This is a genomic window from Anabaena catenula FACHB-362 (assembly GCF_014698735.1).
GTDB classification, from domain to species: domain Bacteria; phylum Cyanobacteriota; class Cyanobacteriia; order Cyanobacteriales; family Nostocaceae; genus Anabaena; species Anabaena variabilis_A.
In genome coordinates, this window is record NZ_JACJTQ010000004.1 from 173014 (window position 1) to 230684 (window position 57671).

A 57671-nucleotide genomic window follows, 5' to 3' on the forward strand; every position below is an offset into this window, starting at 1 on the left:
AAAATATTCGTCTGACCATAAATAAATATCAGCAAGGGAAGCAATGCCCAAACCAACACTGTCACCACAGCTACTCCCACCCGTAACCGTTGCAGATTAGCCAGCGCAGTCCGGCAACTAGCACATTTTTCAGTGTGAGAGTGGGATCTATCTAATAAAGCTTCCTTCGGTAAGGGCGGTGGTAGAGTTTTGCCCGCAAAAGGATCAACACTGTATTGATTCACCCAAGAACGCAACTGAAAGACAAACAAATCTGCCTTAGTTGGCAAATAAAACGCCTTGGTAAAATTGTCACTACCACCACGTTCTTCCAGATACCGTTCTTGATGATGCAAGAAAATTTGGTCATCTTCTAAAACGCTATTTTGTCCAATGTGTGAATACCAGCGTGGAGTCAACTTCAAAAACAGTCCTGGTAATTTGGAAGAAAACTTGAAAGGAAAAATCGCAAATAATCGACATTCTCCCTTGCGAATGGGAGTTGCATAAACCACCGTTAAAGTCCTGCCAAACTGTTTAGAAGTCAGGTCATGCCACATTAAACCAGGGGCAATAAAAGTAGTATCTTGCCGTCCTAAAGTTCCTTTGCGGGGGCCTGCTGCCCAAGTGCCTTTAAATCCCCATTTCCCTGATTCTACAACCTCCAATTCCACAGGCGATACATTAGATCGGTTGCCGACGGTGCGATGATGGGTGTAAGGAATGTGACTGGAATCTAAGACGTTTTCCATCAACGTCAAGGCATCATAGGGAATATCTCGAAAAGTATTCAGGCAAATCCAGCCGTCCGGGTCTTCGTCTAAAATGTCAACAATGGGAACTTTCGTTTTAGCTGCATTCTCCGCAGCACCAGGATAAACAAACAACATTCCTTGGCGAACTGTGGTCGGGAATAAAGTTGCACAGCCACGTTGAGAAACTTCTGCTTTTCCACCTTCAACTTGCTGGGGAATGCGATCGCATTTTCCTGTTCCTGAAAAAGCCCAACCATGATAAGGACATTCTAACAATCCATCCTCGTTAATTCTTCCTTCCGATAGTGGCGCTAACCGATGAGGGCATTGGTCTAGAAATGCTCGCCACATCTGCTCGTTATTATCCCACCACAAAACCATATCCCTTTCTAGCAAGGTGAAGCGAGTAGGCTGGGATTTGTCTAAATCTTCAACATAATAGACAGGATACCAAACCTCTTGCCAATCAAAGCGATCTGGGTCGATTCCACCTGCGGGGAGTGCTTCTGTTGTTCTGGGTTGAGATGTGACTGCAAGAGGAGATGCCTCTGACTGGATAATACTGTTGGACATGGTGGAATCAACAATGATTTTGATTTTCTATCCAAAACTAAAGTAACAATTTTTTAATCGCCTTGGCAGATAGATTTCAAAAATCAGCCGATTGTGTAAAATTGCATCAGTTAAAGCTAAAACATTTTAACACTATGGTAGTAAATACAGGAAAATGTGCAGCAGCTAAAACAGCTTTGCGTCAGGCATTAGCTGCTTGTGGTGGCAATACCAAGGACAAAACTGTAATTGCTGCTATTGAAAATCTCCAATCTCTCAATCCGACGACAGCACCAGCCCACAGTGGTAGTTTAATGGATAGTGAATGGTTGTTGATCAGTGCGCCAAATTTTCCTCAAGGTGAGCAACTTGCAGATGGCAGATATGCCTATACCTTGGGTCGTTTGGCTTTTAATATGTTTAAACCAACAAAACTAAAAGTGGTGATTGACCGCGTTCTTCAACCTGTGGTTCCATTAGGAAATGGAGAACTGCGAACTCATGATATTGTTGTTGAATTTACGACTATTGATGAATCCGTTCCTCAAATATCTGGGATTGTTCGCAACCAAGGAATTTGTCAACCTGTGAGTGATACGGTGCTGCAAGTGCAATTTACGGGAGGAATTTTAAAACCGCAATCTACAACCCAAATGGAGGAATGGAAGGCGGTTTTTGGTGAGCAAGGTAAGTCTGAAAAAAGAAGTTGGCAAGATATTGTGATGTCTGGTTTTTTGAGGTTAATGTTTGGTTTAGTTCCTCCGCAAACTATGAATCCAGAAACTGGAGAAGTTACTTTTATTATGAATCGTTCTCCCAAAGGACGTTTAGAAATCCTTTATTTAGATGAAGAACTGCGGATTACTCGTGGAGAAAAGGGAACTGTTTTAGTTTGTGAACGATGACAGTATTTACACCTTGGAGAACATCGTTACCAAGTTGCTGATATGCTCACAAACAAAAACGTGTAGCTAGATTTGCTGAAGCATCCTAAGTACCTGCTAGTAAAAACAGCAGCCAAAGAGGCAGGGGGAAATGACGTTGATCAAGGCTAAATTCGCATAACCACACCTTAATGGACGGACACCACTACCGTTACAAAGATTAAATTTACTTAATATTTCGTTACGATAAGGTCATTGAGAGAAACAACAAACCTCTCAATGCCCATGTCACAGGTGAACGCCATGAATAGCACAATTCGGGTTGGCAACCTTTTTGGAATACCTTTTTATATACATCCGTCCTGGTTTTTAGTTTTAGGTTTGGTAACTTGGAGCTATAGCAGTGGACTAGCGGCACAATTTCCCCAATTAGGTGGGGGATTGCCTTTGGTACTAGGATTGATGACGGCACTGTTGTTATTTGGCTCAGTTGTCGCCCATGAATTAGGACACAGCTTTGTCGCTATTCGCCAAGGAATTGATGTTAAATCAATTACACTATTTATATTTGGTGGACTGGCAAGCTTAGAAAAAGAATCGTCAACTCCAGGAGCAGCTTTTTGGGTAGCTATTGCCGGACCAATCGTTAGTTTGATGCTGTTTGCTACGGCGACAACAGTTGGTTTTGCAACTGCTGCATCTGGACCATTGGCTGCTATCCTGGGTCTACTAGCTTCTGTTAATTTGACATTAGCTCTGTTTAACCTCATTCCTGGCTTGCCCTTAGACGGAGGGAATATACTGAAAGCAATAGTTTGGAAAATTACTGGTAAATCCTATAAAGGAGTGGTTGTTGCCAGCCGAATTGGACAAATTTTTGGTTGGTTAGCGATCGCCTCTGGTCTCATTCCTCTACTATTATTTGGTAGCTTTGTTAACGTCTGGAACTTGTTAATTGGCTTATTCTTGCTGCAAAATGCTGGTAATGCTGCCCAATTTGCTAGAGTGCAAGAAAAACTCACAGGTTTAACAGCAGCGGATGCTGTAAACAACGATAGTCCGATTATCAAAGCGAATTTGAGTTTAAGAGAGTTTGCAGATCAACAACTCTTAAATGCTCAGGAATACCGCCGGTTTTTGGTGACAGATGAGCAAGGACAATTGTTAGGAGCGATATCAATTGATGACTTGCGAACCATCCCGAATACATTATGGTCAGAAACTCAAGTCTTCCAAGTAATGAAACCAATTGAGCAGTCTAGCACCGTACAATCGGATAAACCGTTGTTGGAAGTCGTACAGTTACTCGAAACACAAAAATTATCAGCACTGGCTGTAATTCGTGACAATGGGTTGTTAGTCGGAATTTTACAAAAAGCTGCAATTATCAACTTACTTCAGAAGAAAGTACAAACCAAATTTGCATAATCTCTTCAATTCTCCAAATATAAACTCAAAATTGCCATGAAAAGCAGTTTTGAGTTTTGATGTTTGTAGGTAATACCAATTTTACAGCACTTCCCAGTGTCATGAGGTACAACAACCCCACCCCCAACCCCCTCCCCGCAAGCGATGAGGGGGCTATGATGTACCTTATAAAAAAGGAATCCGCTGTATGTAAGGCTGCACAGAATTCAGAAATCCATAGATTGATCCATCTTTATCTGTGTTTATCTGCGTACATCTGCGGTCGATTATTCTTGATATTTTATTCTATGCAACTTCATATTAATTTGGTATAAGTATTCAGAATACAGAATAGACTGCTACAAGGTTTTGCTGATGGAATTAAAAAGGCAGCTATGTCCCCAGAAATAAATTTAGGCTAAAAATCACTTTTTTTCATAGGTACAGATTCACAACCAACACCGCCAATTGTTAAATAAGTCCGTGGATAGATGTAGTTAAACTCAACTAAAGCTAGAGTATATGGCTTTAATAGTAAATAAAAAACCAAGCTGCTAATTACCTTTATACTAAATTGGCAATAAATTATAAAAATAAATTATTTAGCCATTTACAATACCATGCAGGCAGCGATTGTTTGGACAGAACAAATAATGAAACAGACAAAAACTCTTGCAGCCAAATTACTTTTTGGCATAGTTTTACTAGGACTTTCTGCTTGCAACTTACCCACAACTGAGTCTGCAAACACTAACAATCAAGAAACACAAACAGCCCAACAAGTCAGCCAACAAACTGCTACTAAAAATCAAGCCTGTACTTTAGTAGAAAATGGCTTCGGTTCCCAAGGACAGGTAAAACTGCGAGTTGAAGAAGTGGTAACAGGTCTGGAAGTTCCTTGGGGAATAGCTTTTCTGCCCAATCAAGATATGTTAGTTACCGAACGACCGGGACGAGTTCGCCTCGTGCGGGGTGGTAAACTTGTTACCAAGCCAGTAGCTACTATCAAAGTAACAGAGAGCGGTGAAGATGGTTTACTTGGTATTGCCACTCATCCTAACTTTGCCAAAAACCGATTTTTCTACATTTACTATACCGCTGATAGAAATGGGTCACAGGTTAATCGTGTAGAAAGATGGCGACTATCTGAGAATGAACTTACTGCTTCACCAGATAAAGTAATTCTCGACAATATTCCTGTAGCCCAATTTCACAATGGTGGTCGTATTCGCTTTGGCCCAGATGGAATGCTTTACATTGGCACTGGAGATGCCAGAGAACCGCAAAGTTCCCAGGATGTTAATAGCCTTGCTGGTAAAATTCTGCGTGTGACACCTGACGGACAAGTACCACCAGATAATCCATTTGCTAAAAATCCTGTCTATATCACCGGGATTCGCAACACTCAGGGATTTGATTGGCGCGATAAATCGACACTATGGGTGACAGACCACGGACCCAGTGGGGATTTGGGAAGAAGAGGTCACGATGAACTCAGTTTAGCAAGAGCAGGAGACAATCTGGGCTGGCCTACTATCTACCGTTGTGAATCAAGGAAAGGACTTGTGACTCCGTCGATAGTTTGGCGTGAAGCCTTACCTCCTGGTGGTGCAGCAATTTACACTGGCAATTCTATTCCTGAATGGAAAGGTAGCTTAATTATTGCCACCCTCCGTTCCCAACACTTGCAGCGTGTTGTTTTCAACCCCAAATCTCCCCAACAAGTCGAGCGTCATGAGGTGTATTTGCAGGGTAAATATGGACGACTGCGAGAGGCGATTATGGGGACAGATGGTGAATTATATGTCACCACCAGTAACTGTGATGGACGAGGAAATTGCCCTCCACAGCAGGACAAAATTCTCCGCATTACCCGATAAGAAGGATTCAAAGCAAATTAATATGAAGTTGCATAGAATAAGATTTCAAAAAGAATTGACCGAACCTAAACGCCGATAAAGACGGATTAATTAATGGGTTTCATGATTCTGTGCAGCCTCATATTAATTTGCTATCACACTATTTTTTATCTGCCCTTCGGACGGATCTGCCTTCTTTCAATGTTTGTTTAAAATGTCCCTCTAAATGCTGCATAGGTAAGGCTAATGATAAGTGGGACAATGATAGAAACAGCAATAATAAATCCCGTTTTACCAAACTGAATTTTTTGACCATCCGCTTTCAAAAGAGCAATTAAAGCTGCGGTTGCCATTAAAATCCAAATGACTCCAAAGATGATAAAGATAGTAAATGCTGAGTCATTCATATAGGAATCTGGTTTGATTACTGAATTTACTTGTGTGGGCAGGGAATAGGGGAGGTAGATATGTAGGATAACATTTCTGGCTTGCAGATTATGACAAATAATTTGTCAAGAAAAGCCAATATCTGTATGATGGTTTAAGGATTTTAAATTATGCCAAGAAAAATAAATATTTAAGTCGTATTGCATTTGACATAATTAATAATTAGTATATTTTTCTAGTCATAAAATATGCTGAAAAAGAGCATTAATTGATACAAGTTGAATTTACCGAAATATATTCTTGATTACAACTTTAAAAAGAATTTAGGAAGAAAATGGATTGAGAAGAGAATATTATTTGGACTCGGAGACGAATCATGGTAGCGATCTCAGAGAAAGTTCAGCCCCGGTTAACTATACAAACTGTAGAAATTGCCCCTAACACCACGGCGATTCGCTCTCTTGATTGGGATCGAGATCGTTTTGATATTGAATTTGGACTGCAAAACGGCACAACCTATAATTCATATTTAATTAGGGGTGAACAAACAGTTTTGATTGATACTTCTCACCAGAAGTTTCGTCACCTGTATTTAGAAACCCTCAAAAGTATTGTTAATCCCAAGACAATTGATTACATTATTGTCAGCCACACAGAACCAGATCATAGTGGTTTGGTAGAAGACGTATTACAGTTAGCACCGAGAGCAACTGTTTTAGCTTCTAAAGTTGCGTTGCAGTTTTTAGAAGGCTTAGTACATGATCCTTTTTCCAAGCGAATTGTCAAAAGTGGCGATCGCATCGACCTTGGGAAAGGACATGAAATCGAATTCGTCAGTGCGCCCAATTTACACTGGCCTGACACCATTTTCAGCTTTGATCGCCAAACCCAAATCCTCTATACCTGTGATGCATTTGGAATGCATTTCTGCGACAATCGCACCTTTGACGAAGACTTAGAAGCGATTGAAGCCGACTTCAGATTTTATTACGATTGCTTAATGGGTCCTAATGCTCGTTCTCTATTGAATGCAATGAAGAGAATGGGTGAACTTGGCAAAATCAAAATAATTGCTAACGGACATGGCCCATTACTGCATCATAATCTAGATCTGCTGACAGAGTGTTACCAAAACTGGAGCCAAAAACAAGCTACAGCAGAGACTGTAGTTGGTTTATTCTATGTCTCAGAATATGGATATAGCGATCGCTTGGCTATGGCCATTTCTGAAGGTATCCAAAAAGCTGGAGTGGGAGTAGAAGTAATTAATCTCAACACAGCAGAACTCCAAGAAATTCAAGAACTAGCAGGTAGAGCATCGGGTATTATTATCGGAATGCCTCCAAGTACCTCCGTAGCTGCTCAAGCTGGGATGAGTTCATTGCTATCAGTCGCCAAAAATAAGCAAGTAGTAGGACTATTTGAATGTTATGGTGGCGATGATGAACCCATTGATACCCTACGTCGTAAATTTATTGACTTAGGCGTAAAAGAAGGCTTCCCAGCAATTCGGATTAAAGAAGTTCCCAGTGCATCAACCTACCAACTTTGTGGAGAAGCTGGTACAGACTTGGGACAATTGATCATGCGAGAACGCAACATCAAACAAATCAAGTCCCTCGACGTGAACATGGAAAAAGCGTTGGGTAGAATTAGCAGCGGCTTGTATATTGTCACCGCCAAAAAAGGTGATATGAGTGGAGCAATGATCGCTTCCTGGGTAACACAAGCTAGTTTACAGCCTTTAGGGTTCACAATAGCCGTGGCCAAAGACCGGGCTATTGATAACTTACTCCAATTAGGCGATCGCTTTGTTCTTAATGTTCTGGAAGAAGGAAATTATCAAGACCTGAAAAAGCACTTCCTCAAGCGTTTACATCCCGGTGCGGATAGATTTGCCGGCGTGAAAACCCAAACCGCTAAAAATGGTTCACCCATTCTTACAGACGCACTCGCATACATGGAATGTGAAGTTGTCAGCAGCATGGAATGTAGCGACCATTGGATTTTATACTGCACAGTTGAAGATGGACGTGTTTCCAAGCCTGATGGAATCACAGCAGTACGCCATCGCAAAGTAGGGAATTACTATTAATAGGGAATAGGGAATAGGTGATAGGTGATAGATAATTCTCCAAATTACCTATTACCCATTACCTATTTTGAAATTTGAATTGCAATGCACAGATATTTTCCTGCAAGTATTTCATAATTATTATGAGCTTCCCAGATCTTCTTTCTAACGCTTTTGAATCTGCTAAAAACTGGTTGTTACAAGTTTTTTCTCCACAACAAAAACCTATGAGCAATTCCAAACCACGCGACGTACAAATTCTACCTATTGCCACAAATACAAAAGTTCTTAGAGCCAGAAGTGCGTCACGTCTAAGGTTTGAAATTGAATATGCACTTGAAAGAGGAACTACCTCCAATTGCTATTTAATAGAAGCCGATAAAACTGCATTGATTGATCCTCCAGGGGAAAGTTTCACCGCAATTTATCTGGAAGCATTACAGAATACAGTTAACTTCAGAAAGTTGGATTATGTAATTTTGGGTCATTTTAGTCCCAACCGTGTACCAACTTTAAAAGCCCTGTTAGAAGTTGCACCACAAATAACTTTTGTTTGTTCTCTGCCTGCATCTGCTAATTTACGAGCAGCTTTCCTAGACCAAGATATCAAAGTTTTGGTCATGAAAGGGAAAGAAACTTTAGATTTGGGTCAAGGTCATGTTTTAAAATTCTTACCTACTCCTAGTCCCCGTTGGCCAGAAGCACTTTGTACCTACGACCAACAAACCCAAATTCTCTACACAGATAAATTATTTGGAGTGCATATATGTGGAGATGACGTATTTGATGACAACTCAGAAACCTTCAAAGAAGACCAGCGTTACTACTTTAATTGCTTGATGGCTCCCCATGCAATCCATGTGGAAGCAGCGTTGGAGAAAATCTCCGATTTGCAAGTGAGAATGTATGCTGTAGGTCATGGGCCGTTAATTCGTACCGGCTTAATTGAACTGACAAAAGCCTATGGAGAATGGAGTGTTTCTCAAAAAAATCGGGAAATTTCCGTGGCGTTACTTTACGCTTCAGCCTATGGCAACACAGCAATTTTAGCACAGGCTATGGCGCTGGGATTAACCAAAGGTGGGGTTGCAGTTCAATCAATTAACTGTGAATTTGCCCTACCTGATGACATTCGTAATACTGTAGAAAAAGCAGATGCTTTTATTATAGGTACTCCCACCATTGGTGGTCATGCACCTACTCCTATTCACACCGCTTTGGGTATTGTTCTTTCTACTGGTGACAACAGCAAACTCGCTGGGGTATTTGGTTCCTACGGTTGGAGTGGTGAAGCCTTAGACTTAGTTGAAGGTAAACTCCGAGATGCTGGATATCGGTTTGGCTTTGATACCCTAAAGGTAAAATTTAAGCCTGATGAAGTCACACTCAAATTGTGTGAAGAAATCGGTACAGATTTCGCTCAAGGCTTGAAAAAAGCTAGAAAAATCCGTGTACCCCAACAATCTGCTACCCCAACAGAACAAGCTGTAGGCCGGATTATTGGTTCTGTATGTGTGGTGACAGCCAAGCAAGGAGAAGTTTCCACAGGAATGCTAGGCGCTTGGGTGTCTCAAGCTACATTTAATCCACCAGGAATTACAGTCGCGATCGCTAAAGACCGAGCGGTAGAATCCCTGATGTATCCTGGTGGAAAATTTGCCCTCAATATTCTCCCTGAAGGTGTTCATGTAGATTACATGAAGCATTTCCGCAAGAATTTCGCCCCCGGAGAAAATAGATTCGCTAACTTCCAGACTGTAGAAGCAGACAACGGTTGTACAATCCTCACCGACGCATCAGCTTATCTGGAATGTTCAGTTAGCCAACGTCTTGAATGCGGCGATCATTGGGTAGTATATGCAACTGTCGATAACGGTAAATTACTCAAGGCTGATGCGATGACTGCTATCAACCACCGCAAAACTGGCACACACTATTAATTACCTAAAGGTATAAATTAAATAACCACCTAATAACCACCTTAGTTCTTACTCAAGGTGGTTTTATTTTGGCATCATACGATATGAATCAAGTGAAAAGTGGGTAGTCTAAACACAGTGTCAGATCAAGCCATGTCTTGACTGAGGAACAGTTGTAAGTATAGCAGGTGACAGGGAACAGGTGACAGGTGACAGTCTGAAGAGTCTTTTGGTGTCTAGGTTTTATAATCAGTTGGTGTCCTAACCGCCCTGTCCGTTGCTATATCTCAGCAAAATTAATTATACATTTTGCAAAAAATAAAAATCTCTGTATTCCTCTACTGTTGACTGTTGCCTATTTCCTATTCCCTCCCCTAAATATACAATTTATTTTGCACGACTACTTATATGTGAGAATGAAATAGCCCTGAAAGTCAATCAGATAGAACTATATATAGTAGCGCTAAATTTTTGTAATTTTGTACATCATAAAAATACAACAATTATTACAGCCATGACACCAGAACAATTTCAAAGAATTATAGGCTACTTTGTTGAAGAATCACAAGATCATCTCAACACAATCTACAAAGGTTTACTCAATTTACAAAATACAATTGATGACAGAGATAAATTAAATGAATTGTTCCGGGCTACCTTTAGTATGAAAGGTGGTGCGGCCATGCTAGGATTTACTAGTATGCAAAAAAATGTATATCGTTTAGAAGATTGTCTAAAATTACTTCGTTATCCGATTATTGCCGATGAACCTCTACGAATATTATTTTTAGATATTTATCATGCACTCAAAAGATTAGTTATAGAAATTAAAACTCCTGATGGTTTGACAGCGGAAAAAGTAGCTAATATTACTTTGAATCTTGATGCTATTTTTACCCTCCTCAATTCTCATTTACTTTTTCTGATTGATAAATCAAACTATAAAGCCAAAATTAATAACATAGATACCTGTCAAACATGGAGTTATGACATACCATTAAAACTAATTTTGATAGAAAGTAAAGCTTTTTTATGTAGAGCTTTTGCAGATTATTTTGAAGGTCTACCAAATGTAAAAATAGTCAATGGCACCTTTGAAGAACTACCTTTTTTTGATTGCATAGTTACTGCGGCTAGTTCCTTAAATTCCGCCAATAATATTGATGCTACAGTACTCAATTTTTTTGGTAAAGATGTAGAAACATTATTACAACAACGTATTCAAGAAGAGTATTTAGGAGATCAACCTATAGGAACATCTTTAATTGTAGAAACAAATCATATTTTACATCCATTTATTGCCCATAGTCCCACTTTGAGAATGCAGATGTCAATGGCTGGCAAAGATCATGTTTATCAAGGACTGTGGTCAACTCTTTTAGCCATTCGCAAACATAACCAAACCTACTGTAATTGTTTACAAAAACAAATAAATACAGTTGTTGTTCCTGGTTTGGGAACTAGTCCTGGTAGTGTCCCAGTTGATGAAGTGGCTAGACAAATGTCTATGGCATATCAAAATTTTCTTTTCAGTGTTCAGCCTTTACAGTATTCATATCAGAGACAAGTCCAGGATTTATTCGCAGTTTTTTAAAAAAAGCAAAAGTAACATTTTCTTAAATTCCGCAATCGCCACCAAGACAATTGCCTGATCCTAGTTTAATCTTTAATTATAAAGGTATTGATAGTTGACTTTTTTAATAAAATGCCAGCTACTGCCAAAGCTATTTTATAGTATTTTATTCCTCCCATGGCTCCCAAACACAGAAAAATTCAATTTCCTCTTTGGCATTATTTGAACCAGCCCTTATTTAGCCGTGATACTAAATTAATTTGGAATCCTCACCGTTTCGCGCTAGTCTGGCGAATTGAACTTTTAGAAAGGTGCTTGGCTAAACATTCCGACGCTAAAGGACCCCAACAACATTAGCTAATCAAAATAATTCGTAATTCGTAATAGTGCCTCCGGTCCCGCTAGGGATACGTAATTCGTAAACAGGGAACAGGTGACAGGGAATAAATAGGCAGGGGGCAGGGGGCAGGGGGCAGGGGGCAGGGTGCAGGGAGAAAGAGGGTTTTACTCTACTTAATTGCTGATCAAACAAACTCTCCGCGTCCCCGCGTCCCACTGTCTCCGCGTCTTCCCCTCCCCGCGTCCCCGCGTCTCCGCGTCCCTGCGTCTCCCCATCTCCCCATCCCCCTGCCCCCTTCTCCCAACGACACACCGGACTACTTAAGCCTCGTCGTCTACAGAACGGGGCTTTTTGCCATCAAGTAAGGCACTCACAGTCATATCTCCCATGACATTAATTGCCGTGCGACAACGATCTAAAAACCAGTCTACAGTTACTAGCAATGCTATATATTCTGTCGGTAAGCCCACAGAAGTAAATACCAAAGTCATTGTCACCAGTCCAGCATTGGGAATACCTGCTGCACCCACCGAAGCAAAAATAGACGTGATAACTACAACTAATTGCTGTCCTAAACTTAAATTTTGCCCGATCACTTGAGAAATATACAATGCAGACATCGCTTCATACAATGCAGTTCCATCATGGTTGAAATTGGAGCCAACTAACGCACCCAAAGAGGCAGAAGATTCTCTTAAGCCGATTTTTGTTTGCAAAATTTCAAAGGTAATGGGCATTGTCACGGTGGAGGAAGAAGTTGAAAAAGCCGTCAAAAAGGCATCAGCACCGCCAACTAAGAACTGGCGCGGGTTTACCCAAGAACCGATTTTAACTCTGATCAGGTAATAGCAAGCTTGCAAAAACAGCGCTAACAAAACTGCCACAATAAATGCCGCTAAAGATTGAAATGGGACAAAGCCTCTTTCGGCAATAATTTGAGCGACAATGCCAAAAACAGCTAAAGGTACTAAAGCAATTACCCAGTTTAAGATGCGGATGATTGCGTCAAATAATGTAGCGATAACATTCTCAGTAGACTGATATTCTTTTTTGTCTTGGTCGATTTGTTCTGATTTTAAGCCCCGCAGAACCAGTCCAAAGCTGATAGCAATGACAATTAATTGAATAACGTTATTATCAACCAGTGGCTGGAGGATTGCTTGTGGGACAGCATCTTTAAATAGTCTCCAAGGGTCAAAACTTTGAACAGTGATTTCTGTGGGGACTGGAAGCACTAAACTCCCCCAAGTCCCAGGACGCAGGACGTTAGCAACTAAAAGCCCAACCATAATAGCTACTGAGGTGTTAGTTAAAAGTATTACTGCTAACTGTCTGCCTGTTTTACTGGGGATATTTGTAGTCATAAATGTATGCAGCACCGCTACTAAAATCAGCGGTGTAGCCAGGGCGCGGAGTGCCTTGAGGATTAATTCGGCAGGAATTGCTAAATTAGTGATGAAGATGGTGTTGCTGGGGTTGGGATTACCCGCACCTAGAGAAATGCCTAAAATGACTGCAAGCAATAAGGCAATGATAATTTGTAACGTGAGCGGAATCCACTGCCACCACGGGCGGTTTTCGGTTGCGGGTGAATTAGTATTCTTTGTTTCGCTCATGCTAAATGCTATGAAATGGCTGTAACTATTAAAACATCACCAGTAGCGATGAAAATTCCGGGAACAGTAAAGCAGTCATTGAGGGTAAAAACTGTTAAACTTGTATCCCGGATTGGTAAAGTCAATCTAAAATCTAAAATCCAAAATATAAAATCTAAAATTATATGTCTTTTGTTCCTTTGCATATTCATAGTGATTATAGTTTGCTTGATGGGGCCAGTCAGCTACCAGAGTTAGTGGATAGAGCGATCGCACTGGGCATGAAAGCGATCGCACTCACAGATCATGGTGTTATGTATGGTGCAGTTGAATTAATTAAAATCTGTCGGAGTAAGACTATTAAGCCAATTATTGGCAACGAAATGTATATTATTAACGGTGATATTGAAAAACAAGAACGCCGTCCCAAATATCATCAAGTCGTTTTAGCTAAAAATACAAAAGGCTATAAAAACTTAGTTAAAATCACCACAATTTCTCACCTTCAAGGTGTACAAGGTAAAGGTATTTTTTCCCGTCCTTGTATTAATAAAGATTTACTCAAACAATATCATGAAGGTTTAATTGTCACCAGCGCTTGTTTAGGTGGTGAAATTCCCCAAGCAATTCTTAGTAATAGACCAGATGCAGCCCGAAAAGTGGCTAAATGGTATAAAGAAGTATTTGGTGAAGATTTTTATTTAGAAATTCAAGACCACGGCTCCCAAGAAGACCGAATTGTTAATGTCGAAATTGTCAAAATTGCACGGGAATTAGGAATTAAATTTATTGCTACTAATGATTCCCATTATATTTCTTGTTTTGACGTAGAAGCACATGATGCTTTGCTATGTATTCAAACAGGACAGCTAATTAGCGAAGATAAAAGAATGCGATATAGCGGCACAGAATACCTCAAATCTGCTGATGAAATGAGGATGCTATTTCGTGACCATTTAACTGATGATGTCATTGCTGAAGCTATAGCGACAACGGTCGAAGTAGCCGATAAAATCGAGCCTTACCATATCATGGATGAGCCGAAAATTCCTACTCCTCCGATTCCGTCGGGTCACACTCCTGACACTTATACAGAAGAAATTGCTTGGCAAGGACTTTTAGAAAGATTAAATCGCAAATCCCGCAGCGAAGTAGATCAGGTTTATAAAGAAAGATTAGAATATGAATTAAAAATGCTGCAAAAAATGGGTTTTTCTACATACTTTTTAGTTGTGTGGGACTACATCAAGTTTGCACGAGATAATAATATTCCTGTGGGGCCAGGTCGAGGTTCTGCGGCTGGTTCTTTGGTTGCTTATGCAATGCGAATTACCAACATTGACCCTGTACATCATGGCTTACTATTTGAAAGATTTCTGAATCCCGAACGGAAGTCAATGCCGGATATTGATACGGATTTCTGCATTGAACAACGGGATAAAGTCATTGAATATGTAACTGATAAATATGGTGCTGATAGAGTTGCTCAAATTATTACTTTTAACCGATTAACATCGAAAGCAGTTTTAAAAGATGTCGCCAGAGTGTTAAATGTTCCCTACGGTGATGCTGATAAAATGGCGAAATTAATTCCTGTGGTGCGAGGAAAACCAACTAAACTTAAAGTTATGGTTTCTGATGAAACACCAGCACAAGAGTTTAAAGATAAATATGATAATGACCCGAATGTTCGCCGTTGGTTGGATATGGCTATGCGAATTGAAGGTACTAACAAAACCTTTGGTGTTCACGCTGCTGGTGTGGTTATTTCTGCTGATCCTCTTGATGAAATTGTCCCCCTACAACGCAATAATGATGGTTCTGTAATTACCCAGTATTTTATGGAAGATTTGGAATCATTGGGTTTGTTGAAAATGGATTTTCTCGGTTTGCGGAACCTCACCTTAATTCAAAAAACTATTGATTTAATTGAAGAAACTAAGGGTTATAAAATTGACCCCGATGAAATTACAGGTCAAGAAAGAAAAGCACAAAAGATATTAGCGAAAGGTGGACATACCACTTTACCTAAAGATGTCAGTAAAGCTTATGAATTATTAGAATCTGGTGAATTAGAAGGAATATTTCAATTAGAGTCTTCGGGAATGAAGCAAATAGTTAGAGATTTGAAACCTTCTAATATTGAAGATATTTCTTCTATTTTGGCACTTTATCGACCAGGCCCATTAGATGCGGGCTTGATTCCTAAGTTTATTAACCGTAAACATGGACGAGAACAAATTGAATATGAAACAGGTATTTTAGAACCAATATTAAATGAAACCTATGGAATTATGGTCTATCAAGAGCAAATTATGAAAATTGCTCAAGATATGGCTGGTTATTCTTTAGGACAAGCTGACTTGCTGCGTCGGGCTATGGGTAAAAAGAAAGTATCGGAAATGCAGAAGCAGCAGGAAAAGTTTATTGATGGTTCCACTAAAAACGGTGTCAAAAAGCAAGTAGCTGAACAACTATTTGCGGATATGTTGAAGTTTGCTGAATATTGTTTAAGTTACGATACGGAAGTTTTAACTGTTGAATATGGTTTGATGACCATTGGAGAAATTGTCGAAAAACGCATTGATTGTAGTGTGTTCAGTGTTGATAAAAATGGAAATATTTACACTCAACCAATAGCACAATGGCATAATCGGGGAATACAGGAATTGTATGAATATTGTTTAGATGATGGTTCAATAATTCGCGCCACAAAAGACCATAAGTTTATGACTACTGCGGGGGAAATGTTGCCAATTGATGACATTTTTGAACGGGGTTTGGATTTGTTAAAGGCGCAGAATTTGCCACAGTAAAAATTTACAGCTATTTTCAGGTAAATGAACCACATCTTTGATTAAAGTTTCGCGCAATCTCTCTTAGAGATCCCGCAGGGTAGACACAAAGAAGCAAAGGCGCAAAGGAAGAAAGAAATTAATTTGGGGTGTGGTCTAAATACATGAAAACTGCTGTTAAATTTAAAATTTAAAATTAAACACCCAACTAAACTGAGACTATCTGTAGACGTAGAGGTATTAAACCCTTGAATTTACGATAAACAAGTAAAAATTCAAAAGTGAGATACTCTGACAAAAATATCTTGATAAGAACAAAAATCCCATGAGTCAAGGAAGAAATACTGCAATTGAAGGTATTTATGAAGTCTGTATTGGCGTTCCAGAGGCAATTTCAGCAATTCAATATTGGGAACAATTTGGCTATCGCATTGGGCAGATGGGAGAATTAAGCGCAGATGAGGCTTACCAATTATACAAGGTGAATTCCCCTTTAAAAGCGATTCGTCTTTACCACCAAGACGCAGATCATGGTTTAATTCGGTTGATGATTTGGAAAAACCCGACAAATCAAGGATTGGGTATCAGTTCGATGAAAGTTAAGGGTAATCGTTGGGGTACTGCTTTAACTGCTGATTTGTTAGGGATTTTAAATCATGCAGAAAATGCCAAAGCAGTAGGTTTGACTATCAAGTACTCGCACCCTTACTGGGAAGTGATTTATGACAAAGACAAAAAAAGCCGTCCTTTTATAGATGCGGCTGTTGGGGTGCGAGAAATGATGTTGCTGCAACCATTGACGCGACAGGTGCTATTTCAACGTTTTGGTTATGTGATGCCCCATTATGGAAAAATCAATCACAATGGGGCTTTAGCCACTAGTCAGTTTACCCATATGGGGATGATTGTTCAGGATGATAGCAAAGAAACTCTGCGCTTTTATGAAGAAGTTCTGGGTTTGTTGCGTGTGCGTGATGATGTAGAAACTACCTATGAATCTTCTTTAGCCGGTCGAGATTTGTTTGAACTTAATCCTGGGGAAAAGTTTATAGTTACGGCTTTTGATGATCCGCGTTCTTCCAAGTCTGATTTTATGGCAGCACGCAGTGGTAGACTTTACATCATTCGCTTTCCAGAGCATATCAGGTTGGAGTCGCGCTTTGAATCAGCCCAACCGGGAAGTTTGGGAATGTGCCTTTACACTTACCACGTCAGCGGAATACACACCTATTTTGACCGCATTCGGGCGAGTAATGCCCAAAATTTGACTGATATTGTGAATAATGAATTTGGAGAATTGAGTTTTTCCTTTGTTGCACCAGATGGCTATTTCTGGACTTTGGTGGAAAAAATTTAAATATAGCAGGAGTCAGGAGTCAGGAGTCAGGAGTCAGGAGTCAGGAGTCAGGAGTCAGGAGTCAGGAGTCAGGAGTCAGGAGTCAGGAGTCAGGAGTCAGGAGTCAGGATTCAGGAGTCAGGAGTCAGGATTCAGGATTCAGGATTCAGGATTCAGGAGTCAGGAGTAAAACCCTCTTGTAGTGAGAGTTTCATTATCAATTGATGTCCTAACCACCCTGTCCACGGCTATATTTCGTAAATAGGGAACAGGTGACAGGTAATTCTTAATTTTCCCCGTGTCCCTATTTCCCCGCGTCCCCGCGTCCCTGCATCCCCGCGTCTCCGTGTCCCTGCATCCCCGCGTCTCCGTGTCCCCGCGTTCCCTAAAATCCCATTGCTTCAGCTACGGCTTTAACTTCTGCGGCAATACCTTGTTTAAATTGACTGTGACTGTGCTTAATTGCTGTATCTGGGTCTTTAAGACCGTTCCCTGTGAGGACACAAACTACTGTTGCACCTGTAGGAACTTGGTCTTTTACCTTTAATAACCCTGCCACAGAAGCCGCACTAGCCGGTTCACAAAAAATACCTTCTGATGATGCTAGGAGTCTATAAGCATCAAGGATTTCTTCGTCTGTGACGGCGTTGAAGCTTCCTTGACTGGCTGATTGGGCGGCGATCGCTTTATCCCAACTAGCAGGATTACCAATGCGAATTGCAGTGGCTAAGGTTTCAGGATGTGCCACTGGTTTACCATTTACCAAGGGTGCAGCACCAGCAGCTTGAAAGCCCATCATTTTCGGCAAGCGATCGCACTTACCAATTTGATGATATTGACAAAATCCCATCCAATATGCTGTAATATTTCCCGCATTTCCCACAGGTATACATAACCAATCGGGAGCATTACCCAAGGCATCTACAACTTCAAAAGCTCCTGTTTTCTGTCCTTCCAAGCGGTAGGGGTTGACAGAATTCACTAACGTAATCGGATAACTATCTGCCATTTCCCGGACAATTTCCAGCGCTTGGTCAAAATTGCCTTTAATTGCTAATACCTCAGCCCCATAGAGTAACGCTTGTGCTAACTTGCCCAAAGCTACATAGCCGTCAGGAATCAACACAAAAGGTTTCATTCCCCCACGGCGAGCATAAGCAGCAGCAGCGGCAGAAGTATTACCTGTACTAGCACAAATTACCGCCTTCGCCCCTGCTTCCTTGGCTTTGGTAATGGCCATAGTCATGCCCCGGTCTTTGAAGCTGCCGGTAGGGTTAAGACCATCATATTTGACAAATACCTTGACCTGTCTGCCAATGCGTTCTGCGATCGCTGGCACTGGTATCAAGGGTGTGTTACCTTCCAACAAGGTAACAACTGGAGTGCTTTCACTGACAGGCAAGTATTCACGATAGGCTTCTATCAGTCCAGGCCAGGGTTGGCGATGAGATTTAGCAACAGACAAGCTCAAAGTCACGGGATTCAAAACTTCTTAACTAAGGATTTAAGATGGGAAAATTGTCTTTTATTTTATGGTGTCAATAACTTTACCACGCTGATGGCGATCTTCAGCTGCCGCGTCTACAAATTGCATGATTCTTCTTTCAAACCTCTGCTGCTTTTGAGAATGCTTCCCTGTTGTCTGAATGTATCCACTATCAAAGCACAACAGATCATCTGTGGAACTGAGCCGCTATTATTGTATTTTCTTATGACTTACCCAAAATCTATTAGATTATGTGATTCAAAGTATACAATGATTTAAGAAAGCTTAAGATAACACTATTATAATATCTCGAATGGTGTGAGTTAAGTTTGCAAATGAGTATAACCATGTCCAATTTGTCATCCAGTGTTGCCAGTTGCGAATCTCATAGCGAATTAGTCAAGAAACTGACTAAAGCTTATTATCGAGACGACCAGCAAGAGAAATTTATGGATTTACAAGCAGAGGTAGATTCCCTACTGCAACAATTACAGAACCTCAAGAGCCAAAGGCTAGAATCTTGCAACCAAGAAGAATAAACTAAAAAATTTCGTTACTACTCAAAGCGCTGATTATTTACTGACCAGCGCTTTAAGCTATATTTATAAGCATTTTCTACCAGTAAAGTTAGAGATGGGTCATTTGCCAAATGAGCGATCGCACTTAGAGCTTGCTGGGATTTTGGGCTAAAGTCATTATAGATAACCTTACCAGTATTCGAGAAAATCAGAGTCCGAGGACGTTTTTGAGCTTCTACATTCCCCCCATTGATAGGCGCTTTGATAGACGCTGACTGATTCAATGATTCTATCGCTGCACCTGAAATAGTCAGAACTACGTCCAGATTACCGTCATTAGTGACATCAATCAGTTGTACAGGCCAATCACCCATTTTAACCTGCATCTCTGGGAATTTGGGAACAGCACCAGAGGGCATATCACCGGATTGTTGCAAAGAACGCCATACATTTTCTAGCATTACCCGCACTACTTGGGGATTTTGTTGATAGAGTTCTTGGACAGTAATGGGAGATGGTTGTACCCATTCCAATGCTGCCGGCGTGAGAGCTAAAGGTTTCGGTTGAAGAGAATTATTTTGAGTTTGAGGAATAGCCGCACCAACTGCTAAAAGCCGCAAAACCCCATTCCGCAGTTGTACAGCTTTGATAGTAGCAGGATTTATTTGCTGTTCTCCATTCTGTAACCAGACAATTATTTGGATAGTCGGATCGGTACTGATTCCCAATATGTTTGCCCAAAATTGGCTAGACTGAGTTTTTGGTGGGTTTAAATTAGTAAACGGGGAACTTAGCCAACTGACATGATTATGAAATGCACTTACCTCTACCTGATACCATACCTGGTTATCCGTAATCTTTAAATCTGCTGTTCCAGGAATGATTACCCAATCAGCATCATTAACCACGGTAATTTGTTGTACTCCACCAATAATTTGACTCAGATGACTAGTTGTCACCTCATAATTGAGTTTTGCTAACAAATCTTGAAAATAGGTAAGGTTTTTCTGATTGATGTTTGGTTGTTCCTGCAACCAAGAAGTAGCACGTTGTTCTCCCCGTTGCAAGGCTAACATCAGATATGTCCAAGCTAACACCGATTGTCTATTGGGGTTGAGCCGCAACGCCACAGCTGTACGATTCCATAACCTGCCTCTATCTGCTTTCAGCAAGGTAGCAATTTCTTGGGCATTTTGAGAAGATGCTGTAAATATCTGTAAAGCCTTCTCCCAGCGACCATCAATTAAATCTGTCAGCACTTGTTGACTGGGACTAGCCCAAATTTTGTCAGCTTGGCTTTTAGTGAGTTGGGAATGAAGACGAATTAAATCGATTTGCGCCTGTACAGCCTCTGGAAAAGGTTTTTGAGGATTTTTCTGGAGAGATGTCAACCAAGCCAAAGCTGGAGACCACATTCCATTTCGGGCTAATAATAAGGATTTTTGATAACCAAAGTCCTCAAATACTGATTGGAGATTAATTTCTTCCAGTACCACAGAATTAGTGACTAACTGGCCAGATTTGACTTGGTAAACTTGCAGATGGGGTTCTAAACTTGTTGTCTGATCGATAACTAACTCTTTTGCTGCACTACCAGTTACTTGCTGCCATCTAGGTAGTTTTCCATTTGGGTTTTTCCAGGATAACATTTGCTGTAAGCTGCTATTGCCAGGATTGTAGTAATAAATTTGACCGTAGACTATAGAACTATCTTCTTGTTTGTGTTCCCCTCGCAAATAAAACCAGAAACCTGGTGAGAGTGTGGAGTCTTCAAAAGCTTTTACCTCAGTGAAAGATAACTGCTTCTTTCCCTCTTGATTATTGGCATCTGATGCGGTTTCGCCAAAAGGGGCTGTCACAAAGGATTCTGTCAGACCAGTCACAGACATTTGAGTGACTAGATTATAGTATTTTTCTGGTTGTAATTGGAACTCCAAGGACTTTGAGCGCTGATAAACCCTCAATTCTACCAGTTCTTGGCAATTAGACTGACAATTAGCACGTTTTTGGAAAACTGGCAGTAGAAATGACTTCTGTTGCTGATCATCTAAATATATAGTTTCCCCAGCTATGCGGTTTTTTTGACTCAAGCTGAGTTGAATAGCTGAGAAAGTTTGGGGGCGATCGCTCTTACTCAGAGGAAGTTGCGCCCATTCTGGTAAAATTTCATTTAGCCAGCTAACCTGTTCTGGGTTCAATATGAAGAGAATGCTAATCCAGCCAGAAGCTATAATTACACCAGCACTACCTAACAAAATAGTCAGCGCTAAGGTTGACAACAACCAACTGCGCCATCGAGGCTGTTTCTGAGATTTTTTAGCCCTTTTCTTGATCGCACCTGTACGAGGCTGATTGATGCGATCAACTTTTTGCGTCAGCTTCCGCGAGTGCTTTGCCATCTTAGTTTTCAGTCAATCTGGAGAATTTTTTTGGGCTGGATATTTTTTCTTTTATACCCCTACTTTGGAAAGTTGCCCATAATTGTTAAGTTTAAATTTTGACATTTTACAAAAAAAGTCTAATTATCCTCAGTTATAAATCTTGACCGAAAATGGCTGTAACCACATTTCCCGACAACTCCCCTGCTTCCCTGCTGACTATTTTTATCAACCTGGAAGTGAAACGATATTACACTCACAAAGACAGAGTGTACGGATTTTTTTTAATCAAATAGGACTTTAATCGCACCCAGATATCAAAGATTTTATGGCAGGTAAAAATAAATATAAAAAAGGTTTGGTTAGCCACCAAACCTTCATACTAAATCCAGTGCATAACAACATCCCAAACTAATTTAACCTGTCTTGTTTTGCTGAAGCATCTTCCTATAGGATGTGTACAAATATCCAGAAAGCTGATAGGGTACTATGCCTTGACAGTTAACAAGATGCTAGGAAGAAAATTCTATTCTGGTTCTGTTTTACCATTCACAAAAAACCAACTTATGGTTAGGGTTGTAAATAGAAGACTATTGACACTTTCAATACTTGTGGAGTTTTACTTTTAAGGGCTAAGGGGAAAGTGTAAGAAAACATTTTTAACCTTTAACCTTTAACATTTCCCAGGTTAAAACTTTCAGGAACAAAACACCGCGCGGTATTGTTGAAACTATGATTGGTGGGTATTTGGCATTTTGGCAGTTATCTATTACAGTAGCTTGATATATTGCAGAAATTACCAAGATGTTTTTAATTTTTATACCACAGACGGACTTTGCTCCGTCTTTTTTGTTTTTTGGAATTTGGCACTTTGGCAGAAAATGAGAAAATATCTGTGTTACCGTAATCAAAATGGTAAGGATTGATAATGAATAAAAACAATTAGTACGAGCTAAATCGACTTATTGTTGTTGATTTCATTTGCTATCCTGACAACCTATTGAATTTTATGTGTGTTATTTTTGTTCCGTATTCCAAGGTGTATTACCACTTTCAAGCTATTAGTGCGGACGGGTATTTATCCCGTCCTTTATTTTTGCCAAATCAAGGGAATAGAAAAACTAAATCGACCAACTTATGACTTCTGCTGTATGTGAGCGACTGATTAAACTAAAGCTGCTGTACCTTTGAGAGCGAAAATTTTCTCAATGATATCTTCTACGACTTTATCGGGTGTAGAAGCACCAGAAGTTATTCCCACAACTATTTCTCCTTTTGGTAACCAGTTTTCGGTGATCACCAATTCTCCTGTTAATTGACGATGTTCGATGGAATCAACTGATTTAATCCGCTCAACACTATCAATGTGATAGGAAGGAATATTCCAGTCAAAAGCAATTTGTTGCAATTGAGTAGTATTGGATGAATTAAACCCACCAATTACTACCATTAAATCGAGATTTTGTTCTACTAATTCCAACATGGCATCTTGACGTTCTTGAGTTGCGTCACAGATGGTATTGAAACTTTGAAAATGCTGGTTTAATTCGATGGGACTATATTTCTGCATCATAGTCCGCTCAAACAGCTTACCAATTTTTTCGGTGTCACCTTTGAGCATGGTAGTTTGGTTAGCGATACCCACCCGTTCTAAATCTTGATCAGGATCAAACCCAGCAGAACAAGCTTTAGCAAATTTCGCTAAAAATTCCTCACGGTTGCCACCATTGAGAATATAGTTAGTCACATATTCTGCTTCTTGTAAATTCAGCACAATCAGATATTTCCCTGCAAAGGAACTAGTGGCGACGGTTTCCTCGTGCTTATATTTACCGTGAATAATGGAAGTGTATTCGCCTTTTTTGTGCTTTTCAACTGTATTCCAAACTTTGGAAACCCAAGGACAAGTAGTGTCAACTATTTTGCAGCCTTTCTCATGCAAAATCTGCATTTCTTGAACGCTGGCACCAAAGGCGGGTAAGATGACCACATCACCTATATCAACTACAGAAAAGTCCTTTATATTGGCTTCTACAGGGATAAATTGTACTTCCATTTCCTGCATTCGCTGATTCACAGAAGGATTGTGAATAATTTCATTGGTAATCCAAATGCGTTCTGTGGGGAAGTGCTGACGAGTTTCATAGGCCATGGCGACTGCACGTTCTACACCCCAGCAAAAGCCAAAAGCTTGTGCTAGTCGGATGGTGACATCACCTCTTTGGAGAGTGTAGTTGCGATCGCGTATTTGCTGAATCAAGTTGCTTTGATACTCAGACTGTAACTGGGTGGCGACTTCTGCTTGATGACCAAACCCTTTGCGATTGTAATTTTCTGAATGTTGGAGGCTACGTTTAAAAGCTTTGGTATCCATTTAGGTTTTGCCACTAAAATTACTTTTTCTTATTTTCTCGCGCGAAGGGGCGATTTAGAAGGGTAAATCAGTTATCAATTAAAACAACTCTCCGCTTCCCCGTTTCCCCGTGCGGTTCCCTAATGATAAGTATTCAAGCAGGGACGATATTAAATCCTCTCTCGACTATTCCCTGACTGACTTTCTTGAGGCTGGGGTGCTAATTGCTTGTTGTTATAAATCTGCAATGCAGTCCGCCAAACTAGATAGCCTTGAGGATTGAGATGTAAGCCGTCGGTAGTCAATTCTTGGTTGAGATTACCTTGCTTATTGGTGAACAAGGGATGTAAATCCAGATATTTGACATTTTGTCTATTTGCTATTTTTTGTAGTTCTTCATTCAACTGACGGATGCGACTATTGGGAATGGCCAGCAATTTCTCCCTTCCTTCCCAAGTTGCTTCTTCTCCCCCATGAGGCAAAATCGACTGCACAAAGATTTGTGATTGGGGGTGTCTCCTTCGCAGATAACGGATAATTTGCCGCTGATTGGCTAAAATTTCTTCATCGCCTACTCCTCGAATGAGATCATTAATACCAATCATGACTAAAATTATCTCTGGCTGAGTGCGGTCAAATAAATCTAATCTTTTTAATAGTCCATCGCTAGTCTCACCGGATATGCCCTGATTTAGCCAAGTTCTGTCTTCGGGTAATAACTCAGGTGGAAACCACAAACTCAGAGAATCCCCGGCGAGTATGGTTAAATGCTGAGGAGACTTGGAAGCCGCTACTGTTGCTTCTTGTTTGAGGACATCTAACCATTGCCGATAATTGAGTTTATGTCGGGGGCCTAATTCTGGTGCAGATTGGGTTGTACTGTTGAGGTTGACTGATGCTGGGGAAGTTGTGGTTGCAGAGGCAGTGGTCAATTTCTGCTGTCGCCAAATCAGCAGGATGACGGACAACATCAGGATGCCATTGGTGATCAGTAAGAAAAATCCCCAGACAGGAAATGTTTTTACAGGAGTGGACACGACTAAAAATAAAAAATAAAAAAATCAAAATGACTTTTGTAGTCAGTCTGATGGCGAGTAAGTTAAATGTACATCAGGCTAACAAACTTTAGCAATTTTGATTTATGGCAGTTGCCCGATAGGTTGGGACAATATACTGATGGGGGTTTTGTGCCTTAAAGTTGTAACTTGGCAAAGGGAAAAGGTTTTTCTTTCCCTTTCCCTCTTACACGTTAAGAGCAAAATCCGACAAGTATTGGGTTAGGAAATACAATGACTAAGAAACATTAATGCGATCGCCAAACTCGGAGTTATAACCTTCTTCTCCGTGTTCGTTGATATCTAGTCCTTGGTTTTCCATTTCTTCGTTTACTCGCAGACCGATGGTAGCGGCGATAATTTTCAGAATTACCCAAGTACCAACCGCAGCAATTATGTAAGCTATAGCGATCGCTCCTAGTTCTACGAATAATTCCCCAAAATCACCGCGCAATACCCCATTTTTACCGCCGGAGTTGACTTCGGTGGTGGCAAAAATGGCGGTTAATATTGCCCCTAATGTCCCACCCACGCCATGTACAGGAAAGGTATCTAAGGCATCGTCAACATTTAGCTTGTGTTTGAAACTTACCGCATAGAAGCACACAAAGGCGGTGATGAAACCAATGAAAATTGCTGATAAGGGGGTGACAAATCCTGCGCCTGGGGTAATACCAACTAAACCAGCTACCGCACCGGTGGCTGCACCAACGGCGGTGGGTTTGCCGCGTAAACTGGCTTCTAAAATCAGCCACATTAAAGCACCAGCAGCGGCTGAGGTATTGGTAGCCACAAAGGCTACTGTGGCCACTTCACCGGCAGATAAGGCGCTACCAGCATTAAAGCCGAACCAGCCAAACCAAAGTAAGCCAGCACCCAGCAAAATAAAGGGGACGTTGTGGGGTGGACTGAGGCGATCTGGATGGTTTTTTCTAGGACCGAGGACGATGGCTGCGACGAGTGCAGAAACCCCGGAACTAATATGCACGACTGTACCCCCAGCAAAGTCAAGAGCGCCTAAACCGCCATATAAACCTAAAAATCCTCCCTTTGCCCAAACCATATGCGCTAGGGGTGTGTAGATAAAGGTTGACCACAATAGCACAAATAGGCAATAGGCGCGGAAACTCATCCGTTCTGCGATCGCCCCAGAAATTAAAGCTGGGGTGATAATTGCAAACATGGCTTGATAGATCATGAAGGCTTGATGAGGTATTGTCCCCGCATAGGAAACAACTTCCTCAGGGACTGAACCTTCCAGATAACCTGTGGTTTCTAAACCAACACCGTTTAACCCTAACCACTGTAAGCCACCGATGAAGGGCAAACCAGGGGCAAAAGATAGGCTATAACCCCAGAGAATCCAGGTAACTCCCACAATCGCCATCAACACGAAACTCATCATTAAGGTGTTGAGGATATTGCGCGATCGCACAAATCCACCATAAAAGAAAGCCAATCCCGGTGTCATCAGCAATACTAGCGCTGACGAAATCAGCATAAATGCTGTATCTCCACTATCAGGAGCGGGGGGAGTGGCAGATTCTTGAGCAAAAGCATTGCCAGTTAGCACCCCGAACATTAGAAATAGGGTAAAAACCCCAACTATGAAAAATTTTTTCAGCACTTGTTTTTGTTCCTATGCACCAATTACTTGACCAGAAGAAGCAGAGGGAATGTTACTCTTCCCCTTTGCCGTAGAGCGTAACGAAGGGGGTATCAAGCCCCATCGGTATTTCTCCCCCGGCTCCCTCTTTCTTTGCGTCTTCTTTGACTTTACTTAAGTAGTTTCCGTAGATTTTGATACTATTTCTGTCTTGAAAGTTACTCAACTTTAATTTTTTGGGAAACTTTAACAAAAAAATAATCCTGATCTTATCTGCTAATTGCACAACTAATTATTTAGTTATGCATTATTTACATAATTAAATATCAAAAATTACATCGCTGGGGACTGGGGACGCGGGGACACGGAGAAGTTGGGACGCGGAGAAGTCGGGACGTGGAGAGAGGGTGACGCGGGGACACGGGGATGGGGGGACGCGGAGATGTGGGGACACGGGGACACGGGGAAAATTAAGAATTACCTGTCACCTGTCACCTGTCACCTGTTCCCTGTTTACGAATTACGAATTACGAATTATCAATGATTTCAAATCTTGAAGCACAGCTGTAGCGGATTGATAGCGATCGCTAAAATGATAACAAACCATCTTATCTAAAATTGTGGCTAGTTCAATACTGACTGTCACTGTTGACTGCCACATAATATTACCAGTGTCTGGATTTGGCTGAAGTTCCTGCGGTGGTATGCCAGTGATAGCTTGAATCCCAATCATGCCTAAAGCATAAATATCACTACCTAAACGTGGATGGCCTGCGAACTGTTCTGGGGGAGAATAACCCCGCGTCCCAATAGCTACCGTGGCTAATTCTGTTTCTTCGCCTTTACGTGGTTGAATCAATTTGACTGCACCAAAGTCTATTAATACCAGTCGATTATCTTCACTACATCTAATAATATTAGTGGGTTTAATATCTCGATGAATTACACGGCGTTGATGTATAAATACTAAAATTTCTAAAATTTCTTTGAGCATCGCAATCACAAATGCTTCACTCTTTACCCCTTGTGCTGGTGGTAATTCTTCATTTAAAGTATGACCGGGAATATATTCTTGCACCAAGTAAAATTCTTGATTATCTTCAAAATAAGCAAATAGTTCAGGAATCTGACGATGTTTGCCCAAAACTTCTAAAATTTCCGCTTCAGTATTAAATAATCTTCGGGCAACTTGCAAAAACTTTGTATCATTACGGGCTGGCATTAACTGTTTAACTACACAGATAGGATTACCAGGTCGTTGAGTATCTTCTGCTAAATAAGTGCGACCAAATCCACCTGCACCAAGGATTTTGGAAATTTTGTAACGTCCACCTAAAACAAACCCACCAGTATTAACTGTGGAGATTTCAGATGACCAATTTAGTTGAGAGCCTAGGGATGGAACAAATGTTGTTTGATCAAATAGTAGGCTTAATTGTGCGATCGCGTCTTGTTGTTTTTCAACTTGCAGAATAATCGCTTGATTTTCTTGCTGAGTTCGGTAAGTAATGTAACCCATGACAGCAAAAACATTTATTACTAAAGCCAAGGCAGGTGAAAACAGTGGTATCCATATCGCTTGCAGATAAAAACCAGCAGCGATTCCCACCAAACCCAATAACACAAAACCTGCCACCACTAGTAACAGCAAAGGATGTCGCCATTGCCATGCTAAAGCACCACCTACCAACGAACAACCCCAAATCCACAAAAATTCAGCCCAGTCAGGCCAATAGGAAATTAGAGGTCGTCCATCTAGGACTGTACTGAGAATTTGACTCGCTATTTGTGCATGAATAAAAATACGAGGCATTCTTGGAGACTGGTCTGATAAAGCACTATAGGGCGTATAGAAACCAGAATGTACAGAAGTTGCGGTAGTACCAATTATGACCAAACGATTCTTAATCCAATGAGGATTTACTTGACCCTTGAGAACCTGCGTCAAGGTGACTTGTTGGGCGAGGTGATTCGGGTGACGGTAATTTAACAGGATTTGATAGCCATAGGCATCTGTATGCTGATAACTGCCCGCATTCGGGTCTAGACGGGGAAATAAAGTTTGACCTATTTTCAATTCTCCATTTTTAGTAAAATCATATTCGATACCTTGTTTGTGCAAATAAGTAAGAGCTAATAAAGCTGCAAAAGAAAATCGCGTTTGACATTTATTATCTGTATGTGTAACATCAGTAAATAATAAACTCCGGCGAAGAATTTGATCAGTAGAATTGTCAGTGACTATATCATCAAATCCAATATTTTCCATAGGAAAATTGCTGGGTGGTGTAACTTCTGATCTACCAGTATTGCTTAACAAGCAAGTAATAATGATGTTATCTTGATGTTGTAGATTAGTTGCTAAGTTTTTTTGATTTGGTAGGTAAATATTTAAACCAATAACACTGGGTTGATAAGATTCTAGTTTTGCTAATAATTTGTTGATAGTTTGATCTGACAATGGCCATTTTTCCTGTATTAGATCATCCTGAGTAATTGTGACTAATAGAATTCGCCGATCAAGAGGTTCTTCAGGACGGGATTTTGGGGAGATATGACGCGATCGCAACATTTGGTCATAAATGCTTAACTCTCCAGCTTGTAACCATTTCAGTTCACGCATTCCCCAGACTAAAGCAGTCACTCCCACACTACTCAGGAGAATGATTGACAAGCAATTATGGACAGTAAAAGTGAGCCGGGAACCTTGATCTTTGATGATAACTGCACGGAATTTTGCTAAAAGTCCATTAATCACGGTAATGCTGTGGTAGCCTGATGTAGTAGATATTGCACAACTAAAATCTACAGCTATTTGCAAATAAATAGACCTTTTGCCTACTGACTTTCTCCTTTATCTATTGGAGATGTCTATTAGGTTTCGTTTTTGTAGTCTATTAAAATGAAAAATGCTGTAATACCAATTCTATGTGAGGCTGCGCTTTATTTACGTAGGGGCAATTCATGAATTACCCCGACAGCCTTGTAGTTTTGCGTAAGTTGTATGTGGTAATTTATTCGTGTTGAGATTTTTGAACCTCTACCACAGGAGTGAGCATGGACAAATCGATTGGAGTTGATTGGGTGGATGCCTCTAACTTAAGTAGTTCAGGGGGTAGTTCGGGTGATATTTCGCCCTTGACACTCCCTAGCTGAGAACCAACAATTTTATCGTAATTAGAAGCAACAGCTAAAAATGCTCCTCCTAAAATATAGATAGGTAAAGGTAAAGATAATGCTTTCACCCAGTCAAAGAATTCCGCCAAAGCGAATAATACAAAAAAACAGGCAAGCCAAACCCTCATCTTTTCATCCTCTGCATGGAAATAACTATATTTATAGGTTAAACAGCTGGCATGATAGTGGATGTACGCCACAATCACAAATTTTCACCTCAAGCCTTGTGAGATGTTCCATTTACTGGTAATAACTTCTGTAGCTTGTTGCACAGAGAGTGGTCGATAGAAAAAATATCCTTGCACATCATCGCAGTTAATTGACTTTAAAAATTCTAGTTCCTCTGGTTTTTCTACTCCTTCAGCAATTAGTCTTAAACCCAAACTGCGTCCCAAGGCAACTATCGCCGTGATGATATGGGCTACTTTGTTATTTGTATTATCTGTGGTTAATTCTTTGATGAATGATCTATCGATTTTCAGATTGTGAAGTGGTAACGCCTGTAAGCGGGAAAGGGCAGAATGACCAGTACCAAAATCATCAATAGACAGGAGTAAGCCCATTTGCTCCAAATTTTTCAGTACAGTTCTGGCAAAATTGAGATCCTCAATCGCCGTTGTTTCTGTAATCTCTAACTCTAAAAATTGCGCTTCAAGTCCAGTGGCTTCTAAAATCTCGGCTACTTTTTCTACTAGCTTAGGTTGGCGGAATTGCTTGGGAGAAAGATTAACCGCAATAGTCAGGGGTGGGAAACCCGCATCTTGCCAAACTTTATTTTGACTACAAGCTTTCTGGAGTACCCATTCGCCTAAAGGGATAATTAATCCACTTGCTTCAGCTAAGGGAATGAAGACATTGGGGGCAACTATTCCCATATCAGGATGATGCCAGCGCAACAGAGCCTCCATGCCAGTAATTTCTCCAGAAATGATGTTGACTCGCGGCTGGTAGTATAATAGGAATTCGTCTCGTTCTAAAGCATGGCGTAGGCTCTTCTCTAAACTCAGAAGTTCGGGAGCTTTGGAATTTAAAGATACTTTGTAGAATTTGTAATTATTTCTGCCTTTATCTTTGGCGTAATATAAAGCCGTATCCGCATGCTGGATGAGGGTTTCAGCATCAGGACTGTGTTCATTTAGCAGGGCAATGCCGATACTGGAACTGATATAAAGTTCATGTTCTTGCAGATAAAAAGCATTTTCTAAGGCTTGTAAAATTCTCAGTGCTACCTGGGTTACTTCATCTATATCCCGAATTTGGGGCAGCAGGATAGTAAATTCATCACCTCCCCAACGGGCAATGGTGTCTCCTGGTCTGAGGGAATCTCTCAATCTTTGAGCTACGCTTTGTAATAATTCGTCTCCAAGGGTGTGTCCCAAGGTATCATTAATCATCTTGAAGCGATCTAAATCCAAGAACATGACAGCTAAACTGTCTGGGGTCTGAACTGCTGTTTGTATCGCTTTGGCCAGTAGATCGTTAAACTGTAAACGATTGGGCAACCCAGTGAGCAGATCATGAAGGGCTTGATAGCGAATCTTTTCTTCCACTTGCTGACGCTGACGAGCGCCACTAATGATGGCGGCCATAGTCAAGAGACTAGATTCTTCATGCCTTGACCAACGCCGTGGGGAAGTACAGTCTGCCAACCCCAGGTAGCCCCAAAAATCTTCTTCTAATCGCAAGGGTACAAGTAGGAGAGACTGAATGTTGTCTCGACTCAGGAGTTCTTTTTCTGTGGTGGGAAATTCTTGGATGAGTCCACTAATGGACTGTCCCCTAGAGAGAATGGTGTACCAGCGTCCCAACCCAGAAGTTTGATAAGATTGATTTTGCCAATGATGGAGAGATGGTTTCACACCAGATTTTATCCATTCAAATTGCAGACTTACTGCCATTTCTCCAGTAACTGGATGGGAATGGTTGTGGAAGAGGTAAACGCGATCGCCATTGGCAGCTTCCCCAAAAGTAGCGAGTGCTTTCTCTATGGCTATTTCATAGTTCATTTCTGCCAATAAGTAATTGGCGGCTTCAGCCACTGCCTGAAGCAAGCGATCGCGTTGCCTTAGTTCTGCTTCAGCTTGCTTTTGTTCAGTAATTTCTCTAATAATAAAAGTTCTAATTAAATCGCTTTCTGGTAAATAATGAACGGATTGTTCAAAAATCTCTCCGCTCACTTCTACCTCTCGCACAAAAGAATTGCCTGTTTGATTTTTCACTGCACTGAGCAACTGTGCCAAAATAGGGTGGTTTTGGCCGATTTCCCTGATTCTAGGAAACTTATTTGCCGCCGCTGGATTAAAATATGTCACTGTTCCCGCTAAATCCATTTCGATAATGGGATTGGGAATCAGTTCTGGAAAAGAGGCAAGGCGAGTTAAGGCAGCATCATTAGCTCCTTCAACACTGGGATCAGAGACAATCGTTTCAAATGGATTAGCGGGATTTCCTTGATCGGAAAGAAAAAGAGACAGGTCTGATGCTGTATAAGATTCTCTAAATGCTTCCTCTGACAGATTGGAAATAGCATAGTATTGAGCTTGAGCGTGCGAATTGCCAAAAGCAATCAAGTCTCCATTTTGGAGGTTATGAGAAAAACATTTAGTACCATTAATAAATAAGCCGTTAGTACTTCTTTTACCTTTAAAGTTACCATCCACTATCCGAAAACCATATTGTTCAGTGTCAGGAATCAGAACCCGCAATAAAATTGCGTGCTGCCTCGATACAGACCGAGAATTGAGAACAATAGCGTTTCTGGCATCCCGTCCCAGAGAGTAGGTAGTCTCTAGCAGGGGGATTGTTCGCTGTCCTTCCATGTCTTGGACGACCAATAAGTGGCGTATTTTTTCCCAGTCATTTCCTGGCATACCTCTTCCTTAAATTCTCATGTCTGTTGATCTGTCCTGCCAAAATACGGATTTTATAAGTCCTAATTTTCAGAGGATATTGTCTCCAAAAGCTGATCCATGAACTTTTTCGCTATGTGTGTGTATAAGATTTGAACCTAGATATATAGCAATTTTATTTGCGTGGTGATAGCTGGCATGACTTAGTCATACTTACTCCTGGAAGCTTTTAACAGGTAACTCTTAACTCTGAACAGGTTTTCCATGAATGATTTAGGATTGCTATATGTTTCCAGAAATTGACATTCGGGAATGAGTCGCCCTTTGCTTGAGTCTGGGTTGCGGTGGAAATTTCTAACCTATTGTTTTAATTCAGGAGCAGTTTTAACAAAATGTATCTATGTGGTAACTTTAACCTAGTTTTTCCGGACTAAACACTGAGAATAAAATTAAACACCTAAGAAAAATTATGATGTATTTGCGGATTTAGGTAACAGAATTAATAGCTTATGCCTAGTCCCTATCTGATTGTATACAGGTTAAACGTCTATATGTATTTTTTGATATTTATTCCTCATTACTCATTTGCTTGGAAATTTTCTACTTCAGAAACGACTGTATTGCCTATAAAAATATAAACTATTTTATTGCCACATTCTTTGATGTGAGTCAAGATACAGCAGCAGTCAGCTAATAGACCTCTGATGGGAAAAAATGTAGCGCCAAGTATCCCTACCCAGGTCAGGTCTCTACAAGGGTTCCAAGTAACGCATATTTAATTTTCACTGCTATGGGACTCCTATTTGATTTTTGTTGGCGCAGCCTGCGCTTTGCGCTGATAAAATTCAGTACATATCTACCTCTCCTGTTCCCTATTCCCTATTCCCTCCCTGCCCACACAAGTAAATATGGCTACGCCTCCCGTAAGGGATACAATAATCAAACCGGATTTCTATATATACTAATGGATACACTACGCTGCTGGTGTTCAGCAGTCAGGTTATATTATGTCTGGTTGAATACTTATAGTTATGGCTGATGCTCAAGACGCGGGGACACGGCGACGCGGAGATTAATTTGTAGCTTTTATAGCTTTAATTTCAGTGAAAAGTTAAAGGGGAAAGGGCGAGAATTTCTCTTTACCCTTTCCCTCGTGTTTGCATTTATTTTTGAGAGTATGCTGCTCAAGTCTCAATTTACTAGCCAGAAACGCGAGTTACCGAAGATTCACGCACATGAAGTCTAAATAAACGTAACCAACGCATCCAAGTTTTAGCTGGTTGCTCAAAGAATGTAAAAATATCGCCGAAACCTAGGTTAGTTTTTTGATGATGTAGCCAGTGTTGTTCAGGAGTGGTGATAAATAACAACTGACAAACAAAAGTTACAGGTTTTGAAGTTTTCCACCCTAAAGATGTGATGTGTCGCCACCATACATGAAACTGACCAAACAGTAAACCACAGACAACACCAATGGGAGAAAAAGACCACAGAAAGACAGCTACAAGCAGGTACGGTAGAGCGCCCAAGATTCCATCTAAAAGCACTTGAGGATTAAATGTTAGAATAGCGTAATGGCGGAAGTCCTTCTTCCAAGAGTGGTGTGTTGTCAGGTGGAGGCTACCAAAAACATGCTCAGGGACGTGGTAAAAAAAAGTCGAAAGGAAATCGCCAAAAAACAGTAATAACCAAGTAACAGCGATAGCCTTAAGCATTTGTACTCCTTAAGTTTGATGGAAAAATTTCACAGAAAACAGAATTCAAAATTCATGCTCAACAAGGTTATGGCGTAGTTAATAATTCCTGAATTACTACATCCAAGCGGCTTTACTTGTTTTTGCTCAAAATCTATTTCGGTAAAGAAGTCCCAGTTTGGTGAATTTATATTTTTTCATTACACTGAATACCAACTGTTGATGGACTACCATGTTGTTTTGGATAATGAGGGGACGGAAATTATACATCTACAGCCCGATAGATCTGTTGTATTTGATTCTTCTCTGGTCACAATCTTCTTACTAAGACATACAGCATGAGCAAAGATTGAGTTAACATTGGTACAAATTTAGGTTAAGCTTTTCCTACCCTTAGGTTGCTAAAACTATGGATCTTCTGTTAAAAGAGTTGCTCAAAGTTAAATCTTGTGTTAGGTACATTTTTATTGTGAATATTTGAGGAGTAATTATATTAATAGATTCTGCTTTAACTGCTCTTTTATGATCAATAAGTTTTGGTTGAAAAAATGGCTCTGAGGTGATATAAAGATGCCCAAATGGAAACTCTTAACAGAATTCACGTTTGATAGCGCCCACTACATAAAAGACTATAAAGGTCCCTGTGGGAGAATGCACGGTCATACTTATAAAGTCAAAATAGAAGCAAAATCATCACAGTTGCATTCTTCAGAATACTGTCCGCACCCAGTTATGGTTGCTGATTTTAGAAGCTTACGTTGGGCTAAAAAAGATGTGACTCAGGGAGGACTAGATCATTGTATTCTCAATGAAGTTTTACCCCCTGAATATGAAACAACTGCTGAGATGATTGCTAAATATATTTATGATGAAACCAAAAAGCGATTACCCGCAGATGTAAAACTCAAGGTTGCAGTATCAGAAACTCCTAATTCTTGGGTAGAGTATGAGGATGATGAATAATTCGTAATTCGTACCTGAGAAAGCTCAAAGTTAACCATTTTCTTGTGTATCCCGTGTTTTAATTGCTGAGGTAGTAATTAAAAGATAGGAGTTATGTCACAAAAAGCTGCTGCTTTGAAGTTTGTAATTTTACTTGGGTTTGTTAGCCTTTGTGCCGATGCAACTTATGAAGGGGCGCGTAGCATTACGGGGGCTTATTTAGAGGTTTTGGGAGCTAATGGCACCGTGGTGGGTCTAGTAGCTGGCTTTGGTGAACTAATTGGTTATGGCTTCCGCTTAGTTATTGGTTATCTTAGTGACAAAACAGGTAAATACTGGGGAATCACAACTTTAGGTTACATTTTGAATACCGCAGTTGTACCATTTTTAGCTTTAGCAGGGAGATGGGAAGTAGCCGCAGGTTTGATGATGGCTGAACGCACGGGTAAAGCGGTGCGTACTCCCCCACGAGATGCACTGCTGTCTCATGGTGTGAGTCAAATTGGCAGCGGTTTTGGTTTTGGTTTGCATGAAGCAATGGATCAAACAGGTGCAGTTATGGGGCCTTTGGCTGTAGCTGCAATGGTTTATTTCCAGGGAGAATATCGCAATGCATTTACAGTTTTAATTGTACCTGCGGTATTGGGATTAATTGTATTGTTAGTTTTACAATTTCTGTATCCAAATCCCAGTGATTTTGAAGTAGAAACCGTGGCAAATGAAGGAGAAAAATTGCCAAGCATATTTTGGATTTATTTAGGTGCGGTGGCAATTATTGCAGCTGGATATGCGGACTTTCCACTAATTGCTTTTCATTTTCAAAAGGGACAAATTGCTTCTGGGCAAACAATTCCTTTATTTTATGCTTGGGCAATGGGAGTAGATGCTGTAGCAGCACTGATATTTGGATATTTCTTTGACAAAATTGGTATTTCTATTCTGATAATTGCAGCTTTTATTTCATCTTTATTTGCACCTTTGGTATTTTTTGGAGATGCACGTTTTGCTCTTTTAGGAATGGCATTTTGGGGCATTGGTATGGGGGCGCAAGAATCAATTCTCAAAGCGGCAGTAGCTGGTATGGTTCCTAAAAACAAACGAGCTACAGCTTACGGTATTTTCAGCACAGGCTATGGTTTATCTTGGTTCTTGGGTAGTGCTTTGATGGGGATTTTATATGATCACTCTATTATTTTATTAGTTGTCTTTTCTTCAATGACTCAACTTCTGGCAATTCCTTTCTTTGTTTGGGTGAAATTGCAAGCTGATAAATTTTCTATCTCCTCTCCAGATATTCAAGTAAGTGACTGAATTTGAATTTTTTAACCGAGTTCCGTAGGTTTAAGTTTCATAGCAACTATCAAGCGGCAAGTTTTGTGGCAGGGTTTAAATCCCTGTTGCAAAACTTAATTACGTTGGCGGTTGCCGTAGGCATTATTACGAATTACGAATTACGAATTACGAATTACGAATTATTTAAGATTTTATAGCAACGGACAGGGCGGTTAGGACACCAACTGAATTATAAAACCTAGACACCAAAGGACTCTTCAGACTGTCACCTGTCACCTGTCCCCTGTCACCTGCTATACTAACGCCAATCATCCAAAGCAAAGACATCCGCACGGTTGTATCCTGATTCATTTGGTCTGTGCATAGCAACGCCGATGATTTCACTGCGAAAACCACGGGACAGCATTTGCAAATAAGCAGCTTCTCGACTGGTATTAACTCCAGCAATTAAGCGGGACATTCCTTCAGCTAAAGTTAAACTTTCACACAAGTCTAATAACTTGTCAAAATATTTTCCAGCATCATTTCCGGAACGCACAGCACCAAATTTGACAAAGCAATTATTACTACCTGCTTCTGTACCAGCGCCAAGATGACAAACTGCAAATCCTACCAAACCAGAATCATTCCATACAAATACTGTATCACCTAGATTTTGTGACTGAACGATTTGAATTTGCTGGGATAAATCCAAACCTGGATAGATAGAATCTGCAAGTTGAATACTAGCTTTAAGGCTTTCTGTTTGTTCAGTTTCACTCATTTGAGAATATCTGCTGTTTTCAGGTAATGGTGAAGCTTGTTCTACTGATTTACCTAGAATTGTTGTCAGAAACCGCAACCGGAAACCAAATTTTTGATAAAGTGCATGATGTTTAGGACTTTGAGCAAAAGTATTTATTCCGGCTAGTTGAGTATTCCATTGAGTAAAGCAAGAAATCGCCGGTTCAATGAGACGTTGGGCTATTCCTTGGTTCCAAAAATCAGGATGAACACTTAATGGACCAAAAGAAGCAAAACTTCCCCAATTAGTCACTAAGTTAGAACCGATTAATTTGCCATCAATTTCAGCCGCAAAAGCCCCTTGGGGATTATTTTTCCAACGATGAGGTATGTAAGTTTTATCCCCTGCAAAATCTGTAGGTTTAGGTAGACCGATAAAAGTACCAAAGGCTAACCGAAATATGTGTTCAGCAGATGCTAATTCTTTTTCTTGTAGTAACCGGATAGATATGTTCATATTTTTGTATTTTTTACTTTTCGTTACATACTTCGGGTTTCCTCCGCCTACCTACTTACCCTTGCTACCAGATTTCGCATCTGGGAAACCAAAACTAAAAAGCGAAACGGAGCGGCTTTAGCCCTCCGTGTAGTAACAGTTTAGAATCCCCGTGTCTTTAGACCGGGGAGAGGTCAAAATCTAACTACGCCATCGAAGTGTCTTTTCTTTAATTGGGTTAATGAAAGAACCCCCCTGCATTTGAGATCGAGCAAATTCTGCTTTCAATCTATAATACCAACGCGCCTGAGCATCGGCATCTCCAACTAAAGTTAAGGGCGGATTACGTTTCAGGCCGATTTGTTGTTTAAGCAAAATTTCTCGATCTTGATTGAGAAAACTCCGGGTAAACCATAGCAACAATGGCGTGAGAATAGAAAACCAAGGTAAAGTTGTGTAGAACATTGTTGTTTCCTCGGTCTCAGTTTCGGAAATGGGAGTAATTGCTGTCAAATTATAGACCATGTGTTTTTCAGTAGACACACTCTCAATCCGAATCCCCGGTAAACGGAATGAGATTTCGATCTGTGGATTGGGTCCAATCAAGCGATAGAACAAGGTTTGTTGCTCTAGTTGATGCTTTCGCATAGTAAAACCGTATAAAGATGGTTCAAAGGTTTTGACTACCTCCTTTAGTGTTTCCGGGGAACGCCACCACCACGCCTGATGAACGAAAGCAATATGAGCAGGATCGATCAATCCTACTACGGCGTGATCAATATCACAGGGAAGGCGGATGGACTCAACAGCTTGGTGAGATTGGTTGGAAAACTCAGGGATGATTGGGATTTCTTCTAGTATTAAGGAAGTCTCATCATTTGACATATAAATCCAAATATTTCCTTGCGCCTCTTGTATTGGATAACTTTTCGTTTCATTTAGCTTGGCAAAGACTGTACCTGAGCGATCGCGACTAAAAACTATTAACTCGTTCAAGAGGGTTTTTGCAAGTATTTGTCCAGGTTTTAGTTGCTTACTAGGTAATGCGTAGTACCAAGTATTTCTTAAAAACAAAGGTATTTTAGCCATTTTAGAATTGGGGTTAAAGTAATTGTGTGATCAAAAGTCGTGAGTTGAGTTGAAATGAATTCAGGATGTATTCTCTTTAGGGTTTGCTAGGCAATATTCCCAGGTTGCGATCGCACCTAATTTATTTTGTGCATGAATGAATAAGTCACTCTGTTATGAACTTGTAAAAAAAACACTACTTTTCAAGATGAAGTCCATTGATTCACCTATTATCGAATCATTGTCTGGCAATTGCGAGATAAACTTCTCTAGAACAAGCAAAGGTAAAAACTGCTGGGTTTGTATTGCCTAATTGCATACATATAGCGATATTCTTACCCCTACACTTAAAACAAGCTATGGGTAGCTTTCTATAGGAAAGGCACACACTTTGTACAATAGCTCACATTGCCAGGCGAATCAGCTTCAATGCTTAAATCCTGCAAATCCTGATTTAGTCATCAACTCAACCGTTGTTTTAACCACAAAGCCAATAAAGGTAAAGCCAACCGATAACCCTGTTCAGCACTATAAATTAAACCTTTGTGTTGTAAACCAGTTAAAGCACCTTGCAGACTACCACCTCTAGAAAGTCCATGTTTTTGAATATATTCTTTACTTTGTGGTTTATCTGTAGGATCAACGGCTAAACATTCTAAAAGATGTATTTGACTAGCAGGAAGTAACATCAATAAAGATTCATAAGTTATAGATAAATCTTTGAGCATTCCTTCAATTACCTGCTGTACTTCTTGTTCAGTAATTAACCCTTGAAGATGCTGCAAAGTTAACAACCTGCGAATTAATGCCATCGCATCGCCGATATTTCCTTGGACTGCATCTAAGAAGATTTGTAATCCTCTAGAACGAGAATCAAATTTAAGATTTTTTGTATGTAAAATTTCTCTTGCCCATAATGCTAAAACATCTTTAGCTAAAGGGGTTAACTGGATTGTTTCTAAAATATAATTTTTATCATCTTGATGGTGGCTTGTCTCGGCAATAGTAGCCAGCAGAACGTAACTAACATGAGGATGGGCTTTAACTTCTTGCCTAAATGTTGATTCCCATAAACTATGACGATCCCAAGAGCGAATATGAGGAAAACTCTGTAAAATTAAAACTACTCGCTGATCTAAATCAGCCGCCATAATTTGTAACAAGTCAATCAAGATTATAAAGGCTTGCCATAGCTGTTTTTTGTTGAGACAACTTAATAATTTTAGTTTACTTTCTGCATGAAAAACAAAGAACTCATTCGCACTTTGGTTAAACCATTTTTCGATTTTTTTTGCTTCCCAATTTTGGCTAATCGCTTCTGCTAGTAATTGCAAAAATCTCTCCCCATCTGTAGCACGAATGCAGTCTATTTCCAAGACAACAGCACCAACTTCCTGCGCTGCAACCTTCACTAAAGTCCGTCTTCCGCTTCCTGGTACTCCAGTAATCAGCAAATCATCATCCTGGGCAAGTATTTCTACAATGCGCTGAAATTCTAGGGAACGCCCAATTAATTGTAAAGAAGTAGATAAATCCAAGTTCACAGGTTTTTTGCCTTTGGTTGTGGTTTGCGCTGTTAGGGAAAACATAAATCATTAAGTGTAATTATGATTATCATTAGAATATTTTAGTGCTTGTTTGATATTAGCACTAAAGATTCGTGCTAATAATAATTTAACACTTTAAATAAGCACAAAAAATTAATCCCCAGCCCCCGGCTGCTTAAACAAGTCGGGTATATATCCTCTATCCCTTATTCAATAGGCAATTCCTGTGTTAGAAGCTTGCGTACTGGCAACTATATTGTGCGGATTTTTCGGCATCATTCTGAAAAAAAACCTGGTAATGAAGATTGTCTCAATGGATGTGATGAGTACGGGAGTAATTGCCTTTTATGTATTTATTGCATCACGAGAGGGTTTATTTACTCCCATTCTTGATGAGGTTAAAAAACCTACTTACGCTGATCCTGTTCCCCAAGCAGTAATTTTAACAGCGATAGTCATCGGTTTTTCGATTCAGGCTTTGATGCTAGTTGGTGTCATGAAATTGGCACGGGATAATCCGACTTTGGAAAGCAACGAGATTGAGAAAAATAACACACCATGAATACCATTACCATTGCTTGGATTGGCATCCCATTTTTTCTAGGGTTTATCATTTTTTTAGTCCCTAAACTTAACCGACATCTAGCACTTTGGGGAACAATTGCTTCAGCAGCTTATGCTGTGCAACTCTTTCTAGAACCATCACCAATAAAACTGAATCTACTGGATAGTTTCGGTGTGACTTTAGAAGCTGACCAGTTAAGTGGCTACTTTATTTTAACCAATGCTCTAGTTACGGCTGCTGTTGTTTTCTACTGTTGGGGTAGTGATAAAAACGCTTTTTTCTATGCCCAAACTCTGCTTGTACATGGTAGCTTGAATGCTGCTTTCGTCTGTGCAGATTTCGTCAGTTTATACGTAGCCTTAGAAGTAAGCGGGATTGCAGCTTTTTTGTTGATTGCGTATCCTCGTAGCGATCGCTCAATTTGGGTAGGTTTACGTTATCTTTTCGTCAGCAACACATCAATGTTATTTTATCTGGTTGGTGCAGTGCTGGCTTACCAAACAAATCATTCTTTTAGTTTTGCAAGCTTAAAAGGTTCACCACCAGAAGCATTAGCATTAATTTTTCTCGGACTATTAGTTAAAGCTGGAATTTTTGTCTCCGGTTTATGGCTACCTTTAACCCATTCAGAATCAGAAACACCAGTTTCCGCCTTGATGTCAGGTATTGTTGTTAAAGCCAGTGTTTTACCTTTATTACGTTGTGCATTCATTTCTGAAGAAATTAATAATATAGTCATTATTTTAGGTGTAGGAACAGCTTTAATGGGTGTATCCTATGCGGTTTTAGAAAAAGATACAAAACGGATGTTGGCTTTTCATACCATATCCCAGTTAGGCTTTATTCTGGCAGCACCAGCGGTAGGAGGGTTTTATACACTCACGCATGGATTAGTAAAATCATCTTTATTTTTGACTGCGGGTTCTTTACCCAGTCGCAATTTTAAAGAACTGCAATATAAATCCATTAATACAACAATTTGGATACCCTTAGTTATCGCTAGTTTATCAATTTCTGGTTTTCCTTTGTTGGCAGGTTTTGGCGCAAAGGTGTTAACCATGAAAAATCTGGAATCTTGGCAATTTATAGCCATGAATGTGGCAGCAGTGGGAACAGCCATATCCTTTGCTAAATTTATCTTTTTACCCCATAAAAAAGACGATGAACAACAAGCAAAACCCGGTTTTTGGGTAGCAGTAATATTCTTACTCACTGGTTTAGTTGCGGCAAATGTAGTCTATTTACAGGCTTATAACATTGCGGATATTCTCAAAGCGATCGCAACTATCGCCGGTGGTTGGTTAGCATATCATCTGATTTTCAAACGATTAGCAATATATGTACCCCCTATATGGGAGCAATTTGAGCATTTAGTTGGTGTAATGAGTCTAACTTTAATCCTGCTATTTTGGATGGCATTTGCATGATTGGACATCTAATACTAAGACTATCAATTTGGTTTTTACTCACCTCTGATGTGAGTTTGATAAATATTATCATTGGCGTAACAATTGCCCTTCTCTTGCCACGTGGTTACACATCACGGGAAAGTTTAACAGAATGGGTCAAGGTTATCGGTCAAATCTTGGTTGCTATTCCGGTGGCTTATAAGGAGGCATTTGAAATTATACTGCGTCCCCATAAACAAGAAGAAATTATCATGGAAACAGTGAAGCTGAAGCGTTCTCCTCTTCTGGTTTTCATGGATATATTTCTCATTACTTTTACACCTAAAACTATAGTTGTAAGACACCACGAAGAAGAAGGTTCTTATGAAGTTCACTACATTAAACCCAGGGGTAGATAATCATGAATTTAGAAATAGTTTTAATCGCCATGATTGCAGCTTTGCTCATTCCCATTTATGAAGCTTGGAAAACAGATGATACTTGGCAGATGATGTTAGCTTTTGGCAGTGCTTCTAGCAAATCAGCCATCATAATTTTAGTCATTTCCGTTTTGCGTGATGATTGGATGATAGGTGTAGTAGCAGCAATTATGTTGAGTGTTGGCAATGCCGGCTTCATGTTATTAGCACATATTTTAAGAAGGTTAAATGAAGCATGATTACTATTATTAGTTATACCTTGATAGGTATCGGCATCTTTTTCTGGTTTTGGGGTACTTCTCATTTAGTCAGCGACAGATCAGTATTATTCAAATTACATGGTCTTTCGGTTACAGATACTCTGGGTTCAATGCTGATTATCGTTGGACTTTTAATGAAAATACCCAGCGAATGGCCATTACTAATTTTGGGACTTATTTCCTTAGCAATTTGGAATACCATGCTTGGTTATGTCATCGCATATTGTTCAACTCAAGAGGCAAAAAATGAATGATTCTTATCTGTATCTAATTATTGCTTTGTTACCCCTAACTGCGGGGTTGTTAGTAACTCAAGTTAACCCTTATCACGCCTTAATTCTGCGTGGGGTATTGGGTGCAATAGCGGCGATGGTAGATGCAGTTTTAGGGGCGGCAGATGTGGCTTTAACAGAAGCATTAATGGGAACAATGTTATCTATCACGCTCTATGCGATCGCTGTTCGTTCATCCTTAGTTTTGCGTTTGGGTGTGATTGAAAATCAATTAATAGAAAAAAATCAAGATAGCAATTTTAAAGAACTTATCAACGACTTTCGCAGCATTTTCAAAAAACATTATATGCGTTTAGAACTCGTACCTTATAACAGTAACCAGTGTTTGCAAAAAGCATTAATGGAAAAAGAAGTTCATGCTACCTGTGCGCCATTAGCAGCAAATAATCAAACACAGGAAACTTACCAAACTGCGATTAGAGTACAGCGCATTTATAACATTGTAGAAAGCGAACTTTCATCACCAAACACAAGTTTAAACTATGTCAATGTTTCAGATTCAGGAGAGAAGCATACATGAAATGGGTTTACATTTTAGCGGGAATAGCTTTGTTTGTAAAAATGCTGATTATGCCTGATTCAGCACCAGATTTAGGAGATATTGCTATTACGGAAACAGTGGTTAAGGAAAGTGGTGTTATCAATGCAGTATCAGGGATTATTTTCAGAAATCGCCTTTATGATACTATTTTTGAAGTGATTGTATTTACAATTGCGATTCTGGGATGTAATTTTTTATTGGCTAATGAAAATCTATCCTGCACTATTTATCAATTCAAAGATCAACCATCCATAATTTTAGCTCGTTTGGGGGCGACAATTGCAGCGTTAGTAGGTATAGAATTAGCAATTAGGGGACATTTAAGCCCTGGGGGTGGTTTTGCTGCGGGTGTAGCGGGTGGAACAGCGATAGGATTAATAGCAATTACTTCATCCTATCAATGGATGCAGGATATTTACCAACGCTGGCACGCTGCTACTTGGGAGAAGGTTTCGGTGTTGGTTTTTATTGTTTTAGCGGTGATAACTTTATCAGGAATAGAGTTACCTCATGGGGAGTTAGGAACGCTGTTTAGTGGGGGAATTTTGCCGATATTAAATATCTTAGTTGCTGTTAAGGTGGCGTTGGGTTCTTGGGCTGTGGTTTTGATTTTTATTCGTTATCGGGGTTTGTTGTAGTTTTCAGTTTGGAAGTTAAAGAGTTTCGCGCAAATAGAAAAAGCTTAGGGTGGGCATTGCCTACCTTATCTTTTATTGAATTTTCCACGCAATCAGACCAACAAGCACAAGAATGCCTAATCCTCTGCGGAAGTAATTAACACCTTGAAATAATTCTTCCCAAGCCCAAGTAAATAAGGAGCCAAAAGCTAATAGATCCAATCCTAGATTAATTTTACCTGTTGTAAAAAGTATCTTTAATAAACTAGCTACAATCCAGACAATGAGTGGTAGATTTGGTATTTGAGCTAAAACAATTTTGCCTTCGCTGTCCCGGAACACTTGATCAAATAATGTATTTTCCATTGAATTACTCTCTTTTTCGGCGTTTATACAAGCACGGAGATGACGAGCAAACTTAGTCCAGTGGAGAAAATGTGAATTTTAAAACTCACTTTATAATGCGGTCATTGTCTTAATCAATTCTTTAGATAAATCTGCTTTCAATTTGTGGCGCTTTTTAAAAAGAATACCTGCAAGAATATAGATATTTGAGGAATAGAAAGCTTTGCGATACTTTCTTAATTCGGCTATTCTCTGTTTTACCTTGGGTTCGGAACTATAGTATCCAAAATTCATGGGTGAAGTAATAAAGTCATCAACTTGATAACCTTGAGCGATCGCATACTCAATTGTTCCGACTGGGTCAGAATAGGCGGAAATCATTAACATCGCGCTTGGGCAATTCATGGATAGGAGTCGCTTAGTTATAGATGATCCATCTGTTCCACCATGCAAAGAAGGCATATACAAATCATCACTAATCGCTGGTAAATAAGGAGGGTTAGCGATTAAACAGTTTGCCTGGGGTTGCCAATTTCTATTAAAAAAGCAAGAGTTATGGACAATGTATTGATGCCTAAGATTATAGCTTTCAATTCGTAAATTTGCAATTTCGCAAGCGTGAGAATTTAACTCATAGCCATTAATTAAGCCATTAAATTGACTCTTTAGTAAGCTATTGATAACCGGACTACCATCCCCGGCTCCAAATTCCACAATGGAACTGAAATCGTCACAGCCGTTCAAAACCATTCTCTCTAGACATTGAGAATAAAACAGTGATTCTTCAGGACAAACAAATATTTTTTTGGGTATACAATCTGCTGGATAGGTGTTAACTACTTTTTGAGAATGTAATAAAGACTTATTCATCTAAACCTCGTTTATTACTGTTTAGTAAATGTCCATTCCAGAATTGTGATCGGGGCTTGCTTGAGGGCAGTAGTTAGAGCATCATTGCTATCATATTTTAGTTCTGATAAGTGGGAAGACTCTACATTAACCGTAAATTCATCGTTCTCAAAAGGCCAAGGCTCTACGGTTAAATTTCCATTTTCCAAACGACGCAGATCGTAACGCTGCTGATCAATACCGTGGGTAATCTCCAAGGCTCGACCATCATCTGGTATTTGCTGTTGTGCTAAAATTAACGACAGGCGATCGCACCACTGCATAAACTGATAACTTCGCTCCGCGTCCTCTTTAGCTATTCCCAACTCTTTTGTCCATTGTTCCTGGTTATGCACTTGGGTTTCTAGAAAACTCCGCCAATCTTCCGATATTTCTCTTTTGTCTTGATTCAGAAAACAAACGTGCATAGAAGTTAATAATGTTACCCATCGACCACGATAAAGTGAATCTTCTAGGTGTTTTTTAAAGGTTTCTAAAGAGGCTTCTGGCGACGCTTCTCCTAGTGTAAAATCCATGGGAGCGCCACTTTGAGTTAAGTGATTGCCCTTCCACTCTCTTTCTAAATCATCATGATGGGAGATGGCGGCGATAGTTTCGTAAAGGCGAACAGGAGAATTATTCCGTTGCCATTGACCGCCTAATTGAGCGGCTAATAGTGCATGGGCGCGATGATAAATTACATCCCAGCCATCTTTAGCTAGATTGACAATCATAGATTGCTTTATGTTTAAATTTGGATTGATTTAGCATTTTGAATTAAAACCATGACCGCAGATGCAGCGCGATCGCTAATCAGTTTCTCTTGGTCATAACCAAGTATTAATTCCCAAGCATCATGGGGATACTTGTCTGCTAAAGGTAGAGCAACATCAGTTAACATCCATTGACCATGTCGTTCATCTTCACGAATGTGTAATTCCCAATAACCCATAGCTGCATCGGAAAGTTGCAACCGTTTCGCTGCTTGCATATAATCTGCATAAATTGCGGGTCCAGCTATTTCAAAATATGTCAGCCCGCCGTTATAGCGGAGAAAATGTCGTTTTCGCTCTGTCAGTAAAAAGTTGTGATTGATACTTGCTAAAACTTGCCAAGGTACAAGATCGAAATAAGCTTCTGGTTCAGTCTTTAGTCCTAATTCAGCCATCATTTGGGCAAAAAAAGTAGAGTGTTTTCGTGATAGACGACCGCTGCCATATTCTTCTAAAAGTACCCGAATTAAGGTTGCTTGAATTTCGTTACTTGCACCTCCCAAAATACGAGAAAGACGACTAGCTTCGACTAATCCATCCAAGGAGGCGATCGCTAATAATAACCGATAGCCCTCTAAGTTCATGTCTTCTTGTAGATAACGTTTTGCTGCTGATAAGGGAGGATTTAAGTCTACATTTGCTCGTTCTTGCAAAGCTTGTTTAACGTTTAAGGATTGTATTTTTTCAACATCTAATTGGGTTAATTCCCATGCTTGCCAGACTGACTCGATGCGATCGCGCACATTTTCTACATAACTAGATCGCTCATTTGTATACGAATGCAAAGCATCATACCAAAATAATTTGAGCCGATTGATTTGATAAAGTAAGCGTTGTAAAAACCCATTTGCTAATTCGGCTTTCGAGTTTTCTGTGTATGCCTCTGTTAATGCTAAAGAGAAAAATTCTTCAAAATTTTTAATTAGAGCAGGTTGTCTTTTCACCTGTTCGTCTAAATTTTCCAGCATTAGAAGCCGATTAAAATGTTGCTCTGCCTCTTCATAACTAGATATTTTGATAACGGGCAATAGCATATCTACTCTGGTCTTAATTAGCATTTTTGATGATCTCCAAGTCCTTGCCACCGCTTGCGATCGCCACATCCACCGAAACACTATTTTCAAGGGACAGATAGGTTGTTGCCAGGGTTGAGTCAATCCAAAAGGAGACAGGTTTTCCAGATAAATTTGTCATTGTGTTTGTTATTTGGTGTTTTGCATATTGTGGTCTGCGAGTCAGAGTGTTTTAGCTTAGTTTGTCAGCCAAGCTAAAACAGTTATTAGACAATACGTCTCCCTATAAATAAGTTGTAGACAATGCCAATCAGCGCCAAAACCAAAAGCAGGTGAATTAAGCTGCCACCAATGTGAATTGAAACTCCTAACAACCAGAGAATGAAAAGTACAACAACAGCAGTCCAGATAAGATTCAGCATATTTTCCTTTTTTATGCAGATAAAAGTGATAAAAATTTAGTACCCTTTTGAGAGGATGTTTCCGAAAGCCAAATTGAAGAAGCGAACATCAACCTATAAATTCCCAAAACTTCGTCTATACATCACTGAACAAGGTTGAAACTACTCTTTTGTTATATGGCTTTGTTATTAAATTTTGTACCTCTTTCAACCTAAAATCTGCTGTATGTGTTGATCTACAGATTTGGTTTCAAAGTGGTTAAGATACTACAAAGTGTTAATGAAAGCGTTGATTTTTTAGCTAGATAAATTTTTATTAGTATTTTAATACTAATCTATGACCATTTGTATAATTTCTACTGATTTTTTAGTCTGCTTTTTGATTCTATAATTAAAATATTTCAATATCATCTGTAGCGAGAAACAGTTTTGATGAGAATCTTATCTATAATTAGACACATATAAGTTGTAAACATCTTGTAGGTTGGGTTAGACGCGGTAATTAACTTATTATGCTCACATAATGCTCACAGATAAATCACAAAACCGTGCCGTAACCGAACATCCACTATAAAGTATGTGTTCATGACTCATTTAGTAGGATAGCTATAATTCTGAGCAAGGGTGCGTTATGCTGTGGCTAACGCACCTGAACTATTTACTAAACATTAAAACGGAATAACATTACATCCCCTTCTTGGACAATATACTCTTTCCCTTCACTTCTTACTAAGCCTTTTTCTTTGGCTGCATTCATCGAACCATGTGTTACTAAATCATTATAAGCAACAGTTTCAGCGCGAATAAATCCCCGTTCAAAGTCAGAATGAATTACTCCTGCGGCTTGGGGTGCAGACATCCCTGCATTAATTGTCCAAGCGCGGGTTTCTTTGGGGCCACAGGTAAAATATGTCCGCAAACCTAAAAGAGTATAAGTTGCACGAATCAAAGATTTTAAACCACCTTCTTTTACACCCAAAGATTCCAGAAAGTCAGCTTTATCTGCTTCTGGTAATTCCACTAATTCTGCTTCTACTTGTGCGGAAACAATGACAACTTCAGCATTTTCTTGAGCAGCAACTTCTCGCACTCTTTCCACAAAATCATTACCAGTTGCTAAATCATCTTCAGAAACATTAGCAGCGTAAATAATTGGTTTATTGGTGAGAAGTCCCAAGCCTTTAATAATTTCGGTTTCTTCTGTATTCAAACTGACTTGACGGACAGATTTACCTTCATTTAAAGCTGCGGCTAATTTTTCCAGAATTGTAACTTCAAATTGTGCATCTTTGCTGGTGCGTGCTAATTTGCGAGTTCTATCAATGCGTCTTTCTATTTGGAATAAATCTGATAAACCAAGTTCTAAATTAATGATTTCAATATCCCGCGCTGGGTCAACTGAACCGGCAACGTGAATGATATCATCATTTTCAAAACAACGGACAACATGAACGATCGCATCAACTTCCCGAATGTGGGATAAAAATTGATTACCCAGTCCTTCTCCTTGACTTGCACCTTTCACCAAACCGGCAATATCGACAAATTCGACACGGGCGGGTACGATTTGTACTGAAGTAGCAATTTTTGCCAAAACGTTTAACCGGTCGTCTGGTACTGAGACAATGCCAACATTCGGTTCGATGGTGCAAAATGGGAAATTAGCGGCTTCGGCTTTAGCGTTAGCCACTACAGCGTTAAATAAGGTTGATTTTCCGACGTTGGGAAGTCCGACAATTCCGGCTCTTAGCATTGTAAATTTTAGATTTGGGTTTCAATTATCCACTATAAAGATAATTCAAACAGGTTGAGGAATCGTTTGGGGAATTGGTGCGGGTACGGTTTGAGGAATTGGTGCGGGGACTGTTTCTGGTACTGGTTCCGGGAAAGGTGGGGGAATGGTTGGCTCTTGTGGTGTAGGCTGAGGACGTGGTGGTAGGGGGTTGGTTTCAGGAGTGGGAATTTGGGGTTCGGGTATGGAGATAGCAGCGGGATTAATCATGGTAAGTATAACTTGATAATGATGTAAAAAACGTTGTAGAGACGTTCCGTGGAACATCTCTACATTTAAAAAGATGACTCTTGGGGAATCGCCTTTAAACAAATAGATTGGGAGTAATTACGGCTAAAACTCCACCTATTGTTGATGCGACTAGGGAGACAACAGCGGCGTTAAATAACCACCAAGCCGCATCTGCAAGGGCTTTTTTACTATCAATTGCTTGCTGTTTGGCTTGTTCTCTAATAGCTTGCAGTCTTTTTTGGGTTTCTTGCTGGATGCGTTCGGCTCGGTGTAATACGCTATCTCGCGCTCTTTCAACACGATTGATAATCTGATTAGCTTGCTCTGGAGAGATATCTGAACGAGAACTGAGGAGAGCAACTAGAGTATCACGGTCGAATTGAGAAAGGCGATCGCGCAATGCTTCAAATCCAGCTTGCGGATCATCGAAGATTTTAGCAACATCGTGCTGAATGCCTTCATAACTGAGTTCGGGACGGTCTAAGGAGTTGAGATAGTCACGAACTCTGCCAAAAACACTGTCAACTAGCGATCGCATTCTTTGCTGAATTTGCTCGAATTGTTGAACTATCGAATCACGCACAGATTCAATTTGGTCTACAATTCGGTTTGCTTCTTCTTCAGAAATATCCTCACGTTGAGAAAGCAAAGCTACCAATGTAGAACGGTCGAATTTGGAAACACGCTCACCTAAAGTCCCAATACCAGCGCGGGGTGAAGACAGCAACAATTGCAAATCGCGTTTTATTCCTTCAGGATTCAATTCTTCTTTATGGGTATTACGCAGGTAATTTTCCAGATTGGCTTCAAAATCTAGCACTTGTTTAGTCGTGCGTTGCGCCAAACGTTGGGGTGCTTTAATAATATTAGCGATCGCTTGTTGTACAGAGTCGATGATTTGATTAACTTGCTCTTCATTCAAATCTTCGCGTCCAGCCAGCAATTTAACTAATGTTTCCCGGTCAAATTGCGACAAGCGATTACGTAATGCTACAGCACCTTCTCTGGGGTCATTCAACAACTGTTGCAAATCTCGCTGAATACCTTCTGGGTTAAGTTCTTCCAAGTTGGTATTTCGCAGATATTCTCTTATCGCTGTTGTTGTTTGTTCATACTGTTCTTGCGCTTTTTCGCCAACTTTTTGTGGCGCTTGCAGAATATTATCTCGTACCCTTTCCAAAGAGTCCAGAGTTTGGTTAATTTCTGACTCACTTAAATCTTGACGCTGACTCAATAATTGCACCAACGTATCTCTATCGAATTGCGATAAGCGAGAACGCAAAAGATTGATTCCAGCTTGTGGGTCTTCTAACAAAACCTGAAAATCACGTTTGATAGCATCAGGATTCAGTTCTTCTTTGTTAGTATTCCGCAGATAATCTTCTACCCTTTGACGCAATTCATCAGCTTTATTTCTCGCTTGTTCTTGCGATTCTCTAGCTTGATCAATGATATGATCACGGGTGCTTTCAAGTTGACCAATAATATTATTGGCTTCCTCTTCGCTAATATCATGACGTTGCTGGAGTAATGGGAAGAATGTATCCCGATTAAATTTACTCAACCGTTCTTGTAAATCTTCAAAACCAGCTTCTGGATCTCCCAGCATCACTCCAAAGTTTCGCTCAACCCCTTCTAGAGTCAATTCTTCTTTATTCGCATTCCGCAAATAATCTTCTATTTGACTGCGAAGATTTTGTGATTTCTCTTGTTTGTCAGCCTGTTGAACAATTGGTAAAACTTCTTGACGAATACTTTCTAATTGTTCCGAAATTTCTCGTCTCCTGTCTTCATTGATGTCACCTCGTTGTTTCAGTAAATTAGAAAAGTAATCTTGATTGATTTCTTCTAAATTATGGCGAACAGTGCTGGGGTTGGCATTGGGATCATAAATTACTTCTCTAAATTCATCTTGAATCGTCAGGTGGTTAAAATGCCAAGGGAAAGAATGAAGGATATATTCTTCTACATCGGCCTTGATAGTATTTTGAGGTTGTGTGGATAATCTTCCACCTAATTGAGTACCTAATTTACTTGCTTGTTCACTGGTTTTGTTAATAACCTGTTTTAGTTGATCAATAATTTTATTGACATCAACATCTTGAGCTTTACTGCCAATTTTTTTCAGTTCGGTTGTGATTTCTTGAACATTGATATCAGAAATGTTAGCTCTCTCTAACACTGCTGTTCCTGCTGCACCTAAGCCATATTGAATAGCTTGTTTTAGCACACCATTGGTTTGTTTACCATTTCCCCCAACAGTTATTAGTTGTTGCAGCCTTTCACCTAATTTTTCTGATTTTAATTCTTCTGGACTAGCAGACTTCAGTAAATCAAGGACTTTTTCTGTGGGATTTTGGCGATTTAAAACTTGCTTCCAAGCATCCTCTAGTTGGTCAGCAATTTTATTTACTTCTTCTTGAGAAAAGTCTGTCCGACTGCTGATTAAATCAACAAAAGTCTGACGATTTATATTTTTGAGAAATTCTCTATCGCCGATATCTCGCAAATCTACATCTTTTAACAACTGGTCAAATTGACTTCTAATTTCTTTGATATCTAGCTGTGGTAACTGTAAAGAACTCAAAGAACTTTGCAAAGTATTTCTAATACTATCAGTATCAAAACCAGAAGTTAATTCTCGACGCACTGCGGCGGTAATTTCTTCAGCCGTAGAAACCATCTGTCTTTGAGCAACATTAGCACCAATAGCAGTAGTTGCTGTACCCAATAAACCTTGAATACCATTCGTTACAGTGCTAACAAAAGAACCAATTAATGAACCTACAGCATTAGAACCCAGCCACATGATGACTGTGAAGTAGGTAGACCAAATAACGACACCGATTATTGCACCCAAAAATGCACTTTGAATTAAGCTCAGTTTAACCGCTAGAAAACAAGCGATGAACAATGCCAGACTAGAAGAAAAAATTGCCCAAGTCCCAATCTTGGCTTCAACTTTGCGAATACTTGCGCCTACTGTTTGTGTATCATCAACATCAGAATATGCACCAGTTCCTAAAGCTGAAATTCCCGCAGCTACAGAGAGATTTGTAAATAATAATTGAAAGGCAAATGCCATGACTACACCACATAGTAAAGCCACCAAAAATTTAGGACTAGAAAAAATTAATGGTGTTTGTACGGGAGTTAACACTTTACCCGTTGCTTTTATCGGTGCTAATCCTAAATGTAAATAGCACGACTCAAAAGTCATAATCAAATTTGAAAAAATCATTCTTTTCTCCTTAAATATCGAATAAAAATTGCATAATTCTTGTTAAAAATAAAACCTCCCAAATCCTCAAATTTTGAAATGGGCTTGTAGTTAGGGCTACCCTGCGGGAATGCTTCGCAAACAGCCCTAAGTTAAGGTCTAAAGACCTCACTACAAACCTTTAATTATTGACGTTACTCTACTTAATTCTGCTCATTGTCAGGATAAAAAAACTAATTCTTACCCATCTAAAAGCCAATCAAGTAGTAGATGTTTGACTCTCTCTCCTGACAGATGAAATGAGCAAATAAGTTTTGAGTGCTTATAAAGTTGCTAAAATCTGGTTTTAGTTTAAGGGGAGCAAATGTTGTGATTGTATACAGCGATTTCCACATTCATGAGGTACAGCAAGAAAGAATTAACCGCATAGAGAAGAGGATGGACGCAGATAACTTGCTACTTCAGTAGACTAGAAAACCCTATAAACAGATTAGCTTCGTCTTGTCTCTAAAATCTTCTACCATTCGACACATAGGGTTCTATGCTGTAAGAGCGATATATCTAGCTGAGAACTCTGGTTGACTAAGAAAACTACAGAAATCACGCAGAAATGAAGTGAAAGTCTTGATTTTTTGTAGGGGTAATTTATATATATTAGGACTTATACAAGATGTGACTGAAAACCTTATTCCTGTGTAGGGGTAATTCATGAATTACCCCTACTTTGGTTCTGTTTTGCGTAAGTCCTATATATATATGAAAGCTTCCCGTAAGTGCTACGGGCAAGCTATGCTTATTTATCATCATTACTAAACAATTCTAATAACCCAATTGTACCGACAAAAAATGTATATGTTCCATATTTGATTGGTGTTTGATTTTGAGCGGGTGCATAATAAGCCGCAATTATTCCTTCTAGAAAATGAGCCGATAATGCAACATGAGCAATGATCAAAGCGGGAGTTAAGAAACTCGGTAGTTGACTGTTAATTATTGCTGTTTGAATATTCCATAATTCTAATCCAATTGCACTGGTAATAAGTGTTATGGATATGACTTTGATGATTGGGAATAGTTTTACTTTGATATCTTTGAAGTTCATGTTGTTGATCATTATTTTGTTGATAATTATCCCACATTCACAGTAGACAAGAATAAATTACTGTTGACGCTCTGAAAATTTACACTTAATTAGCAGTTCTTGTATCATAATAGTTACACATTCGGATGCAATATCGACAAATCTAAACTGTGGAATTAAAGCATTATTCTAAATAATACCTATGACAGACTCTGCTTCTGACAACACTCCTGAATTACTCTCTGTCGCTGAAACTGCCAAATTACTGGCTGTAACCCGTCAACGAGTACATGACTTAATCAAGAATGGTCAGATCATAGCTCATAAACTCGGACGTTATTACTACATAGAACCGACTGAAGTACAGAGATACAAGAATCAGCCTCATGGAAAACCTTATCAACCCCGTAGTACAAATTCTCAAAGCAACTCTATTGACAAGTGACAATAGAGTCTATAAACTTAAGCTATATTTATGCAGTCAAGGTTAAATTAATGCTTCCTTTTCAATTGATTGCTACTGATTTGGCAACGCAACAAGAATTGCAGCAGGTTTACAAGAGTGAGTATGGAATTCTCTATCAGGGAGATTGTCTGAAGCTTCTATCAGCATTACCTAATGAGTCTGTAGATATTGTATTTGCCGACCCACCTTTTAATCTTGGCAAAGAATATGGTGAAGGTATAAACGATAATTTAGCAACAGATAAATATTTAATATGGTCGCAACAGTGGCTAAATGAAAGTATTCGAGTCCTGAAAAATGGTGGTAGTTTATTTGTATTTAATTTGCCTAAATGGTGCATAGAATATGGTGCATATTTGAATCAACAAGGAATGTGTTTTCGACATTGGATTGCTTGCAGAATGCCAAAATCTTTTCCCAGAGGCAAAAAAATGTCTCCTGCTCACTATGGACTACTCTATTACACTAAAGGGGAACCAGCAGTTTTTAACAAAGTCTACACACCTATTCAAGTATGTCGGCATTGCGGTGGAGAAATTCGTGATTATGGTGGACATCGTAAAAAACTTAATGAAAAAGGTATTAACTTAATGGATGTTTGGGAAGCACCAGAAGATGTGTGGGAAGATACTTCTGATGCTGATTTTAGTGAAACTTTATGGACATTAACAGAGGAAATGTGGACTGATATTCCACCAGTTCGTCATCGTCAGCATAAAAAAAGAGTTGCAAATGAACTTGCTCCCATTATGTTAGAGCGAATTATTGCAATGGCATCTAATCCAGGACAAATTGTAGTTGATCCATTTGCAGGTTCTGGGACTACATTTTATGCAGCAGAAAAATTAAAACGTTATTGGATTGGTTCAGAAATTGGAGATATAGATCCAGCAATAGAAAGATTGACTAATTTGGATAAAGGCATTATTGAAGAATGGGAATCAGCGAGGGGGAAAAAGAAATTTAAGCAACGCAAAACAAATACGGAACAACTTTCAATTCCTTTCTTATCTTAAGATAGCAGTAAATTTTATACTAATGCACGTCCATCTGTGCCTTTGGTAAGTGTTGGTACGTTGCTATCTAGATAATCATGTTCAATTACAAAGATTGCCAAAAACCCTTCTTGAATTTGAACTGCTTTCCAAACATCAAAATATGGTTCTAATTCTTCGTAGTTACCAATTCTATCTGTTAGGTAAGGGTAAATTTTTCTGCTGGGGAGTACCAAAGCAGCACCTAGAAAAACACCACGTAGTAATCCGAGAACCATTTTATTAATTGCTCGATGACTTGAGGAAATATTACCAGTTTCCCACTCAAGAGCAAAAAGATAATTGTCAATCATTTTTGTTGCATCTACCTTTCCTGGTGATTTAGTTGCATAGTTAATTGGAGTTTCCAACCTCCAGCCAAATTGATTCTTCAATGCAATCATACAAGCTTCTTTAATTGGCTTGACACCATTACCATGTTTTGTGGGATTGATTGTAAAGCTGGATGTACCAGGAGGATGCACAATAAGAGAGATAGCATCACGAATTTCAGTACGAATAATAGACCAGTCACTTGATTCTTCAAAACTCCCAACACTGATTAAAGAAACCTCTTGAACAATTTTCATGCTAACTACTCACAACATATTTGATCACCTTACAGCAAAATTAGATTATTTATAAAAGCTCCATTTCCCCCCAAAATGCTCAATCAAAACCAAACCCCCCTTATAGATGCCTTAAAAGCCTGTACAACCCGTCCTCACGCACCCTTTTACACCCCAGGACATAAACGCGGTGTGGGAATTTCCCCACTTTTAACTGATTTACTAGGTAAAGAACTCTTCCGCGCTGACTTAACAGAATTAGCAGAATTAGATAATTTATTCAAACCAGAAAACGCAATTTTCGCAGCCCAAGAACTCGCAGCAGAGGCTTTTGGTGCTGAAAAAACATGGTTTTTAGTTAATGGTTCTACCTGCGGAATTGTAGCTGCAATTCTCGCTACTTGTAGAATGGGAGAAAAAATAATTCTGCCGCGAAATGTCCATTCTTCGGTTATTTCTGGTTTAATTCTTTCTGGTGCAATTCCTATTTTTATTCAACCTGAATATGATGAAGATTTAGATATTGCTCACAGCATTACACCGGAAGCAGTAAAAGCAGCATTAGTAAAACATCCAGATGCAAAAGCAGTGCTGACAGTTTATCCTACATATTACGGTGTTTGTGGAGATTTGCAAGCAATCGCACAACTCACCCACCAATACAATATTCCCCTTCTCGTAGACGAAGCACATGGCGCACATTTCCATTTTCACCCAGAATTACCGACCTCAGCATTAGCCGCAGGTGCAGATTTAACAGTGCAGTCTATTCATAAAACCCTCGGTGCAATGACACAGGCATCAATGTTACATATTCAAGGAAATAGAATTGATATTGATAGAGTCAATAAAGCTTTGCAATTAGTTCAATCTACAAGTCCTAGTTTTATACTCCTAGCTTCTCTAGATGCCGCACGTCAACAAATGGCAATTAATGGGGAAAAGTTGATGTCTGAGACTTTGGAATTAGCGGAAATAGCCAGAAGTCAAATTAATCAAATTCCCGGTTTATCTACTCCTCTTGCTCAGAGAGAAAAATCACCAGGATTTATAAATTTAGATAAAACACGATTAACAGTTAATGTTTCTAAATTAGGTTTAACAGGTTTTGCAG

The 57671-nt window shown here is 39.7% G+C and carries 48 protein-coding genes (2 of these 48 only partly in view); 21 read left to right on the forward strand and 27 right to left on the reverse strand.

From position 1 onward, the window contains the following. A protein-coding gene (locus tag H6G68_RS04960) for an aromatic ring-hydroxylating dioxygenase subunit alpha (RefSeq protein ID WP_190905628.1) crosses the window boundary here: on the reverse strand, window positions 1–1307 show its 5' portion. Its footprint begins 127 nt before the window's first position; 1307 of the gene's 1434 nt are visible here — the first part of the coding sequence; it begins with the start codon at window positions 1305–1307; its stop codon lies off the left edge, out of view. A 134-nt stretch (window positions 1308–1441) separates the two neighbouring features. Between H6G68_RS04960 and H6G68_RS04965 the strand changes: the two genes are divergently transcribed. The 3 genes from H6G68_RS04965 to H6G68_RS04975 all read left to right on the forward strand — a co-directional run bounded on the left by H6G68_RS04965 (window position 1442) and on the right by H6G68_RS04975 (window position 5457). Next, window positions 1442–2191, forward strand: a complete 750-nt coding sequence (locus H6G68_RS04965) for a PAP/fibrillin family protein (RefSeq protein ID WP_190905629.1) — start codon at window positions 1442–1444, stop codon at window positions 2189–2191. 282 nt (window positions 2192–2473) lie between these two features. Beyond that, complete coding sequence (locus H6G68_RS04970; RefSeq protein WP_190905630.1) at window positions 2474–3598, forward strand: site-2 protease family protein; 1125 nt, start codon at window positions 2474–2476, stop codon at window positions 3596–3598. 632 nt (window positions 3599–4230) lie between these two features. Beyond that, complete coding sequence (locus H6G68_RS04975; protein WP_190905631.1) at window positions 4231–5457, forward strand: PQQ-dependent sugar dehydrogenase; 1227 nt, start codon at window positions 4231–4233, stop codon at window positions 5455–5457. 188 nt (window positions 5458–5645) lie between these two features. On the opposite strand, the gene H6G68_RS04980 is transcribed toward H6G68_RS04975, so the two are convergent. Next, window positions 5646–5843, reverse strand: coding sequence for a hypothetical protein (locus H6G68_RS04980; protein WP_190905632.1), 198 nt, complete (start codon window positions 5841–5843; stop codon window positions 5646–5648). Between the two features lie 356 nt (window positions 5844–6199). On the opposite strand from H6G68_RS04980, the gene H6G68_RS04985 reads away from it, so the two are divergent. From H6G68_RS04985 to H6G68_RS04995, 3 genes are all read left to right on the forward strand, one after another. Next, entirely contained in the window at window positions 6200–7918 is a 1719-nt protein-coding gene (locus H6G68_RS04985) for a diflavin flavoprotein (protein ID WP_190905633.1), read from the forward strand. A gap of 206 nt (window positions 7919–8124) precedes the next feature. Next, window positions 8125–9837: a diflavin flavoprotein gene (locus H6G68_RS04990; protein WP_190905677.1), complete on the forward strand. Its 1713-nt coding sequence runs from the start codon at window positions 8125–8127 to the stop codon at window positions 9835–9837. Between the two features lie 493 nt (window positions 9838–10330). Continuing rightward, window positions 10331–11410, forward strand: a complete 1080-nt coding sequence (locus H6G68_RS04995; protein ID WP_190905634.1) for an Hpt domain-containing protein — start codon at window positions 10331–10333, stop codon at window positions 11408–11410. A gap of 639 nt (window positions 11411–12049) precedes the next feature. On the opposite strand, the gene H6G68_RS05000 is transcribed toward H6G68_RS04995, so the two are convergent. Continuing rightward, window positions 12050–13345: a dicarboxylate/amino acid:cation symporter gene (locus tag H6G68_RS05000; RefSeq protein ID WP_190905635.1), complete on the reverse strand. Its 1296-nt coding sequence runs from the start codon at window positions 13343–13345 to the stop codon at window positions 12050–12052. A gap of 164 nt (window positions 13346–13509) precedes the next feature. Between H6G68_RS05000 and H6G68_RS05005 the strand changes: the two genes are divergently transcribed. Further along, window positions 13510–16140 carry a DNA polymerase III subunit alpha gene (locus H6G68_RS05005; protein WP_190905636.1) on the forward strand — a complete coding sequence of 877 codons (2631 nt, stop codon included), beginning with the start codon at window positions 13510–13512 and terminating at the stop codon, window positions 16138–16140. A 304-nt stretch (window positions 16141–16444) separates the two neighbouring features. Beyond that, the gene (locus H6G68_RS05010) at window positions 16445–17476 is read left to right on the forward strand and encodes a VOC family protein (RefSeq protein WP_190905637.1); all 1032 of its coding nucleotides are present in this window, start codon (window positions 16445–16447) and stop codon (window positions 17474–17476) included. A 364-nt stretch (window positions 17477–17840) separates the two neighbouring features. Here H6G68_RS05010 and thrC read toward each other — a convergent pair whose 3' ends face one another. After that, complete coding sequence (thrC, locus tag H6G68_RS05015) at window positions 17841–18932, reverse strand: threonine synthase (RefSeq protein WP_127053837.1); 1092 nt, start codon at window positions 18930–18932, stop codon at window positions 17841–17843. 356 nt (window positions 18933–19288) lie between these two features. Here thrC and H6G68_RS05020 point away from each other — a divergent pair, with 356 nt between their 5' ends. Further along, on the forward strand, window positions 19289–19480 hold the full coding sequence (locus H6G68_RS05020) for a hypothetical protein (protein WP_190905638.1): 192 nt from the start codon (window positions 19289–19291) through the stop codon (window positions 19478–19480). Between the two features lie 17 nt (window positions 19481–19497). Here the strand turns inward: H6G68_RS05020 and H6G68_RS05025 are convergent, their stop codons facing one another. The 9 genes from H6G68_RS05025 to H6G68_RS05065 all read right to left on the reverse strand — a co-directional run bounded on the left by H6G68_RS05025 (window position 19498) and on the right by H6G68_RS05065 (window position 34592). Further along, window positions 19498–21858, reverse strand: a complete 2361-nt coding sequence (locus H6G68_RS05025) for a hypothetical protein (RefSeq protein WP_190905639.1) — start codon at window positions 21856–21858, stop codon at window positions 19498–19500. Window positions 21859–23002: 1144 nt separating this feature from the next. Next, entirely contained in the window at window positions 23003–24211 is a 1209-nt protein-coding gene (locus tag H6G68_RS05030) for a 4-hydroxy-3-methylbut-2-enyl diphosphate reductase (RefSeq protein ID WP_190905640.1), read from the reverse strand. A gap of 149 nt (window positions 24212–24360) precedes the next feature. Then, a complete protein-coding gene (locus tag H6G68_RS05035; protein WP_339327836.1) occupies window positions 24361–25227 on the reverse strand; it encodes an SGNH/GDSL hydrolase family protein in 867 nt (288 codons plus the stop codon). A gap of 256 nt (window positions 25228–25483) precedes the next feature. Further along, entirely contained in the window at window positions 25484–26827 is a 1344-nt protein-coding gene (locus tag H6G68_RS05040; protein WP_199332504.1) for an ammonium transporter, read from the reverse strand. Window positions 26828–26924: 97 nt separating this feature from the next. Beyond that, window positions 26925–27137 carry a hypothetical protein gene (locus tag H6G68_RS05045; protein WP_190905642.1) on the reverse strand — a complete coding sequence of 71 codons (213 nt, stop codon included), beginning with the start codon at window positions 27135–27137 and terminating at the stop codon, window positions 26925–26927. 234 nt (window positions 27138–27371) lie between these two features. Beyond that, window positions 27372–29609 carry a CHASE2 domain-containing protein gene (locus tag H6G68_RS05050; protein ID WP_190905679.1) on the reverse strand — a complete coding sequence of 746 codons (2238 nt, stop codon included), beginning with the start codon at window positions 29607–29609 and terminating at the stop codon, window positions 27372–27374. Window positions 29610–29865: 256 nt separating this feature from the next. Beyond that, on the reverse strand, window positions 29866–30156 hold the full coding sequence (locus H6G68_RS05055) for a hypothetical protein (protein WP_190905643.1): 291 nt from the start codon (window positions 30154–30156) through the stop codon (window positions 29866–29868). A gap of 84 nt (window positions 30157–30240) precedes the next feature. Then, window positions 30241–32898, reverse strand: coding sequence for an EAL domain-containing protein (locus tag H6G68_RS05060; protein ID WP_190905644.1), 2658 nt, complete (start codon window positions 32896–32898; stop codon window positions 30241–30243). Window positions 32899–34076: 1178 nt separating this feature from the next. Next, entirely contained in the window at window positions 34077–34592 is a 516-nt protein-coding gene (locus tag H6G68_RS05065) for a sterol desaturase family protein (protein ID WP_190905645.1), read from the reverse strand. A gap of 549 nt (window positions 34593–35141) precedes the next feature. On the opposite strand from H6G68_RS05065, the gene H6G68_RS05070 reads away from it, so the two are divergent. Both H6G68_RS05070 and H6G68_RS05075 read left to right on the forward strand, forming a co-directional pair. Continuing rightward, on the forward strand, window positions 35142–35534 hold the full coding sequence (locus H6G68_RS05070) for a 6-pyruvoyl trahydropterin synthase family protein (RefSeq protein ID WP_190905646.1): 393 nt from the start codon (window positions 35142–35144) through the stop codon (window positions 35532–35534). Window positions 35535–35627: 93 nt separating this feature from the next. Continuing rightward, complete coding sequence (locus H6G68_RS05075; RefSeq protein WP_190905647.1) at window positions 35628–36824, forward strand: MFS transporter; 1197 nt, start codon at window positions 35628–35630, stop codon at window positions 36822–36824. A gap of 280 nt (window positions 36825–37104) precedes the next feature. On the opposite strand, the gene H6G68_RS05080 is transcribed toward H6G68_RS05075, so the two are convergent. From H6G68_RS05080 to H6G68_RS05090, 3 genes are all read right to left on the reverse strand, one after another. Continuing rightward, window positions 37105–38046 carry a GNAT family N-acetyltransferase gene (locus tag H6G68_RS05080; protein ID WP_190905648.1) on the reverse strand — a complete coding sequence of 314 codons (942 nt, stop codon included), beginning with the start codon at window positions 38044–38046 and terminating at the stop codon, window positions 37105–37107. 180 nt (window positions 38047–38226) lie between these two features. Further along, window positions 38227–39114 (reverse strand): aromatic ring-hydroxylating dioxygenase subunit alpha, encoded by an 888-nt coding sequence (locus H6G68_RS05085; RefSeq protein ID WP_190905649.1) that lies wholly within the window; start codon window positions 39112–39114, stop codon window positions 38227–38229. Between the two features lie 440 nt (window positions 39115–39554). After that, entirely contained in the window at window positions 39555–40682 is a 1128-nt protein-coding gene (locus tag H6G68_RS05090) for an ATP-binding protein (RefSeq protein ID WP_190905650.1), read from the reverse strand. Window positions 40683–40866: 184 nt separating this feature from the next. Here H6G68_RS05090 and H6G68_RS05095 point away from each other — a divergent pair, with 184 nt between their 5' ends. From H6G68_RS05095 to H6G68_RS05125, 7 genes are read left to right on the forward strand one after another with little or no spacing between them, the layout of a single operon-like run. Then, window positions 40867–41202, forward strand: a complete 336-nt coding sequence (locus tag H6G68_RS05095) for an NADH-quinone oxidoreductase subunit K (RefSeq protein WP_190905651.1) — start codon at window positions 40867–40869, stop codon at window positions 41200–41202. Then, window positions 41199–42632 (forward strand): cation:proton antiporter, encoded by a 1434-nt coding sequence (locus tag H6G68_RS05100; protein WP_190905652.1) that lies wholly within the window; start codon window positions 41199–41201, stop codon window positions 42630–42632. The genes H6G68_RS05095 and H6G68_RS05100 overlap by 4 nt, the downstream gene beginning before the upstream one ends. Next, entirely contained in the window at window positions 42629–43012 is a 384-nt protein-coding gene (locus H6G68_RS05105) for a Na+/H+ antiporter subunit E (protein ID WP_190905653.1), read from the forward strand. The genes H6G68_RS05100 and H6G68_RS05105 overlap by 4 nt, the downstream gene beginning before the upstream one ends. Before the next feature lie 2 nt (window positions 43013–43014). Beyond that, on the forward strand, window positions 43015–43272 hold the full coding sequence (locus H6G68_RS05110) for a hypothetical protein (RefSeq protein ID WP_190717600.1): 258 nt from the start codon (window positions 43015–43017) through the stop codon (window positions 43270–43272). Continuing rightward, window positions 43269–43547 (forward strand): monovalent cation/H(+) antiporter subunit G, encoded by a 279-nt coding sequence (locus H6G68_RS05115; protein ID WP_190905654.1) that lies wholly within the window; start codon window positions 43269–43271, stop codon window positions 43545–43547. The genes H6G68_RS05110 and H6G68_RS05115 overlap by 4 nt, the downstream gene beginning before the upstream one ends. Next, on the forward strand, window positions 43540–44106 hold the full coding sequence (locus H6G68_RS05120) for a DUF4040 domain-containing protein (RefSeq protein ID WP_190905655.1): 567 nt from the start codon (window positions 43540–43542) through the stop codon (window positions 44104–44106). The genes H6G68_RS05115 and H6G68_RS05120 overlap by 8 nt, the downstream gene beginning before the upstream one ends. Next, a complete protein-coding gene (locus H6G68_RS05125) occupies window positions 44103–44765 on the forward strand; it encodes a Na(+)/H(+) antiporter subunit B (protein ID WP_190905656.1) in 663 nt (220 codons plus the stop codon). The genes H6G68_RS05120 and H6G68_RS05125 overlap by 4 nt, the downstream gene beginning before the upstream one ends. A gap of 72 nt (window positions 44766–44837) precedes the next feature. Here the strand turns inward: H6G68_RS05125 and H6G68_RS05130 are convergent, their stop codons facing one another. From H6G68_RS05130 to H6G68_RS05175, 10 genes are all read right to left on the reverse strand, one after another. Continuing rightward, window positions 44838–45110, reverse strand: a complete 273-nt coding sequence (locus tag H6G68_RS05130) for a hypothetical protein (RefSeq protein WP_190905657.1) — start codon at window positions 45108–45110, stop codon at window positions 44838–44840. A gap of 90 nt (window positions 45111–45200) precedes the next feature. Continuing rightward, complete coding sequence (locus tag H6G68_RS05135; RefSeq protein WP_190905658.1) at window positions 45201–45959, reverse strand: class I SAM-dependent methyltransferase; 759 nt, start codon at window positions 45957–45959, stop codon at window positions 45201–45203. A 14-nt stretch (window positions 45960–45973) separates the two neighbouring features. Next, a complete protein-coding gene (locus H6G68_RS05140) occupies window positions 45974–46711 on the reverse strand; it encodes a DUF3891 family protein (protein ID WP_190905659.1) in 738 nt (245 codons plus the stop codon). Window positions 46712–46725: 14 nt separating this feature from the next. Beyond that, on the reverse strand, window positions 46726–47808 hold the full coding sequence (locus tag H6G68_RS05145) for an iron-containing redox enzyme family protein (protein ID WP_190905660.1): 1083 nt from the start codon (window positions 47806–47808) through the stop codon (window positions 46726–46728). Further along, window positions 47798–47944 (reverse strand): hypothetical protein, encoded by a 147-nt coding sequence (locus tag H6G68_RS05150; RefSeq protein WP_190905682.1) that lies wholly within the window; start codon window positions 47942–47944, stop codon window positions 47798–47800. The genes H6G68_RS05145 and H6G68_RS05150 overlap by 11 nt, the downstream gene beginning before the upstream one ends. 85 nt (window positions 47945–48029) lie before the next feature. Next, complete coding sequence (locus H6G68_RS05155; protein WP_190905661.1) at window positions 48030–48185, reverse strand: lmo0937 family membrane protein; 156 nt, start codon at window positions 48183–48185, stop codon at window positions 48030–48032. A gap of 640 nt (window positions 48186–48825) precedes the next feature. Further along, the gene (gene ychF, locus H6G68_RS05160) at window positions 48826–49917 is read right to left on the reverse strand and encodes a redox-regulated ATPase YchF (protein WP_190905662.1); all 1092 of its coding nucleotides are present in this window, start codon (window positions 49915–49917) and stop codon (window positions 48826–48828) included. 45 nt (window positions 49918–49962) lie between these two features. Next, window positions 49963–50166 carry a hypothetical protein gene (locus H6G68_RS05165; RefSeq protein WP_190717645.1) on the reverse strand — a complete coding sequence of 68 codons (204 nt, stop codon included), beginning with the start codon at window positions 50164–50166 and terminating at the stop codon, window positions 49963–49965. Between the two features lie 94 nt (window positions 50167–50260). After that, complete coding sequence (locus H6G68_RS05170) at window positions 50261–53428, reverse strand: MFS transporter (RefSeq protein WP_190905663.1); 3168 nt, start codon at window positions 53426–53428, stop codon at window positions 50261–50263. Window positions 53429–54200: 772 nt separating this feature from the next. Further along, window positions 54201–54509, reverse strand: coding sequence for a hypothetical protein (locus tag H6G68_RS05175; protein WP_190905680.1), 309 nt, complete (start codon window positions 54507–54509; stop codon window positions 54201–54203). A gap of 181 nt (window positions 54510–54690) precedes the next feature. On the opposite strand from H6G68_RS05175, the gene H6G68_RS05180 reads away from it, so the two are divergent. Both H6G68_RS05180 and H6G68_RS05185 read left to right on the forward strand, forming a co-directional pair. Beyond that, window positions 54691–54933, forward strand: a complete 243-nt coding sequence (locus H6G68_RS05180) for a helix-turn-helix domain-containing protein (protein ID WP_190905664.1) — start codon at window positions 54691–54693, stop codon at window positions 54931–54933. Between the two features lie 50 nt (window positions 54934–54983). After that, window positions 54984–55970: a DNA-methyltransferase gene (locus tag H6G68_RS05185; RefSeq protein WP_190905665.1), complete on the forward strand. Its 987-nt coding sequence runs from the start codon at window positions 54984–54986 to the stop codon at window positions 55968–55970. 14 nt (window positions 55971–55984) lie between these two features. On the opposite strand, the gene H6G68_RS05190 is transcribed toward H6G68_RS05185, so the two are convergent. Beyond that, window positions 55985–56578, reverse strand: a complete 594-nt coding sequence (locus H6G68_RS05190) for a PDDEXK family nuclease (protein WP_190905666.1) — start codon at window positions 56576–56578, stop codon at window positions 55985–55987. A gap of 75 nt (window positions 56579–56653) precedes the next feature. Between H6G68_RS05190 and H6G68_RS05195 the strand changes: the two genes are divergently transcribed. Continuing rightward, window positions 56654–57671, forward strand: partial view of an aminotransferase class I/II-fold pyridoxal phosphate-dependent enzyme gene (locus H6G68_RS05195; protein ID WP_190905667.1) — the 5' portion only. The gene runs 443 nt beyond the window's last position; the window shows 1018 of its 1461 coding nt (coding positions 1–1018); it begins with the start codon at window positions 56654–56656; the stop codon falls past the right edge of the window.

Excerpts from the sequence above, each read along its gene's own strand:
- H6G68_RS04965 (WP_190905629.1), top strand. The coding sequence starts at position 1,442 with ATGGTAGTAAATACAGGAAAATGTGCAGCAGCTAAAACAGCTTTGCGT.
- H6G68_RS04970 (WP_190905630.1), top strand. The coding sequence starts at position 2,474 with ATGAATAGCACAATTCGGGTTGGCAACCTTTTTGGAATACCTTTTTAT.
- H6G68_RS04975 (WP_190905631.1), top strand. The coding sequence starts at position 4,231 with ATGAAACAGACAAAAACTCTTGCAGCCAAATTACTTTTTGGCATAGTT.
- H6G68_RS04980 (WP_190905632.1), bottom strand. The coding sequence starts at position 5,843 with ATGAATGACTCAGCATTTACTATCTTTATCATCTTTGGAGTCATTTGG.
- H6G68_RS04985 (WP_190905633.1), top strand. The coding sequence starts at position 6,200 with ATGGTAGCGATCTCAGAGAAAGTTCAGCCCCGGTTAACTATACAAACT.
- H6G68_RS04990 (WP_190905677.1), top strand. The coding sequence starts at position 8,125 with ATGAGCAATTCCAAACCACGCGACGTACAAATTCTACCTATTGCCACA.
- H6G68_RS04995 (WP_190905634.1), top strand. The coding sequence starts at position 10,331 with ATGACACCAGAACAATTTCAAAGAATTATAGGCTACTTTGTTGAAGAA.
- H6G68_RS05000 (WP_190905635.1), bottom strand. The coding sequence starts at position 13,345 with ATGAGCGAAACAAAGAATACTAATTCACCCGCAACCGAAAACCGCCCG.
- H6G68_RS05005 (WP_190905636.1), top strand. The coding sequence starts at position 13,510 with ATGTCTTTTGTTCCTTTGCATATTCATAGTGATTATAGTTTGCTTGAT.
- H6G68_RS05010 (WP_190905637.1), top strand. The coding sequence starts at position 16,445 with ATGAGTCAAGGAAGAAATACTGCAATTGAAGGTATTTATGAAGTCTGT.
- H6G68_RS05020 (WP_190905638.1), top strand. The coding sequence starts at position 19,289 with ATGTCCAATTTGTCATCCAGTGTTGCCAGTTGCGAATCTCATAGCGAA.
- H6G68_RS05025 (WP_190905639.1), bottom strand. The coding sequence starts at position 21,858 with ATGGCAAAGCACTCGCGGAAGCTGACGCAAAAAGTTGATCGCATCAAT.
- H6G68_RS05030 (WP_190905640.1), bottom strand. The coding sequence starts at position 24,211 with ATGGATACCAAAGCTTTTAAACGTAGCCTCCAACATTCAGAAAATTAC.
- H6G68_RS05040 (WP_199332504.1), bottom strand. The coding sequence starts at position 26,827 with ATGTTCGGGGTGCTAACTGGCAATGCTTTTGCTCAAGAATCTGCCACT.
- H6G68_RS05055 (WP_190905643.1), bottom strand. The coding sequence starts at position 30,156 with ATGAGGGTTTGGCTTGCCTGTTTTTTTGTATTATTCGCTTTGGCGGAA.
- H6G68_RS05060 (WP_190905644.1), bottom strand. The coding sequence starts at position 32,898 with ATGCCAGGAAATGACTGGGAAAAAATACGCCACTTATTGGTCGTCCAA.
- H6G68_RS05065 (WP_190905645.1), bottom strand. The coding sequence starts at position 34,592 with ATGCTTAAGGCTATCGCTGTTACTTGGTTATTACTGTTTTTTGGCGAT.
- H6G68_RS05070 (WP_190905646.1), top strand. The coding sequence starts at position 35,142 with ATGCCCAAATGGAAACTCTTAACAGAATTCACGTTTGATAGCGCCCAC.
- H6G68_RS05075 (WP_190905647.1), top strand. The coding sequence starts at position 35,628 with ATGTCACAAAAAGCTGCTGCTTTGAAGTTTGTAATTTTACTTGGGTTT.
- H6G68_RS05080 (WP_190905648.1), bottom strand. The coding sequence starts at position 38,046 with ATGAACATATCTATCCGGTTACTACAAGAAAAAGAATTAGCATCTGCT.
- H6G68_RS05085 (WP_190905649.1), bottom strand. The coding sequence starts at position 39,114 with ATGGCTAAAATACCTTTGTTTTTAAGAAATACTTGGTACTACGCATTA.
- H6G68_RS05090 (WP_190905650.1), bottom strand. The coding sequence starts at position 40,682 with ATGTTTTCCCTAACAGCGCAAACCACAACCAAAGGCAAAAAACCTGTG.
- H6G68_RS05100 (WP_190905652.1), top strand. The coding sequence starts at position 41,199 with ATGAATACCATTACCATTGCTTGGATTGGCATCCCATTTTTTCTAGGG.
- H6G68_RS05105 (WP_190905653.1), top strand. The coding sequence starts at position 42,629 with ATGATTGGACATCTAATACTAAGACTATCAATTTGGTTTTTACTCACC.
- H6G68_RS05110 (WP_190717600.1), top strand. The coding sequence starts at position 43,015 with ATGAATTTAGAAATAGTTTTAATCGCCATGATTGCAGCTTTGCTCATT.
- H6G68_RS05115 (WP_190905654.1), top strand. The coding sequence starts at position 43,269 with ATGATTACTATTATTAGTTATACCTTGATAGGTATCGGCATCTTTTTC.
- H6G68_RS05120 (WP_190905655.1), top strand. The coding sequence starts at position 43,540 with ATGAATGATTCTTATCTGTATCTAATTATTGCTTTGTTACCCCTAACT.
- H6G68_RS05125 (WP_190905656.1), top strand. The coding sequence starts at position 44,103 with ATGAAATGGGTTTACATTTTAGCGGGAATAGCTTTGTTTGTAAAAATG.
- H6G68_RS05130 (WP_190905657.1), bottom strand. The coding sequence starts at position 45,110 with ATGGAAAATACATTATTTGATCAAGTGTTCCGGGACAGCGAAGGCAAA.
- H6G68_RS05135 (WP_190905658.1), bottom strand. The coding sequence starts at position 45,959 with ATGAATAAGTCTTTATTACATTCTCAAAAAGTAGTTAACACCTATCCA.
- H6G68_RS05140 (WP_190905659.1), bottom strand. The coding sequence starts at position 46,711 with ATGATTGTCAATCTAGCTAAAGATGGCTGGGATGTAATTTATCATCGC.
- H6G68_RS05145 (WP_190905660.1), bottom strand. The coding sequence starts at position 47,808 with ATGCTAATTAAGACCAGAGTAGATATGCTATTGCCCGTTATCAAAATA.
- H6G68_RS05150 (WP_190905682.1), bottom strand. The coding sequence starts at position 47,944 with ATGACAAATTTATCTGGAAAACCTGTCTCCTTTTGGATTGACTCAACC.
- H6G68_RS05155 (WP_190905661.1), bottom strand. The coding sequence starts at position 48,185 with ATGCTGAATCTTATCTGGACTGCTGTTGTTGTACTTTTCATTCTCTGG.
- ychF (WP_190905662.1), bottom strand. The coding sequence starts at position 49,917 with ATGCTAAGAGCCGGAATTGTCGGACTTCCCAACGTCGGAAAATCAACC.
- H6G68_RS05165 (WP_190717645.1), bottom strand. The coding sequence starts at position 50,166 with ATGATTAATCCCGCTGCTATCTCCATACCCGAACCCCAAATTCCCACT.
- H6G68_RS05170 (WP_190905663.1), bottom strand. The coding sequence starts at position 53,428 with ATGATTTTTTCAAATTTGATTATGACTTTTGAGTCGTGCTATTTACAT.
- H6G68_RS05175 (WP_190905680.1), bottom strand. The coding sequence starts at position 54,509 with ATGAACTTCAAAGATATCAAAGTAAAACTATTCCCAATCATCAAAGTC.
- H6G68_RS05180 (WP_190905664.1), top strand. The coding sequence starts at position 54,691 with ATGACAGACTCTGCTTCTGACAACACTCCTGAATTACTCTCTGTCGCT.
- H6G68_RS05185 (WP_190905665.1), top strand. The coding sequence starts at position 54,984 with ATGCTTCCTTTTCAATTGATTGCTACTGATTTGGCAACGCAACAAGAA.
- H6G68_RS05190 (WP_190905666.1), bottom strand. The coding sequence starts at position 56,578 with ATGAAAATTGTTCAAGAGGTTTCTTTAATCAGTGTTGGGAGTTTTGAA.